The following is a 48,146-nucleotide window of genomic DNA, read 5'->3' on the forward strand; positions in this document are numbered from 1 at the left end:
TGGTAGAACACCACCTTGCCAAGGTGGGGGTCGCGGGTTCGAACCCCGTCGTTCGCTTGTTAGAGGCCGGGGTGGCGGAACTGGCAGACGCACAGGACTTAAAATCCTGCGAAGGGTAACCTTCGTACCGGTTCGATTCCGGTCCTCGGCAGTATAAAATTTAATATTATGATGCACCCTTGGCTCAACTGGATAGAGTACCTGACTACGAATCAGGCGGTTGCAGGTTCGAATCCTGCAGGGTGCATAATTTCGGGAAGTAGCTCAGCTTGGTAGAGCACTTGGTTTGGGACCAAGGGGTCGCAGGTTCGAATCCTGTCTTCCCGATTGATGGCGGTGTAGCTCAGCTGGCTAGAGCGTCCGGTTCATACCCGGGAGGTCGGGGGTTCGATCCCCTTCGCCGCTATAGATGATATATGGATGACTTTGGACCTTTAGCTCAACTGGTTAGAGCACTCGGCTCATAACCGAGCGGTCGTAGGTTCGAGTCCTACAAGGTCCATATTGATTTGAAACTTTTTATTGTGGAGGATTACCCAAGTCCGGCTGAAGGGAACGGTCTTGAAAACCGTCAGGCGTGTAAAAGCGTGCGTGGGTTCGAATCCCACATCCTCCTTTAATATTGTTAGCGCGGGATGGAGCAGCTCGGTAGCTCGTCGGGCTCATAACCCGAAGGTCGTAGGTTCAAATCCTGCTCCCGCAATAGTTTGGCTCGGTAGCTCAGTTGGTAGAGCAATGGATTGAAGCTCCATGTGTCGGCGGTTCGATTCCGTCTCGCGCCATTTAAAATTTAATAAATGCGGGTGTAGTTTAGTGGTAAAACTACAGCCTTCCAAGCTGTTGTCGCGAGTTCGATTCTCGTCACCCGCTTTTTATTTTTTATTTATATTGGTTATTCCAAGTTTCATGGGCGCATAGCTCAGCTGGTTAGAGCGCACGCCTGATAAGCGTGAGGTCGGTGGTTCGAGTCCACTTGTGCCCATACATGGAATGGAGAATTACTCAAGAGGCTGAAGAGGACGGTTTGCTAAATCGTTAGGTCGGGTAACCGGCGCAAGGGTTCGAATCCCTTATTCTCCGTACTATTTTACAAACGAGATTATCTTTTGATATCTCGTTTATTTTTATATTCTAAGTTAGTTGGTGCACAATTTTGAAAAAATTAAGAATCTCTCGTCTCGTTTTCTTCGCTGTGTTAATTTTATTGGTTCTCTGTCTTTCTTTGGCATTTCTATTTAAGAATGAAGGAATTGTTTCTAGTGTTACTTCTCCAATTCGGAGTGTTGTTGCCAGAGTGGACTCTGTTGTTTCTGCTCCTTTTAGGTTTTTAGATTCTCTTAATGAGGATATCCACGATCTTTTTGATACTTATTCTGAAAATAAAAAATTGAAGAAAAAAGTTGCAGAGCTTGAAAATCAAAGTGAAGTGATTGATTCTTTAAAATCTGAAAATGATCAATTAAATAGTGCTATTAATGCATCATCATCTATTAATACTCAGTTTTCTGCTATAGGAAAGGTTATTGTTAGAAGTCCAGTTTCTTGGTATGACTCTTTAACCGTTAAGCTAGGAAAAAATAATAATGTTGCGAAAAAGATGCTTGCTTTGTCAAATGGAGGACTTATTGGTGTTGTCACTGACGTTTCTTCAACCACTTCAAGTATTGCACTTTTAGCAAGTGGTTCTGATTTTAGTATTCCTGTTAAAATTTCAACTTCTTCAGGTGATGTTTTTGGAATTTTGGAATCTTACGATTCTGATAAGAAATGTTTTATTGTTTCAAATCTTAATTCTTCTATTGATATTAATGAAAACGATAGTGTTGTGACAAGTGGACTTGATGGTGATACTGTTGCAAATATAGCTGTTGGTTCTGTTTCAAGTGTGAAGAATAGTTCAGAGAATTTAGAACGTGTTGTTTATGTAGCACCTGCAGCTGATTTTTCTGATATTTCATATGTAACAATAGTTGGTGATTAAAGTGGCTTTTTTTAAGAACAAATACTTTTTACTTTTTCTGCTTTTTCTCTTGATGTTAATTGATGGTCAGCTTTCTTATTTGATGAGTTCTATCTTCTCATATCATGTGACAATTAGTAGTCATCTACTTTTGCTGGCAATTATTAATTTTTATCATGATAGAAATAAACGCTTTGTATTATTTAGTGCATTAATATTAGGTGCTCTTTATGATATCTATTATTTGAATCGAATTGGTTTGGTTGTTTTCTTACTACCAGTTTTAGTAATTTTTACTAATAAGATTACTAAGAGTATTTTTGCAAGTAATTTTCAAACATTAACCTTCTATATTATTGTTTTGTTTTTGTTTGAAATTGTTGGAGAATCAGCAGCTGTTTTATTAGGAATGACAACGTTATCAATGGCTAATTTTATAGCATATAGTTTTGCGCCTACACTTATTTTTAACATTTTGTTGTATTTGATATTCCAGAAATTGTTTAAAAAAGTATATTTTAACGCTTAGATTACCATAACAAAACATAAATGTAACAATCACGTAATATTAATTGCGTGATTTTTTGGTAAAATAATAGAGTCTTATCAAAAAGGAGTAGTTTAATTAATATGAAAAAAAGAATTTTATCAGCTGTTCTTGTCAGTGGTGTAACACTGGGGACAGCGGCCGTAACTGTAAATGCGGACGATTATGATACACAAATTGCTGCGCAGGATGCTGTCATCAGCAACCTAACTTCTGAACAAGCTGCAGCTCAAAGTAAAGTTGATGCTATTCAAAGTCAAGTGTCTTCTCTTCAATCACAACAAGCTGATTTGGAAGCACAAAATGCTCAACTTGAAGCTGAATCTCAAAAATTGAGTGAAGAAATTCAAGCTCTTTCAAGCAAAATTGTTGCTCGTAACGAAACTTTGAAAAACCAAGCTCGTAATGCGCAAAAAAATGTTTCAGCTACAAGCTACATCAACACAATCTTGAACTCTAAGTCAGTTTCTGATGCTATCAACCGTGTTCAAGCAATTCGTGAAGTAGTTGCTGCAAACAAAAAAATGCTTGATGAACAAGAAGCTGATAAAGCTGCAATTGAACAAAAACAAGCTGAAAACCAAGAAGCTATCAATACAGTAGCTGCTAACAAAGCAACTATCGAACAAAACCAAGCTGCTTTGGCAACACAACAAGCTGAATTGCAAGCTGCTCAATTGGATCTTTCTGCTCAATTGGCAACTGCTGAAGATGAACGTGCTAACCTTGTAGCTCAAAAAGAAGCTGCTGAACAAGCCGCTGCTGAAGCTGCTGCAGCACAAGCTGCTGCCGAAGCACAAGCTGCTGCCGAAGCACAAGAACAAGCTGAATCTGTAGCACAAGCACAAGCTGCTGTTCAAAATGGTACAGCAACAACTGATACAACTACAGATACTTCAGCTCAAGATTCATCTGCTGCAGCACCAGCACAAGCTGCTGTTCAAAATGGTACAGCAACAACTGATACAACTACAGATACTTCAGCTCAAGATTCATCTGCTGCAGCACCAGCACAACAAGTTTCAACTTCAGCTCAAAGTGCACCAGCACAACAAGCTTCAACTTCAGCTCAAAGTGCACCAGCACAAACTGCTGTTAAACCAGCTGCTTCAACTTCATCATCAGCTGCTAAACCATCTTCAGTAACACCAACTACTAACACAGCAGGTAACACTTATCCAGTAGGTCAATGTACTTGGGGTGTTAAATCACTTGCTTCATGGGTTGGTAACTATTGGGGTAATGCTAACCAATGGATTGCTAGCGCACAAGCTGCTGGTCACTCTGTAGGTACTACACCACAAGCTGGTGCAGTAGCTGTATGGCCATATGATGGTGGTAGTTATGGACACGTTGCATATGTAACAGCTGTTCAAAGCTCAACTAACATCCAAGTTATGGAAGCTAACTACGCTGGTAACTCATCAATCGGTAACTACCGTGGATGGTTCAACCCAACTTCATCAACTTGGGGTGGCGGAACTGTCTACTATATCTACCAATAATAAAACTGTGAGAAGGATTATGTCCTTCTCTTTTTTTGTGTCCCTCTATTTTGCCTGTATTTAGCGGATTTAACGCATTTGTCATTGAAAAAATGCTAAAAAAACGTTAAAATGGTAAAGGATAAAAACTTTGGAGGAAATCATGTCTTATTCTGATTTAAAATTGTTTGCCTTATCGTCAAACAAAGAATTAGCAGAAAAAGTAGCTTCGGCTATGGGAATTCAACTCGGAAAATCAACTGTTCGTCAATTTTCTGATGGTGAAATCCAAGTCAACATTGAAGAATCAATTCGCGGCGACCATGTCTTTATTTTACAGTCAACTAGCTCACCAGTTAACGATAACTTGATGGAAATCTTGATTATGGTTGATGCTCTTAAACGCGCTAGTGCTGAAAAAATTAGTGTGGTTATTCCTTACTACGGTTATGCACGTCAAGACCGTAAAGCTCGTTCACGAGAACCGATTACTTCTAAATTAGTCGCAAATATGCTTGAAGTAGCTGGAGTTGATCGTCTTTTGACTGTTGACTTGCACGCTGCACAAATTCAAGGCTTCTTTGATATTCCAGTTGATCATTTGATGGGTGCACCATTGATCGCTGATTACTTTGACCGTCATGGATTGGTTGGAGACGATGTTGTTGTCGTTAGTCCTGACCACGGTGGTGTGACTCGTGCACGTAAATTGGCACAATTCCTCCAAACACCGATTGCTATCATTGATAAACGTCGTAGTGTTACAAAAATGAATACCAGTGAAGTTATGAACATTATTGGTAATGTTAAAGGTAAAAAATGTATCTTGATTGATGATATGATCGATACAGCAGGTACTATTTGTCACGCAGCAGATGCTCTTGCAGAAGCTGGTGCAACTGCGGTTTATGCATCATGTACTCACCCAGTTCTTTCTGGACCTGCTCTTGAAAATATCGAAAAATCAGCAATCGAAAAATTGGTTGTTTTGGATACTATCTATCTTCCAGAAGAACGTTTGATTGACAAGATTGAACAAATTTCAATCGCTGAATTGATTGCAGAAGCAATTACTCGTATTCACGAAAAACGTCCTTTGTCACCATTGTTTGAAATGGGAACAGCTAATAAATAAGATTTGGCTTTAAGTCAGAAGAAATCGTTGGTGTTATTCCAGCGATTTTTTTAGTTTTAGATATTAACATGTGGATAAGTCACTTTTAGACATCGTACGGTTATTGTTGTGGATAACTTGAAAAAGGGTGTATAATTATCAAATTTTATGTATAATAGATGTAATTAGATTTTTGAGGTGAAACTATGAGTTTAACAGATCGTTTTAATAAAAATTTAAATAAGATTGAAGTGTCGTTGATTCGTCAATTTGATCAATCTATTTCTGACGTGCCAGGCATTATGAAATTGACTCTTGGAGAGCCTGATTTTACAACACCTGATCATGTTAAAGAGGCAGCAAAAGCTGCGATTGATGCCAATCAGTCTCACTATACTGGGATGGCAGGTTTACCTGCTCTTCGTCAAGCAGCTGCAGATTTTTTGAAATCTAAATATCATTTGTCTTATAATCCTGATAATGAAATTTTGGTTACAATTGGGGCAACGGAAGCTCTATCTGCAACGTTAACGGCTATTTTGGAACCTGGTGATACAGTTCTTTTACCAGCACCAGCTTATCCTGGTTATGAACCTATTGTTAATCTTGTAGGGGCTGAAATCGTTGAAATTGATACAACAGCTAATGATTTTGTTTTAACGCCAGAGATGCTTGAAAAAGCTATCTTAGAACAAGGTGATAAACTAAAAGCTGTTTTGCTTAACTACCCAACAAATCCAACTGGTGTCACTTATTCACGTGAACAAATTAAAGCTTTGGCAGACGTGCTTAAGAAATATGATGTCTTTGTAGTTTCAGATGAAGTTTATTCTGAATTGACTTATAGTGATGAACCTCATGTATCAATTGCAGAATATCTTCCAGAACAAACGATTTTAATTAATGGTCTTTCTAAATCTCACGCTATGACTGGTTGGCGAATTGGTATGATTTTTGCACCAGCTAATTTTACAGCACAGTTGATTAAGAGTCACCAATACTTGGTTACAGCTGCTGCAACAATGGCACAGTTTGCTGCGATTGAAGCTCTTTCAGTTGGTAAAGATGATGCTCTCCCAATGAAAGCAGAGTATATGAAACGTCGTGATTACATCATTGATAAGATGTCAGCACTTGGTTTTAAGATTATTAAACCAGATGGTGCCTTTTACATTTTTGCTAAGATTCCAGCTGGCTATGAACAAGATTCATTTAAATTCTGTCAAGATTTTGCTCGTGAAAAAGCAGTTGCTTTCATTCCAGGTGTGGCGTTTGGTAAATATGGTGAAGGCTATCTTCGTTTGTCATATGCGGCAAGTATGGAAACAATCACAACAGCCATGAATCGTTTGAAAGAATTTATGGAAGAACATGCAAAATAAGGAAACTTACGGTCTTGTCCTTTATAATCGTAATTATCGTGAGGATGATAAGTTAGTTAAGATTTTTACTGAAACCAATGGGAAACACATGTTTTTTGTGAAACATGCTAGTAAATCTCGTTTTAATTCGGCTATTCAACCGTTAACGGTAGCTAAATTTATTTTAAAAATCAATGAGACTGGTTTATCTTTTATTGAAGATTATAAGGAAGTTGATTCTTTCAAGGAGATTAATGCGGATTTATTTAAGCTATCTTATGCGTCTTATGTGACGTCCCTAGCTGATGCTGCTGTACCAGATGGTGTGGCAGATCCGCAGTTATTTGCCTTTTTAAAGAAGACTCTTTTGTTGATGGAAGAGGGGCTTGATTACGAGATTTTGACTAATATTTTTGAAATTCAGATTTTAGAACGTTTTGGTGTTAGTCTTAATTTTCATGAGTGTGCTTTTTGTCATCGTGTAGGGCTTCCTTTTGATTTTTCACATAAATATTCTGGGCTGCTTTGTCCAGAACATTATGCTAAGGATGAGCATCGTAGTCATTTGGATCCAAATGTTCTTTATCTGGTGGATCGTTTTCAAGCAATTCAATTTGACGATTTGAAGACAATTTCTGTTAAGCCAGAGATGAAACGAAAATTACGTTTGTTTATTGATGATATTTATGACAATTATGTTGGTCTTCGATTGAAGAGTAAGAAATTCATCGATGATTTAGGGATTTGGGGAAATATTATGAAATAAAGTCATTTGATAAGCACACTTGTTGAGTGTTTATCAGATGGCTTTTTTTCTGAAAGCATGCGAGGATTTTCAAAAAATGAAAAAAATCGCGAATCATGCTATAATAAGGCGATAATGTTTTGTGAGGAAATTCATATGAAGAAAATTGCTATTGATGCTATGGGCGGAGATAATGCTCCTAAAGCTATTGTTGAGGGAGTTAATCGTGCCTTGGCTGAATTCTCAGATATTGAGATTCAACTTTATGGAGATGAAGCAAAAATTAAGGAATATTTGACAGCAACAGAGCGTGTGTCAGTTGTTCATACAGATGAAAAAATTAATTCGGACGATGAGCCAGCAAAAGCGATTCGTCGTAAAAAGAAAGCTAGTATGGTACTTGGTGCTCAAGCCGTTAAGGAAGGAACAGCAGATGCTGTGATTTCTGCAGGTAATACAGGTGCTCTTTTGGCAGCAGGACTTTTTGTTGTTGGACGTATTAAAGGAATTGATCGTCCAGGTTTGATGTCTACTTTACCAACTCTTGATGGTAAAGGTTATGATATGTTAGACCTTGGTGCGAATGCTGAAAATACCCCTAAACACTTGCACCAATATGCTATTTTAGGGTCATTTTATGCAAAAAATGTTCGTGGTATTGATAAACCTCGAGTTGGTCTATTAAATAATGGGACAGAAGCTACTAAAGGTGATCCACTTCATAAAGAAACTTACGCTCTTTTGGAAGAAGATGATAGTCTAAACTTTGTTGGAAATGTTGAAGCGCGTGACTTAATGAATGGTGTTGCTGATGTTGTGGTATCAGATGGTTTCACAGGAAACGCTGTTCTTAAAACGATGGAAGGAACTGCTCTTAATATTATGGGAAGCTTGAAATCTTCTATTAAATTAGGTGGATGGAAAGCTAAATTAGGAGCCCTTCTATTAAAAGATAGTTTGTATAGTCTAAAAGATACTATGGATTATTCAAGTGCAGGTGGTGCGGTTCTCTTTGGGCTTAAAGCACCTGTTGTGAAATGTCATGGTTCAAGTGACGCGCAAGCTGTTTACTATACTATTAGACAAGCTCGTAAGATGTTAGATACAAATGTTGTTGGTCAATTGGTTGAAGCATTCACACCAAAAGACTAATGAAAAGGGAGGATGAAATGACAAAAGAGGCTATTTTTGAAAGGATTAGTTTCATCATTAAGGAGCAAATGAATAAACCAGATATGAAGATTACACAAACTACAAGTCTTCATGATGATTTGGGAGTTGATTCAATTACTTTGATGGAATTCATCATTAATTTAGAAGACGAGTTTCATTTGGAAATCCCTGATGAAGATGTTGAAGACATGAAACGTATGGGAGAAATGATGGAATATCTCTATAACAGAGTAAATTAAGCAAAAATGTTCGCTAAAAGCGGACGTTTTTATTTTTATTTTATTAAAAAGTCTGTTAAATATTGAAATTGGTTAGAGCATGTGTTAAAATTTAGTAGAATAAAAGCGAAAGGCGAACAAAAATATGTCACGACAACTAATTTATACGGGAAAAGCTAAAGATATTTACACAACTTCAGAAGATGAGAACTTGATTATTTCAGTCTACAAAGACCAAGCAACAATGCTTAATGGTGCTCGTAAAGAGACTATTAAAGGTAAAGGCGTTCTTAATAATCAAATCTCATCTTTAATTTTCACTAAATTGAATGAAGCAGGTGTGGCAACTCACTTTGTTAAACAATTGTCAGAAACCGAACAATTGAACAAAAAAGTTGATATTGTTCCTCTTGAAGTTGTTTTGCGTAATGTTACAGCAGGTTCATTCTCAAAACGTTTTGGTGTCAAAGAAGGTATCAAATTGGACACACCAATTGTTGAGTTTTATTACAAAAACGATGAATTAGATGACCCATTCATTAATGATGAACATGTGAAATTTCTTGGTATTGCAAGCGATGAAGATATTGCTTACATCAAAGCTGAAACACGTCGTATTAATGAACTTTTGAAAGATTGGTTCAAACAAATCGGACTTACTTTGATTGATTTCAAATTGGAATTTGGTAAAGATAAAGACGGTAAAATCATTCTTGCTGATGAATTTTCACCTGATAACTGCCGTCTTTGGGATGCTGAAGGTCACCATATGGACAAAGATGTCTTCCGTCGTGATCTTGGTAGCTTAACAGATGTTTATGAAGTTGTTCTTGAAAAACTAAAAGGACTTAAATAATCTGCAACATTTGCTAGTAGGTAAAAGAAGAAGTCTAAAAAGGGTAAAAAATGGATAAACGAATTTTCGTTGAGAAAAAATCAAATTTCAATATTAAAGCTCAAGCACTTGTTAAAGAGCTTAAACATAATCTTCAATTAACAAGTTTGACTGATCTACGTATCATTCAAGTTTATGATGTTTTTGGGCTAGACAAAGCACTTTTTGAACGTGCGGAAAAACATATCTTTTCTGAACAAGTAACAGATAATATTTTGGCTGAAAATGATTTGGTTGCTGAACTTGCTAATTATGCTTTCTTTGCGATTGAATCACTTCCTGGTCAGTTTGACCAACGTGCAGCATCTTCACAAGAAGCTTTGCTTTTGCTTGGTAGCAATAGTGACGTGACTGTTAATACTGCTCAACTTTATCTCGTTAATAAAGATATCGCTGCAGCTGAACTTGATGCGGTTAAGAATTATTTGCTTAATCCTGTTGATTCTCGTTTTAAAGATATTACAACAGGAATTGCCCCACAAGCATTTTCAGAATCTGACAAAACAATTCCAAATCTTGATTTCTTTAAAACTTATACAGCAGCTGAATTTGCTGACTACAAAGCTGAACAAGGTTTGGCGATGGAAGTTGATGACCTTCTTTTCATCCAAGATTATTTCAAATCAATTGGTCGTGTGCCAACTGAAACTGAATTGAAAGTTTTGGATACTTACTGGTCAGACCACTGCCGTCACACAACCTTTGAAACTGAGCTCAAACATATTGATTTCTCAGCGTCTAAATTCCAAAAACAATTGCAAGCAACTTATGATAAATACATTGCTATGCGTGATGAATTAGGTCGCTCTGAAAGACCACAAACATTGATGGATATGGCGACTATTTTTGGTCGTTACGAACGTGCTAATGGACGTTTGGACGACATGGAAGTCTCAGATGAAATCAACGCATGTTCTGTTGAAATCGAAGTAGATGTGAATGGTGTTAAAGAACCTTGGCTTCTTATGTTCAAGAATGAAACACATAATCACCCAACAGAAATTGAACCATTTGGTGGTGCTGCAACATGTATTGGTGGTGCTATTCGCGACCCATTGTCAGGACGTTCTTATGTTTACCAAGCTATGCGTATCTCAGGTGCTGGTGATATCACAACACCAATTGCAGAAACTCGTCTTGGTAAATTGCCACAACAAGTGATTTCTAAAACAGCAGCTCACGGTTATTCTTCATATGGTAACCAAATCGGTCTTGCAACAACTTACGTTAAAGAATACTTCCACCCAGGATTTGTTGCTAAACGTATGGAACTTGGTGCTGTTGTCGGTGCAGCTCCTAAAGGTAATGTTGTTCGTGAAAAACCAGAAGCTGGTGATGTGGTTATCCTTCTTGGTGGTAAAACTGGTCGTGATGGTGTCGGTGGTGCAACTGGTTCTTCTAAAGTTCAAACGGTTGAATCTGTTGAAACAGCTGGTGCAGAAGTACAAAAAGGTAATGCCATCGAAGAACGTAAAATTCAACGTCTTTTCCGTAATGGCAATGTGACTCGCCTCATCAAAAAATCAAATGACTTTGGTGCTGGTGGTGTCTGTGTTGCGATTGGTGAGTTGGCTGATGGTCTTGAAATTGACCTTGATAAAGTGCCACTTAAATACCAAGGGCTTAACGGAACTGAAATTGCTATCTCAGAATCACAAGAACGCATGGCTGTTGTGGTTCGTCCAAAAGATGTTGATGCTTTCGTAGCTGAATGTCATAAAGAAAATATCGATGCTGTTGTTGTTGCGACAGTTACAGAAAAACCAAACCTTGTCATGACTTGGAATGGTCAAACCATTGTCGATATTGAACGTCGTTTCCTTGATACTAACGGTGTGCGCGTGGTTGTTGACGCTGATGTCGTTGATAGTCAAGTTGACATGCCAGAACAACGTACAACTTCAGCAGCAACACTCGGAGCTGATACAACTAAGGTTCTTTCAGACCTTAACCATGCTAGTCAAAAAGGTTTACAAACGATTTTTGATAGCTCTGTTGGTCGCTCAACAGTTAACCATCCAATTGGTGGTCGTTACCAAATCACACCAACAGAAAGTTCTGTTCAAAAACTTCCTGTTCAAAATGGAGTGACAACAACTGCTTCAGTTATGGCTCAAGGATTCAATCCTTACATTGCTGAATGGTCACCATATCACGGTGCTGCTTATGCTGTGATTGAAGCGACAGCACGTTTGGTGGCAACTGGAGCTAACTGGTCTAAAGCACGTTTTTCTTATCAAGAATACTTCCAACGTATGGATAAAAAAGCTGAACGCTTTGGTCAACCTGTCTCAGCTCTTCTTGGTTCAATCGAAGCTCAAATTCAACTTGGTTTACCATCAATTGGTGGTAAAGATTCAATGTCTGGTACTTTTGAAGAATTGACAGTACCACCAACATTGGTTGCTTTTGGGGTAACAACAGCCGATAGCCGTAAAGTTCTTTCACCTGAATTTAAAGCAGCTGGCGAAAATGTTTACTATATTCCAGGTCATGCTATTTCACAAGATATTGATTTTGACCTAATCAAAGGTAACTTTGCTAAATTTGAAGCCATTCAAAAAGCACATCACATTACAGCAGCGTCAGCTGTTAAGTACGGTGGTGTGATGGAAAGCTTGGCACTTGCTAGCTTTGGTAATCATATCGGTGCTAAGGTTGAATTGGCCGAACTTGCAACTAGCTTGACAGCACAACTTGGTGGCTTTGTCTTTACTTCAGATGAAGAAATTGCTGACGCTGTTAAAATTGGTGAAACAACAGCTGACTTTACACTTACTGTCAACGATATCAACCTTGCTGGTGACAAACTTCTTTCAGCCTTTGAAGGAACACTTGAAGAAGTTTACCCAACTGAATTTGAACAAAGTACTAAGCTTGAAGATGTTCCAGCTGTCGCTTCAGACGCTGTGATTAAGGCAAGTCAAAAAGTTGCTGAACCACTTGTTTACATCCCAGTTTTCCCTGGTACAAACTCAGAGTACGATTCAGCTAAAGCCTTTGAACAATTTGGTGCAAAAGTTAATTTGGTCCCATTTGTGACACTTAATGAAGCGGCAATCGAAGCTTCAGTTGACACAATGGTTGACAACATCAGTAAAGCTAACATTATCTTCTTTGCTGGAGGATTCTCAGCTGCTGATGAACCAGATGGTTCTGCTAAATTTATCGTGAACATCTTGCTTAACCAAAAAGTTCGCGCAGCTATTGATAGCTTCATCGAAAAAGGTGGTCTTATCATTGGTATCTGTAATGGATTCCAAGCCCTTGTTAAATCAGGTCTTCTTCCATACGGTAACTTTGAAGATGCTACTGAAACAAGTCCAACTCTTTTCTACAACGATGCTAATCAACACGTGGCGAAAATGGTTGAAACACGTATTGCAAATACAAACTCACCTTGGCTTGCTGGTGTTGAAGTTGGTGATGTTTACGCTATTCCAGTTTCACATGGTGAAGGTAAATTTGTTGTGACTGATGAAGAGTTTGCTGAACTTCGTGATAACGGACAAATCTTTAGTCAATACGTTGACTTCGATGGCAAACCAAGCATGGATTCTAAATACAATCCAAATGGCTCTGTGAATGCTATTGAAGGTATCACAAGCAAGAACGGACAAATCATCGGTAAGATGGGACACTCAGAACGTTACGAAGATGGTCTTTTCCAAAATATTCCAGGAAATAAAGACCAACACTTGTTCCGTAGCGCGGTTGAGTATTTCACTAAAGCTTAATATCCACAAAAATATATTTTATAGAATTGATAGTGACAGGGTACGTGAGTACCTTTTGTCAACTTATCAGAGAAAAATTCTGACGAGTAAATTTAGGTAATAAAAAAGAATGACATACGAAGTTAAATCTCTTAATGAAGAGTGTGGTGTGTTTGGGATTTGGGGACATCCTCAAGCTGCTCACGTCACTTATTTTGGACTCCACAGTCTTCAACACCGCGGTCAAGAAGGTGCTGGTATCGTAACTAACGATAACGGCAAACTTCTTCAACATCGCAATACAGGTCTCCTTTCAGATGTGTTTAAAAATCCTGCTGATTTGGAAAAATTGACGGGGACTGCAGCTATCGGTCACGTTCGTTACGCGACTGCTGGCTCAGCCTCTATTAATAACATCCAACCATTTCTTTACAACTTCACCGATGAACAATTTGGTCTTTGCCACAATGGTAATTTGACAAATGCCGTATCATTGAAGAAAGAACTTGAAGATGAAGGTGCGATTTTCAATGCCTCATCAGATACTGAAATTTTGATGCATTTGATTCGTCGTAGTCACAATCCAGAGTTCCTTGGGAAAGTTAAAGAAGCCCTTAACACTGTCAAAGGTGGCTTTGCTTATCTGTTGATGACAAAAGATAAGTTAATTGCTGCGCTTGATCCAAATGGTTTTCGTCCATTGTCAATTGGTCAAATGGAAAATGGCGCTTGGGTGGTTTCAAGTGAAACATGTGCTTTTGAAGTGATTGGTGCTAAGTGGGTTCGTGATGTAAAACCTGGTGAAATGGTGATTATCGATGACAGTGGTATTCACTATGACTCTTACACAAATGACACTCAACTTGCCATTTGTTCAATGGAATACATTTACTTTGCCCGCCCTGATAGTAACATTTACGGTGTCAATGTTCACACAGCTCGTAAAAATATGGGGAAACGTTTGGCACAAGAGTTTCATCATGAAGCTGATATCGTTGTTGGTGTGCCAAATTCATCGCTTTCAGCAGCCATGGGATTTGCTGAAGAATCAGGTCTTCCTAATGAAATGGGCTTGGTGAAAAACCAATACACACAACGTACCTTCATTCAACCGACACAAGAATTGCGTGAGCAAGGTGTTCGTATGAAACTTTCAGCTGTTTCAGGTGTTGTTAAAGGTAAGCGCGTGGTCATGGTAGATGATTCTATTGTACGTGGAACAACTTCACGTCGCATTGTTCGCCTTCTTCGTGAAGCAGGTGCGACAGAAGTTCACGTGGCTATTGGTAGTCCAGAGTTGAAATACCCATGTTTCTACGGTATCGACATTCAAAATCGTCGTGAATTGATTTCGGCTAATCATACCAAAGATGAAGTTTGTGAAATTATCGGTGCAGATAGTCTAACTTACTTGTCAATTGATGGTTTGATTGAATCAATCGGTCTTGATACAGATGCTCCAAATGGTGGTCTTTGTGTGGCATACTTTGACGGTAAGTATCCAACACCACTCTATGATTATGAAGAAGCATACCTCAAGAGCTTGGAAGAAAAAACAAGTTTCTATATTCACGAAGTTAATGAGAATAAATAGCTTTTGGTTAGAGGAAGGAACAATGTAATGCAAGAATTTGGTTTGTCCATGCTATGGACTGGTTGGCTTATATTGTAGTGACTTTTATCTTTGGTGTAGGACATACGGTCTTTAATATTGTTGTTCTTAAAATGTCATCGATGGCTGATGGTCCAGGTATGGGAGAAGGTTACGAAGCAACTAAGCCTTGGCATCCACTATATAATATTTTAATTTTCCCTATTGCTGCTTATATGTATTTGTTTACTTTACCAGTAGTTACGCTGTATGAAGTGGTTCTAACATCACTACTCTGGGGAACATTAACTATAATTGTCGATGTTGTTGGGTGGGTAATTATTAAACACCCATGGTCGTTGACTTTTAAGGAGTTTTATATTGATTATCAGCCATGGATTACATTGATTTATCTAGCCATCTATATTAGTCCATTTTTGGCATATTTAGTTATGATGTAGAAATGGTCAACGATACTTTGGAAAAGTCAAATAAACTTATCTGGAAAAATGTTTAAATAGCTCTGCTATTTCCCAAAAAGGAGAAAATTATTATGTCAAAAAATGCTTACACTCAGTCTGGTGTTGATGTTGAAGCAGGTTATGAAGTTGTTGCACGTATCAAAAAACACGTGGCACGTACTGAACGTGCTGGTGTTATGGGCGCTCTTGGTGGTTTTGGTGGTATGTTTGACCTTACAAAAACTGGTGTGAAAGAACCTGTTTTGATTTCAGGAACTGATGGTGTGGGAACAAAACTCATGCTTGCCATTAAATATGACAAACACGATACCATCGGTCAAGACTGTGTGGCAATGTGTGTCAATGATATCATTGCTGCTGGTGCAGAACCACTTTATTTCCTAGATTACATCGCAACTGGTAAAAATGAACCTGCAAAACTTGAACAAGTCGTTGCAGGTGTTGCTGAAGGTTGTGTGCAATCTGGTGCAGCTCTTATCGGTGGTGAAACTGCTGAAATGCCTGGTATGTACGGCGAAGATGATTATGATTTGGCTGGTTTTGCAGTAGGTGTTGCTGAAAAATCACAAATCATTGATGGTTCAAAAGTTTTTGATGGCGACGTTCTTCTTGGACTTGCTTCAAGTGGTATTCACTCAAATGGTTACTCACTTGTTCGTCGAGTTTTTGCTGATTATTCAGGTGAAGAAGTTCTTCCAGAACTTGAAGGTAAAAAATTGAAAGAAGTCCTTCTTGAACCAACTCGTATTTATGTTAAAGCAGTGCTTCCGCTTATCAAAGAAGAATTGGTTAATGGTATTGCCCACATCACTGGTGGTGGATTCATCGAAAATGTGCCACGTATGTTCGCTGATGACTTGGCTGCTGAAATCGAAGAAGACAAAATTCCAGTTCTTCCAATTTTCAAAGCTCTTGAAAAATATGGCAACATCAAACACGAAGAAATGTTTGAAATCTTCAACATGGGTATTGGTTTGATGATGGCAGTTAGCCCTGACAAAGTTGAACGCGTTAAAGAATTACTTGACGAACCAGTTTACGAACTTGGTCGCATCGTTAAAAAAACAGATGCAAGTGTGGTGATTAAATAATGAAAAAAATCGCAGTATTTGCGAGTGGTAACGGTTCAAATTTTCAAGTTATTGCTGAGCAATTTCCTGTTGAGTTTGTCTTTTCAGACCACCGAGATGCTTATGTCTTAGAACGTGCTGAAAAACTCGGTGTGACAGCTCATGCTTTTGAACTTAAAGAGTTTGATAGTAAAGTAGATTATGAAAAAGCAATTGTAGCTTTGCTTGAAAAATATGACATTGATTTGGTTTGCTTGGCTGGTTATATGAAAATTGTTGGAACGACTTTGTTAAAAGCTTACGAAGGTCGTATTATCAATATTCATCCAGCTTATCTTCCTGAATTTCCAGGCGCTCACGGTATTGATGATGCTTGGGAAGCAGGTGTTGACCAGTCTGGCGTTACCATTCATTGGGTTGACAGTGGTGTCGATACAGGGACAGTGATTAAACAAGTTCGTGTGCCTCGTCTAGCAGGTGATACCATTGAAAGTTTTGAAGCTCGCATTCATGAAAATGAGTATAAGCTTTATCCTGAGGTTTTAGAGAGCTTGGGAGTTGAGAAAAAGTAATCTCATAACTTATGCTTTGTGATGACTTTAAATTTAAAAATAGCAGTAACATCTTTTTAAAGGAGAAAAAATGACAAAACGTGCACTAATTAGTGTTTCTGACAAAGCGGGCATTGTTGAATTTGCTCAAGAATTGAAAAAACTTGGTTGGGATATTATCTCAACTGGTGGAACAAAAGTTGCGCTTGATAAAGCAGGCGTTGACACTATTGCGATTGATGATGTGACTGGTTTCCCAGAAATGATGGATGGTCGTGTGAAGACACTTCACCCAAATATCCACGGTGGTCTTTTGGCTCGTCGTGACCTTGACAGTCACCTTCAAGCAGCAAAAGATAATCACATCGAATTGATTGACCTTGTTGTGGTTAACCTTTACCCATTTAAAGAAACAATCTTGAAACCAGATGTGACTTACGCTGATGCGGTTGAAAACATTGATATCGGTGGTCCTTCAATGCTTCGCTCTGCAGCTAAAAACCATGCTAGCGTTACAGTTGTTGTTGATCCAGCTGATTATGCTGTTGTTTTGGATGAATTATCAGCAAATGGTGAAACAAGCTTTGAAACTCGTCAACGTTTGGCAGCTAAAGTCTTCCGTCACACAGCAGCTTATGATGCTTTGATTGCGGAATACTTTACAAAACAAGTTGGTGAAACAAAACCTGAAAAACTTACCATCACTTACGATTTGAAACAACCAATGCGTTATGGTGAAAACCCACAACAAGACGCGGATTTCTACCAAAAAGCATTGCCAACAGATTACTCAATTGCTTCTGCTAAACAATTGAATGGTAAAGAATTGTCATTTAACAATATTCGTGACGCTGACGCTGCGATTCGTATTATCCGTGATTTCAAAGATCGCCCAACTGTTGTCGCGCTTAAACACATGAACCCATGTGGTATTGGACAGGCTGACGACATTGAAACTGCTTGGGATTACGCTTATGAATCAGACCCAGTATCAATCTTTGGTGGTATTGTTGTGTTGAACCGTGAAGTTGACGCTGCAACAGCTAAGAAAATGCATGCTATCTTCCTTGAAATCATCATTGCACCAAGCTATTCTGATGAAGCTCTTGAAATCTTGACAACTAAGAAGAAAAACATGCGTATTCTTCAATTGCCATTTGACGCTCAAGAAGCTAGTCAAGTTGAAAAAGAATACACTGGTGTTGTTGGTGGACTTTTGGTTCAAAACCAAGATGTTATCGAAGAAAATCCAGCAAATTGGAAAGTTGTCACAAAACGTCAACCAACTGACCAAGAAAAAGCTGCGCTTGAACTTGCTTGGAAATCAATCAAATATGTTAAATCTAACGGTATCATCGTGACAAATGACCACATGACACTTGGTGTTGGTCCTGGTCAAACAAACCGTGTAGCTTCTGTTCGTATCGCTCTTGATCAAGCCAAAGACCGTCTTGACGGTGCTGTCCTTGCTAGTGATGCTTTCTTCCCATTTGCGGACAACGTTGAAGAAATTGCTGCCGCAGGTGTGAAAGCTATCATCCAACCTGGTGGTTCAGTTCGTGACCAAGAATCTATCGACATGGCTGATAAATACGGTATTGCCATGGTATTTACAGGTGTTCGTCACTTCCGCCATTAAGATAAATAGGCAAACTTCCTTTAATAAATATTTCATGAAGCATCTTGGCTAAGGCTAGGATGCTTTTACTTTAAGTTTTTTGAAAGTTATGCTTAAGTCTCACTTAAGTAAGGCTTACTATACTAACAATAACTCCTAAATAAACTTTTTTTCATAATCCAACCAAGTCCCAATCTATCTAGATTGGGACTTTTTTTATTTTTATGCTATTTTTTCTAAACTTATCACAGGATTTTCATCTATTTCCGAACAAATATGTTATAATATATCTAGATAATTCGTGAAAATATTTTGTTTTTACGTGCTTTGTTGATTTTGGAGCCTAGGCTCCTGTGATTGTTTTCTATTGAGGTATTTTTACTTATGAAACTTTTAGTTGTTGGCTCTGGCGGGCGTGAGAACGCTATTGCTAAGAAGTTGTTGGAATCTCCTCAAGTGAGCCAGGTTTTTGTAGCACCTGGAAATGATGGGATGACACTTGATGGACTTGATTTAGTAAATATCGGAATTTCCGAACATTCTAAGCTTATTGATTTTGCAAAAGAAAATGAGATCGCTTGGGCATTTATCGGACCTGATGATGCTTTGGCTGCAGGAATCGTCGATGATTTTAATGCCGCAGGCTTGAAAGCCTTCGGTCCAAGTAAAGCAGCTGCAGAGCTTGAATGGTCTAAAGACTTTGCTAAATCAATCATGGCTAAATATCATATTCCAACAGCGGCTTACAGCACTTTCTCAGATTTTGAGCAAGCAAAGAGTTATATTGAAGAACATGGCGCACCGATTGTTGTTAAAGCTGACGGTTTGGCATTAGGTAAAGGTGTGGTAGTTGCTGAAACAGTAGAACAAGCCGTTGAAGCTGCACATGAAATGTTGCTTGATAATAAATTTGGTGATTCTGGTGCACGTGTGGTTATTGAAGAATTTCTTGATGGCGAAGAATTCTCATTGTTTGCTTTTGTCAATGGCGATAACTTCTATATCATGCCAACTGCGCAAGACCACAAACGTGCTTTTGATGGTGATAAAGGTCCTAATACTGGTGGTATGGGAGCTTACGCACCGGTACCACATTTGCCACAAAGTGTTGTTGATACAGCTGTTGAAACAATCGTTAAACCTGTTCTTAATGGGATGATTGCTGAAGGACGTCCATACCTTGGTGTTCTTTATGCAGGGCTTATTTTAACAGATGATGGTCCTAAAGTTATCGAATTTAATTCACGCTTTGGTGACCCTGAAACTCAAGTTATCTTGCCACGTTTGACATCTGATTTCGCTCAAAATATTACTGATATTTTAGATGGTAAAGAGCCAGAAATCACTTGGACTGACAAGGGTGTGACTTTGGGTGTGGTAGTTGCCTCAGAAGGTTACCCAGTTGCCTACGAAAAAGGTGTTCGTCTTCCAGAAAAAACATCAGGTGATGTGATTACTTATTACGCAGGAGCTAAGTTCGCTGATGATAAAGCATTGCTTTCAAACGGCGGACGTGTATACATGTTAGTCACAACAGAGGCTGACGTAAAATCTGCTCAAGATGTTATTTATGCTAAGCTTGCTAAGCAAGATACAACTGGTTTATTCTATCGAAACGATATTGGAAGTAAAGCAATTGGACGTTAAACCCAAATGTGTTCTAGTCAGTGCATGTCTGATGGGAGAAAGATGTAAGTATAATGGTGGTCATAATTACAATCGAGATCTTGTGGACTATGTTGCTGATAAGGAAGTGATAACCATTTGTCCAGAAGTTTTAGCTGGTCTGCCTACGCCACGAGAACCTGTTGAATTAGTCGATGGACACGTTCTCGATAAGATGGGAAATTGTTACGATGATTTGTTTGAAAAAGGAATTGAGCGTTGTGTCAATGAGATTTCTGGCAAACAAATTGACCTAGCAGTTTTACAATCACGCAGCCCGTCATGTGGTGTTAATCAGATTTACGACGGAAACTTTTCTGGAAAAAAGTGGCAGGTAGTGGTCTTTTTGCCCAAAAGTTAAAAGCCCTTGGCTATCCTGTTCTTGATGTTGAAGATATAAAACAATTGGAAGGAAAATAATGAAACCATTAATTTCAGTTATCATGGGTAGCAAATCAGATTGGGCTACCATGAAAAAAACAGCAGAAGTGCTTGATGAATTTGGTGTGGCTTATGAAAAGAAAGTTGTTTCAGCTCACCGTACACCAGATTTGATGTTTAAACATGCCGAAGAAGCAAGAGGTCGTGGTATCAAGGTGATTATTGCTGGTGCTGGTGGTGCTGCGCATTTACCTGGTATGGTTGCAGCAAAAACAACACTTCCAGTTATTGGTGTTCCTGTGAAGTCACGTGCCCTTAGCGGACTTGATTCTCTTTATTCAATCGTTCAAATGCCTGGTGGTGTCCCTGTGGCAACAATGGCGATTGGTGAGTCAGGAGCTAAAAATGCTGCTCTTACAGCTCTTCGTATTTTAGCAATTGAAGATGCTGCTTTGGCAGAAAAACTAGAAAAATTTGCCATCGAACAAGGCAAAGCTGCGGAGGTATCAACTGATGAACTCGACTAAAACAATTGGTATTATCGGTGGTGGTCAACTAGGTCAAATGATGGCTATCTCAGCTATCTATATGGGACATAAGGTGGTTACACTTAATCCAACGGAAGATTGTCCTGCATCTCGTGTTAGTGATATGATTGTGGCACCTTACAATGACGTTGACGCGATGCGTGAATTGGCAGAGCGCTGTGATGTGCTTACTTATGAGTTTGAAAATGTCGATGCGGATGCTTTGGATGCAGTGGTAAAAGCAAATCAATTACCCCAAGGAACTGATCTGCTTAGAATTTCGCAAAATCGTATTTTTGAGAAAAACTTTTTATCTCAAAAAGCTGGTGTTACCGTAGCGCCTTATAAAGTTGTGACATCAAGTCTTGACCTTGAAGATATTGATTTGTCTAAGAATTATGTCTTGAAAACAGCAACTGGCGGTTACGACGGTCATGGTCAAATCGTCATTAAATCAGCCGATGATTTGGAAGTTGCAAATAAATTAAGCAACTCTTGTGAATGTGTGCTAGAAGAATTTGTGAATTTTGACCTTGAAATTTCAGTGATTGTGTCAGGAAATGGCAAGGATATGACTGTTTTCCCAGTTCAAGAAAATATCCATCGTAACAATATCTTGTCAAAAACTATCGTACCTGCTCGTATTTCTGATGAACTTGCCAAAAAAGCACAAGCTATGGCAATGCAAATTGCTGAACAATTGGAATTGTCTGGAACACTTTGTGTTGAGATGTTCGCGACATCAGATGACATTATTGTCAACGAAATTGCACCGCGTCCACACAACTCTGGACACTATTCAATCGAAGCTTGTGATTTTTCACAATTTGATACACATATTTTAGGAATTCTTGGTTTGCCACTTCCTAAGATTCACTTGCATCAACCAGCCGTTATGCTTAATGTTCTTGGACAACATATGGACAAAGCACGAGCTTATGTTAAGGAAAATCCTAGCGCTCACCTCCACCTTTATGGTAAACTAGAGGCGAAACATAACCGCAAGATGGGACACATTACCTTGTTTAGTAATGAACCCGATACCATCGCGGAAATGGGTGAAGGAATGGACTTTTAAGGGATTTCCTTGCTACTTATAATTTACCACTTGATTCAGATTTGACAAGCTTACCTCATTATCCATCTGTTGAAATTGGTAAAGAAGATTTTACTTAAATACGTTAGTTATTATTTGATATATAACTTAAAAAAGGAAAGGAGATAGGGTATTAATCAATTTACTTAATGCCCTTAACATCATAAACATGATCGATCGTTATTCACGCCCTGAGATGGCGGCAATTTGGAGTGAAGAAAATAAATACAAAGCTTGGCTTGAAGTTGAAATTTTGGCTGACGAAGCATGGGCTGAACTAGGCGAAATTCCTAAAGAAGATGTCGCTAAAATCCGTGCCAATGCAAGCTTTGACGTTGACCGTATCTTAGAAATCGAACAACAAACACGTCATGACGTTGTTGCCTTCACACGTGCTGTTTCTGAAAGTCTTGGCCAAGAACGTAAATGGGTTCACTATGGTTTGACATCAACTGACGTTGTTGATACAGCTTACGGTTACCTTTACAAACAAGCTAACGAAATCATCCGCAAAGATTTGCATAATTTCCTTGAAATCATTGCTAACAAAGCTAAAGAACATAAATTCACTATCATGATGGGACGTACTCACGGTGTCCACGCAGAACCAACTACATTTGGTTTGAAATTGGCAACATGGTACAGCGAAATGAAACGTAACATCGAACGTTTCGAACATGCTGCTGCTGGTGTCGAAGCTGGTAAAATTTCAGGTGCTGTTGGTAACTTCGCTAACATTCCACCATTTGTTGAAGCTTATGTGTGTGAAAAACTTGGTATCCGTGCTCAAGAAATTTCAACGCAAGTACTTCCACGTGACCTTCACGCAGAATACTTCGCTGTTCTTGCTAGCATCGCAACATCAATCGAACGTATGGCAACTGAAATCCGTGGTCTTCAAAAATCTGAACAACGTGAAGTTGAAGAATACTTTGCTAAAGGCCAAAAAGGTAGCTCGGCTATGCCTCACAAACGTAACCCAATCGGTTCAGAAAATATGACAGGTCTTGCGCGTGTTATCCGCGGTCACATGGTAACAGCTTACGAAAACGTGTCACTTTGGCATGAACGTGACATCTCACACTCATCTGCTGAACGTATCATCTCACCTGATACAACGATCCTTATCGACTACATGCTTAACCGTTTCGGAAACATCGTTAAAAACTTGACTGTTTTCCCAGAAAACATGATTCGCAACATGGGTTCTACTTTTGGACTTATCTTCAGCCAACGTGTTATGCTTAAATTGATTGAAAAAGGTATGACACGTGAACAAGCTTACGACCTTGTTCAACCTAAGACAGCTTACTCTTGGGATAACCAAGTTGACTTCAAACCACTTCTTGAAGCTGATGAAGAAGTCACTTCACGTTTGACTCAAGACGAAATCGATGAATTGTTTAACCCATCTTACTACACTAAACGTGTTGATGAAATCTTTAACCGTATTGGTTTAGGAGATTAATTTAGTCAAAAAAAGTGCCTGAGACGAAAGTCTTGGGTATTTTTTATCAAATTTTTTATTAGAAAATTTGTTATTTTTAATGAAAATAGTTTATCAAATGAAAGCGGTATGTTAAAATATGAAATAAGCAGATTTTTTTAATAAAACAGGAGATTGAAGTGGAAAAATTTGGGGAGAAGATCCGCTTGATGCGGGAGGAAAAGGAAATCTCACGTGAAGAATTCTGTGGGGATGAAACAGAATTATCGGTAAGACAATTAGCTAGAATTGAGTTGAACCAATCAATACCCAATCTCAGTAAAGCAAGCTTTATTGCCAATCGTCTGGGAGTGAAATTAGGTACTTTAACTGATGGTGACAGTTTAGAATTACCTAAGCGGTATAAAGAGTTGAAGTATTTACTTCTTCGAACACCTACATATGGAGACCAGGTACGACTTGATCGAAAAAATGACTATTTTGATGAGATTGCTGAAGTATTTTATGATGTTATTCCAGAAGAAGAACGGTTAATCATTGATTGTTTACAATCAAAATTCGATGTTCATTTTAGTGAAGATGTCAATTTTGGAGAGGGTATTTTAAATGATTATTTTGGTCAAGTTAATCGAAAGAAAGTTTTTACCATTAATGATTTAATTTTGATTGATCTTTATTTTGCTTGTCTTTCTTCTGCTAAGAAGTTTGAAGGAATTTATAGTTTGGATTTTTACGATGATTTGATGAAAAGGTTGGTAAATCAAAAGCATGTTTCACCTGAGACTGATTTAATTTTAAATAATGTATTGTTAAATAATATTGACTTAGCATTCCAATTTAAGCGAGAATATTATATTGAGCGTGTTATTACAATCAGTGAAAAAATTATGACAGAGATTCATGATTTTCAACGTCGTCCGATTTTAAGTTTGGTGGAGTGGAAGTATTATTTGAAACTTAAACATGACTTTGCTTTAGCAGAACAGTCATTTACGAATGCAACATTATTTGCACGATTGGTTGGTGATACTTATTTAGAAAATAAACTTAAAGAAGAATGGCAACTTGATATTGATGCTGTGGAGTAGTTTGTGTAGATAATAAAAACAACATGACATTTTTGTCATGTTGTTTTTTCTTCGAACCATTTACAATAATATTAGAAATTAGAGAAAGGGAAGAAGGAGCAAATGTTAAAGGGATTTACGGTTTTATTGACAGCCTGGTGGGGATTGTAGACTGTTATCAAAACAATTCACTGACAGCTCTTGTTTTGGTATAATAAGGCTATGAATAGAATTTTAGATAATGATATCATGGGTGACGAAGAATTTGTGGAACGTACGCTTCGTCCTCAATATTTAAAAGAATATATTGGACAGGATAAGGTTAAAAATCAGCTGAAAATTTTTATTGAAGCAGCAAAATTACGTGATGAATCACTTGACCATGTGCTATTGTTTGGCCCTCCGGGTCTTGGTAAGACGACAATGGCATTTGTGATTGCTAACGAATTAGGGGTGAATCTCAAACAAACATCTGGGCCAGCAATTGAAAAAGCTGGTGATTTGGTTGCTATTTTGAATGATTTGGAACCTGGGGATGTTTTGTTTATCGATGAAATTCACCGTATGCCAATGGCGGTAGAAGAAGTGCTCTATAGTGCGATGGAAGATTTCTATATTGACATTATGATTGGTAATGGTGAGACTAGTCGTAGTGTCCATTTGGATTTGCCACCTTTTACGCTAATTGGAGCAACAACTCGAGCAGGAATGCTTTCGAATCCGTTGCGTGCGCGTTTTGGAATTACGGGGCATATGGAATATTATGCGGTTGACGATTTGACAGAAATTGTTGAACGTACAGCTGATATTTTTGAAATGGAAATCGTGCATGAAGCTGCACAAGAATTGGCGCGACGTAGCCGAGGTACACCACGTATTGCCAACCGTTTGTTAAAACGGGTTCGTGACTATGCTCAAATTATGGGTGATGGTATTATTACAAAAGATATTACAGATAAAGCTTTAACAATGCTGGATGTCGATCATGAAGGGCTTGATTACATTGACCAAAAAATCTTGCGTACTATGATTGAAGTTTATAATGGTGGTCCAGTTGGTTTGGGAACTCTATCTGTTAATATTGCTGAAGAGCGTGATACGGTTGAGGATATGTATGAACCTTATTTGATTCAAAAGGGTTTTATTATGCGTACACGTACAGGTCGTGTAGCTACAGCTAAAGCATATGATCATCTGGGGTATCCTTATGCTGAAAAATAAAATATTATCTTAAGGAAAGTTTAAGCAAGTCTTTATATACTATAACTATCCTAAAACTTTTCTTTTTCATAATCTCCGGAAAGAACCTTGGTTTTCCAAGGTTTTTTCTTTGTTTTATAAATGGCCATGGAGTGTGGTATAATTGAGAAAAAGTGCTTATAGGAGCAAGATTATGGAATTAGAAGTTTTACGAAAAGATATGATTGTTAGTCAGAGAAAAGGGCAACCTTTTATTGTTACGTCCACCATCATCTGGGTTTCAATAACTTTGGTAACTATGATGAAGGTATCGCTACCTGTCCAAAATCTTTTGATTTTTTTATTGTTCATGTCCATTGTTGCCACTCTCTTGGTTTGTTGGGAAATGGCTGAATGTTGATATCTTCTCCAAAGAAAATCTATTAACGAACCTAGGTTTCTTATTTACCTGTAACCAATTGATTTATTTATTGATTGTTATGTGGGTCTTTAGTGCGGTACCTGAAAAAATGCTTATGGTTTATACAATGGTTTTTGGAGCGCATCTTTTACCCTATTCATGGCGATATAAATCAAGAACATATTTTGTTTTTGCTATTTTGATTCCGATACTTGCGCTTGTCTTAGGTCACATGGCGAGCATGACTTATCTTAGTTTAGTGATGGTATTTTTAGAAATTGTTTTTGCCATGTTACTACAAGTTGAACTAAATGCGAATAAATAATTAAAGGTTCTTAGTTGTCTAAGAACTTTTTATAAAAAACGAGAGAGCCCCGCAAGCGGAGCCCTCTCAGGAGATTATGAAAAAGAAAAGTTTTAGGATTGTCTATATTGTATGCAGTCAGGCTTAATTTTTTCTTAAAGTCGACAGATAAGGGAATTTACATGTGATAAGACTTCTTTTTTGTTATAATGATAAAAGAAGTTTTAAACAATCAGTTACTGACTATGTAGGAGAGAACATGAAAAAAGTTTGTTTTGTTTGCTTAGGAAATATTTGTCGTAGTCCAATGGCTGAGTTTGTGATGAAAGATTTGGTTACTAGTGAAAATCTATTAATTGAAAGTCGTGCGACTTCTAACTGGGAACATGGAAATCCTATTCATCACGGGACACAAGGTATTTTTAAAAAGCATCATATTGCTTATGATTATCAAAAATCATCACAACAGATTTCTTATCAAGATTTTCGAGATTTTGATGTCATCATTGGGATGGATACGAATAACGTGGCAGATTTAAAAGAAATGTCACGATGACGATTTGATGAAAAAATCTTTCTTTTTGTAGATGGTGGTGTACCAGATCCATGGTTTACAGGTGATTTTGATGCTACCTATGAGTTGGTTAAGTGTGGCTGTGAACAATGGCTAGCGCGACTAAGAAATTCTTAAAGAGAAGTTGAGTAAAAATGAAAAAAATCAAAATAACCAGAGGACGTCTTGAGCTTCTGACGGTTTTAATTCTTATCATTTGTGGTTTGTCGGTCTTTACTTTATCGGTAAAATCAAAGACAACCTTAACGTATGACAATGGCAAAATCACGTACACGGGTTATGTGGTCAATCACCGTATGAATGGTCAAGGTAAGTTGACTTATGAAAATGGGGATTGCTACGAAGGTAATTTTAATGATGGTGTGTTTGAAGGTCAGGGCGTCTTTACTTCACATTCTGGTTGGATTTATAAAGGTGGATTTAAAAATGGTCAACCAGATGGTGAAGGCACTCTAACAGCACAAAATGGTAAGGTATATACAGGAACCTTTAAACAGGGGATTTTTCAAAAATGAGAATAAAATGGTTTTCAATGGTTAGGGTAATTGGGCTTTTCCTAGTTCTGCTCTATCATTTCTTTAAAACGGCCTTTCCAGGCGGTTTTATCGGTGTTGACATTTTCTTTACTTTCTCAGGGTATTTGATTACAGCTTTGCTAATTGATGAGTATTCGAGAAACAAGAAAATTGATCTTTTAGGATTTTATAAGAGACGTTTTTATCGGATTGCTCCACCGCTAATTTTGATGATTTTGATTGTCATGCCATTTACTTACTTGGTTCGTAGAGACTATGTGGCAAGTATTGGTAGTCAAGTGGCTGCAGCAATTGGTTTTACAACAAATTTCTTTGAAATTATCACAGGTGGTAATTACGAAACGCAATTTATCCCACATCTCTTTGTTCACACGTGGAGTTTGGCAATTGAGATGCATTTCTATTTAATCTGGGGATTCATAGTTTGGTTATTGGGAAGACATCAGGATAATTTGGCAAAATTCCGTAGTTTGATTTTTGCGATTTCGGCAGCCTTTTTTGCTGGAAGTTTCCTAACGATGTTTGTCCGAGCTTTCTTCGTTGATAATGTTTCAACGATTTACTTCTCATCTTTGACGCATAGTTTCCCATTCTTCTTAGGGGCTATGGCGGCGACGATGACTGGTATCAGAGAAACAACTATTCGTTTTAAAAAGAATGTTCGCTTGTGGTCTACAAAACGTAGTATCGTCACAATGCTAGTGAGCGCAGCTCTCTTAGTTTTATTGATGTTTACTTTGAAATTTGACCAACGCATCACTTATTTATTTGGATTTGTTTTAGCAAGTTTATTTGCTACGGTAATGATTTATGCGGCGCGTGTCCTAAATGACCAAACGCCAAATGCAAAAGAATCTGCTATTATCAACTATTTAGCTGATGTTAGTTATGGTGTTTATCTTTTCCACTGGCCATTTTACATTATCTTTACACAGTTGATGTCAAATGGATTTGCTGTTGTGCTGACGGTTATTCTATCGTTGGTATTTTCAACCTTATCTTATTATGTGATTGAACCATTTCTTGCTGGTAAGCCAGTTAAACTATTTGGTATTTCTTTGGATTTATCTCCTTATAAGAAATGGCTATATGGTAGCTCAGCTGTTTTAGCTTTGATAACTTTGATAACTGTTGCTACAGCACCAGCTATGGGGAATTTTGAAACAGGGCTCTTGGTTAACTCACTACAACAAGCTCAAACGAATTTGAATCGTACGCATACTGTGACAGCTGGTGATGCGGGAGCTTTAAGTGATGTAACTGTGATTGGAGATTCTGTTGCACTACGTTCAAGTGCTGCATTCTCAAGCCTGCTTCCTAATGCTCAATTAGATGCAGCGGTAAGTCGTAGTTTTGACAATGCGTTTGAAATTTTTCAAAATGAGATTTCGAGTGGAACACTTTCTAAGACAACAGTGCTTGCAATTGGTGTAAATTCACTCGACCATTATCAAGAAGACATTCAACAATTTATTGATGCTTTGCCAGATGGTTATCGCTTGATTATTGTGACACCATATAATGCTAGCGATAAAGCGAAAGTTAAGCAGGCGCGTGATTATGAATTGAGTTTACCGAAAACGTACAATTACATTACTATTGCTGATTGGTACAAGACAGCAACGAGTCATCCAGAAATTTGGAATGGTACTGACGGTGTTCACTACAGTGATGCTAATACGACAGGTGCTGACCTCTATGTTAAAACTATTCAAAAAGCAATTGATAAATCTGCTAAGAGACCTGCCAAAGGTGAATCTAATAGTTAATATCAAAAGTCAACTTCGGTTGGCTTTTTTTGTGTGTAAAACTACCATTTTATATTAGGAAATATGACATCAAAAATTCTGCAAAAGCCTCTTTACATCAATAGTTTGTAGCGTTATAATACATGTGATATAAAACGTGAGAAGAAGGGAGAGAAAAAGGTGGCTGAATTGTTCTATGACGTCTTAGCAAGCTTCTGGATTTCTATTGCTGGTGTTGATTCACGTTGGGGAAAATAATCAAATTATAAAAATAAGGGAACTTAGAAAAAACTAGATGTTGTCAAAGTTTTCAAATAGTTATTGAGCGTTTGTAGAGTAAGGGATGAAGCTGTTACTTGGTAGGAAATAGCTTTGCCTTACTCTTTTTTTGATAAATTGCATAAATTTGTATAAATCTTCTGATAATTATGATACAATGGGTGCAAGACTATCTATTAATACGAGGAATTTTTGATGACGTTAATTTACCAATCAACTCGCGACGAAAATAACAAAGTGACTGCTAGCCAAGCTATTTTACAAGGATTGGCAACTGACGGCGGACTCTTCACCCCAACGTCACTTCCAGAAGTGGCTTTGGACTTTGATGCTTTAAAAGATGCTTCATACCAAGAAGTGGCTAAACTGGTTCTATCAGCGTTTTTGGATGATTTTACAGAAGAAGAATTAGATTACTGTATCAATTCAGCTTATGATGAAAAATTTGACACACCTGCCATTGCTCCAGTCGTTAAACTAGCAGACCAATATAACCTTGAGCTTTTCCATGGTTCAACAATCGCTTTTAAAGATATGGCTTTGTCAATCTTGCCATACCTTTTGACAACATCAGCTAAAAAACAAGGTGTTGATAATAAAATTGTGATTTTAACAGCAACATCAGGAGATACTGGTAAAGCTGCTATGGCTGGTTTTGCAGATGTTTCAGGAACTGAAATTATTGTCTTTTATCCAAAAGATGGCGTCAGCAAAATTCAAGAACTTCAAATGACAACGCAAACTGGTAACAATACGCATGTTGTAGCGATTACTGGTAACTTTGATGATGCTCAAACAGATGTTAAACGTATGTTTAATGACGTGGCTTTACGTGAAAAATTGCTTGCGCACAAGACACAATTCTCATCAGCTAACTCAATGAACGTTGGTCGCTTGGTGCCACAAGTTGTTTACTATGTCTACGCTTATGCACAATTGGTTAAAGCAGGTCATATTAAAGCAGGTGAAAAAGTTAACTTTACAGTACCAACAGGTAACTTTGGTAATATCTTAGCAGCATACTACGCTAGTCAAATTGGTGTTCCAGTTGGTAAATTAATCTGTGCTTCAAATGAAAATAAAGTTTTAACTGATTTCTTCACAACAGGTACATATGATAAAAAACGTGAGTTTAAGGTGACAACAAGTCCATCAATGGATATCTTGGTATCATCTAACTTGGAACGTTTGATTTTCCACCTTTTGGGCAACGATGCTGCTAAAACAAAAGACTTGATGGAAAAACTTGTATCTGAAGGAGAGTACACTCTTTCAGGTGCTAATCAAGCTATTCTTGATATGTTTGAAGCTGGTTTTGCAACGGAAGCTGAAACATCAGCTGAAATCAAACGTGTTTATGATGCTTGTGACTATGTTGAAGACCCACACACAGCTGTTGCGTCAGCTGTTTATCAAAAATATGTTGAACGAACTGGTGATCATACGCCAACTGTTATTGCGTCTACAGCAAGTCCTTATAAATTCCCACGTGTTGCCGTAGAAGCTGTTAGTGGACAAGCACCAGCAGATGACTTTGCTGCGGTAAAAGAACTTGAAAAATTGTCAGGTGTCGCTATTCCAAAAGCTGTCAACGGACTTGAGACAGCTGAGGTTCGCCACAAAACAGTTGTTGCTACAAGTGATATGCAAAAAGCTGTTGAAGATTATTTAGGACTTTAAAAATTATAAAGTAAGAGCTGAGGCTGGTTCTCGGCTTTTCTTTTTGTTACGATAGAATTATGAAACAAACAAAGAAAATTATTCGATTGGCTTTTCCAGCCATGATGGAAAATCTTTTGCAGATGCTTATGGGGGTAGTAGATAACTATCTTGTTGCACAAGTTGGTTTAATTGCTGTCTCTGGGGTCTCTGTAGCTAATAATATTATTACTATTTATCAAGCGATTTTCATTGCTCTTGGTGCGGCGGTCTCAAGTCTAGTTGCCAAAAGTCTTGGGGAAAAGAACGCTCAAAAATCACTTCACTATCAATCTGAGTCTTTATTGATTACTCTTGGATTGAGTTTAGTTCTTGGTCTCGTTTCTCTTGGCTTAGGGAAAACGATTCTAACTTGGCTTGGGACAGACGCGGCTGTTACGCAAGCTGGCGGTCTTTATCTTGCGATTGTCGGTGGTTTGATTGTTAGTTTAGGGATGATGACGACCCTGAGTGCTTTTTTACGGGCTTTGGGAAAACCACAACTACCAATGTATATCAGTTTGCTGACCAATGTCTTAAATGCAGGTTTGTCAGCTGTAGCGGTATTTATTCTGCATTGGGGGATTGTTGGTGTTGCTTGTTCAACAGTTCTGGCACGCTTGGTTGGAACGCTGTTGCTAGCCAGTCAGTTACCGATTAAAAAGATTATCAAAAACATCCGGTGGACACTGGATAGTGATTTGATTAAAATTGCTTTGCCAGCTGCTGGTGAGCGCTTAATGATGCGCGCAGGTGATGTGGTTATTGTGGCAATTATCGTTAAGTTTGGAACGGAAGTGGTAGCTGGTAACGCTATTGGAGAAACCTTAACACAATTTAATTACATGCCAGGGATGGGGATGGCTACGGCTACAGTAATCCTTGTGGCGCATAGCCTCGGGCAGAAGAATATCCAAGAAAGCAAGCAATTGATTAAGGAATCCTATCTAATTTCTGTTGCTCTTATGCTTCTTGTTGGAGCTACAATTTACTTTTCTGGAGGTTACTTAACGCACTTGTTTACCTCTAATCAAGCCGCTCTAGATGCTAGCCTTGTTGTTTTGTTTTATTCGTTCGTTGGTGGGCCGGCAACAGCGGGAACCTTGATATTTACGGCAGCTTGGCAAGGGTTAGGAAATGCAAAACTCCCGTTTTATGCAACGACATTTGGAATGTGGGTTATTCGAATTATTTCGGGTTACGTGCTTGGTGTGAGTCTGCACTTAGGTCTAACTGGAGTGTGGTTAGCGACCGTAGCGGACAATATTTTCCGTTGGATTTTCTTATATATTCTATATAAGAAATATATGAATTCTTTTCAAGAATCTACTATTAAATAACTAACAGGATTTTTAACCAGATGAACGTCTGGTTTTTTCATTGTAAAAAATAATAGAAAAAGCTGAAAACATTTTCTTCTAAAAAATCGAAAAAAAGGGAGCAAAATCCTTGCAAACCACTGTTAAATCTGATATTATGTACTGGTGCTGTTAATACAGTTACTTTAGCTATGATACAAGAGGTTGCGACACGCTCGGTTGCACTGCCACGCAAAGACGTGTTGGTTTTCTTGAGGAGCTAGCCTATTATCTTAAATAGACGAAAAGGAGAAAAAGATGGCAAACAAAAAAATCCGTATCCGTTTGAAAGCATACGAACATCGTACACTTGACACAGCGGCAGAAAAAATTGTTGAAACTGCAACACGTACAGGTGCTTCAGTAGCTGGACCAGTTCCACTTCCAACTGAACGTAGTTTGTACACAATTATTCGTGCGACTCACAAATACAAAGATTCTCGCGAACAATTTGAAATGCGTACTCACAAACGCTTGATCGATATCATCAACCCAACTCAAAAAACAGTTGACGCTTTGATGAAATTGGATCTTCCAAGTGGTGTTAACGTAGAAATCAAACTCTAATAAGGATTTGATGATTGAGCACAAAAAACGCTCGTTAAAAACTTTTTTGAGCATGAAAAGCGCTCATTAAAAACTTTTTAAATAAATAAAGTAAAGGAAATATTCTCTCATGACAAAAGGAATCTTAGGGAAAAAAGTGGGAATGACTCAAATCTTCACTGAATCTGGTGAATTTATCCCTGTTACTGTCATCGAAGCAACTCCAAACGTTGTGCTTCAAGTGAAAACTGTTGAAACAGATGGTTACGAAGCAGTTCAAGTTGGTTTTGACGACAAACGTGAAGTATTGAGCAACAAACCTGCCAAAGGCCATGTAGCAAAAGCTAACACAGCTCCTAAGCGCTTCATTCGTGAATTCAAAAACATTGAAGGCTTAGAAGTTGGTCAAGAAATCACAGTTGATACATTCGAAGCTGGAGATGTTGTTGATGTAACTGGTACATCTAAAGGTAAAGGTTTCCAAGGTGTTATCAAACGCCACGGTCAATCTCGTGGACCAATGGCTCACGGATCTCGTTATCACCGTCGTCCAGGTTCTATGGGACCTGTTGCGCCTAACCGTGTTTTCAAAAACAAACACTTGGCAGGACGTATGGGTGGTAACCGTGTGACAATCCAAAACCTTGAAGTTGTCCAAGTTATCCCAGAGAAAAACGTTATTCTTATCAAAGGTAACGTACCAGGTGCTAAGAAATCTCTTATCACTATCAAATCAGCAGTTAAGGCTGCTAAATAATAAGAAAGGAGAAAACAGTTAAAATGGCAAACGTAAAACTATTTGACCAAACTGGTAAAGAAGTTAGCTCAGTTGAGTTGAACGATGCTATCTTCGGTATCGAACCAAACGAATCAGTAGTATTTGATGTCGTTATCAGCCAACGCGCTAGCCTTCGCCAAGGTACTCACGCAGTTAAAAACCGCTCTGCAGTATCTGGTGGTGGTCGTAAACCATGGCGTCAAAAAGGAACTGGACGTGCTCGTCAAGGTTCTATCCGCTCACCACAATGGCGTGGTGGTGGTGTAGTCTTCGGACCAACTCCACGTTCGTACGGATACAAACTTCCACAAAAAGTTCGTCGCCTTGCATTGAAATCAGTTTACTCAGCTAAAGTTGCTGAAGATAAATTTGTAGCTGTAGAAAGCCTTTCATTTGCAGCTCCAAAAACTGCTGAATTCGCAAACGTACTTTCAGCTCTTAACGTTGACTCAAAAGTACTTGTAATCCTTGAAGAAGGAAACGAATTTGCAGCTCTTTCTGCACGTAACCTTCCAAACGTTAAAGTTGCAACTGCAACAACTGCAAGTGTTCTTGATATCGTAAACAGCGACAAACTTCTTGTTACTAAAGAAGCAATCTCTACAATCGAGGAGGTTCTTGCATAATGAATTTGTACGACGTAATCAAAAAACCAGTAATCACTGAAAAATCAATGAACGACCTCGAAGCAGGTAAATATACATTCGAAGTTGACTCTCGTGCGCACAAACTTTTGATCAAACAAGCTGTTGAAGCTGCTTTTGATGGAGTTAAAGTTGCAAACGTGAACACTGTAACAGTTAAACCAAAAGCAAAACGTGTTGGTCGTTACACTGGTTTCACTTCAAAAACTAAAAAAGCTATCATCACTCTTACAGCTGATTCTAAAGCAATCGAGTTGTTTGCAGCTGAAGCTGAATAATCTAAGGAGGAAATAACGTGGGTATTAAAGCTTATAAACCAACGACAAATGGTCGTCGTAATATGACTTCTTTGGATTTTGCTGAAATCACTACAAGCACTCCTGAGAAATCATTGCTTGTTTCACTTAAAAACAAAGCTGGTCGTAACAACAACGGTCGCATCACTGTACGTCACCAAGGTGGCGGTCACAAACGTCACTACCGTTTGATTGACTTCAAACGTAACAAAGATGGCGTTGAAGCAGTTGTAAAAACTATTGAGTATGATCCAAACCGTACAGCTAACATCGCTCTTGTACATTACACTGACGGTGTGAAAGCTTATATCCTTGCACCTAAAGGTCTTGAAGTTGGTCAACGTATCGTTTCAGGTCCAGATGCAGATATCAAAGTTGGTAACGCTCTTCCGCTTGCTAACATCCCTGTTGGTACAGTTATTCACAATATCGAACTTCAACCAGGTAAAGGTGCTGAATTGATTCGTGCTGCTGGTGCTTCTGCACAAGTTCTTGGTCAAGAAGGTAAATACGTGCTTGTTCGTCTTCAATCAGGCGAAGTTCGTATGATTCTTGGTACTTGCCGTGCTACAATCGGTAAAGTTGGTAACGAACAACAATCACTTGTAAACCTTGGTAAAGCTGGTCGTAGCCGTTGGATGGGTGTCCGTCCTACAGTTCGTGGTTCTGTAATGAACCCTAATGATCACCCACACGGTGGTGGTGAAGGTAAAGCACCAGTTGGACGTAAAGCGCCATCTACTCCTTGGGGTAAACCTGCGCTTGGTCTTAAAACTCGTAACAAAAAAGCTCAATCAGACAAACTTATTATCCGTCGTCGTAACGACAAATAATTTATTAGTCGCTTAGCTTATTAATCATCCGCCAGCTCGGTAGTGTGCATTTATGCACACAGGCCGCTGTGGTACTATAATTTAAAGGAGAAAACTACAAAATGGGACGTAGTCTTAAAAAAGGACCTTTCGTCGATGAGCATTTGATGAAAAAAGTTGAAGCTCAAGCAAACGACGAAAAGAAAAAAGTAATTAAAACTTGGTCACGTCGTTCAACGATTTTCCCAAGTTTCATCGGTTATACAATCGCAGTTTATGATGGACGTAAACACGTACCAGTTTACATCCAAGAAGACATGGTAGGTCACAAACTTGGTGAATTCGCACCAACTCGTACTTACAAAGGTCACGCAGCTGACGATAAGAAAACACGTCGTTAATAGGAGGAGGACACAATGGCAGAAATTACTTCAGCTAAAGCAATGGCTCGTACAGTCCGTGTTTCACCTCGTAAAACACGTCTTGTACTTGATCTTATCCGTGGTAAGAATGTTGCTGACGCAATCGCAATCTTGAAATTCACTCCAAACAAAGCAGCTCGCGTAGTTGAAAAAGTTCTTAACTCTGCTATCGCTAACGCAGAAAATAACTTTGGTTTGGAAAAAGCTAACTTGGTAGTATCTGAAACTTTCGCAAACGAAGGACCAACTATGAAACGTTTCCGTCCACGTGCTAAAGGTTCAGCTTCACCAATCAACAAACGCACAACTCACGTCACAGTAGTTGTGTCAGAAAAATAAGGAGGTAAAATCGTGGGTCAAAAAGTACATCCTATTGGTATGCGTGTCGGAATCATCCGTGATTGGGATGCGAAATGGTATGCTGAAAAAGAATACGCGGATTACCTTCATGAAGATCTTGCAATCCGCAAATTCATTCAAACAGAATTGGCAGACGCTTCAGTTTCACGTATTGAAATCGAACGTGCTGTAAATAAAGTAATTGTTTCACTTCACACTGCTAAACCAGGTATGGTTATCGGTAAAGGTGGAGCTAATGTTGACGCTCTTCGCGCTAAACTTAACAAATTGACTGGAAAACAAGTTCACATCAACATCGTTGAAATCAAACAACCTGATTTGGACGCACACCTTGTTGGTGAAAACATTGCACGTCAACTTGAACAACGTGTTGCTTTCCGTCGTGCTCAAAAACAAGCTATCCAACGTACAATGCGTGCAGGTGCTAAAGGTATTAAAACTCAAGTATCTGGTCGTTTGAACGGTGCTGATATCGCTCGTGCTGAAGGTTATTCAGAAGGAACTGTTCCACTTCACACACTTCGTGCAGATATTGACTACGCTTGGGAAGAAGCTGACACTACTTACGGTAAACTTGGTGTTAAAGTTTGGATCTACCGTGGTGAAGTTCTTCCAGCTCGTAAAAACACTAAAGGAGGCAAATAACAAATGTTAGTACCTAAACGTGTTAAACACCGTCGCGAATTCCGTGGAAAAATGCGCGGTGAAGCTAAAGGTGGTAAAGAAGTCGCATTCGGTGAATACGGTCTTCAAGCTACTACTAGTCACTGGATCACAAACCGTCAAATCGAAGCTGCCCGTATCGCAATGACTCGTTACATGAAACGTGGTGGTAAAGTTTGGATTAAAATCTTCCCACACAAATCATACACTGCTAAAGCTATCGGTGTACGTATGGGTTCTGGTAAAGGGGCACCTGAAGGTTGGGTAGCACCAGTTAAACGTGGTAAAGTGATGTTTGAAATCGCTGGTGTATCTGAAGAAGTTGCACGTGAAGCACTTCGTCTTGCTAGCCACAAATTGCCAGTTAAGACTAAATTCGTGAAACGTGAAGCAGAATAAGGAGAAATCATGAAACTTCAAGAAATTAAAAATTTTGTTAAAGAGCTTCGTGGTCTTTCTCAAGAAGAACTTGCTAAGAAAGAAAACGAACTTAAGAAAGAACTTTTCGATCTTCGTTTCCAAGCTGCAGCAGGTCAACTTGATCAAACTGCTCGTTTGAACGAAGTTAAAAAACAAATTGCACGCGTAAAAACAGTGCAATCTGAAAAGAAATAATAGATTGGGAAAGGAGAAATTCTAATAATGGAACGTAATCAACGTAAAACCCTTGTTGGACGTGTAGTATCTGACAAAATGGATAAAACAATCACTGTTGTAGTTGAAACTAAACGTAACCACCCAGTCTATGGTAAACGTATCAACTATTCTAAAAAATACAAAGCACATGATGAAAACAACGTTGCTAAAGAAGGCGATATCGTTCGTATCATGGAAACTCGTCCACTTTCAGCTACAAAACGCTTCCGTCTTGTAGAAGTAGTGGAAGAAGCTGTTATTATCTAATCAAACTAAAAGGAGAAATTTGAAATGATTCAACAAGAAACTCGCTTGAAAGTTGCTGATAATAGCGGTGCTCGTGAGATCTTGACTATCAAAGTTCTTGGTGGTTCAGGACGTAAATTCGCTAACATCGGTGACGTAATCGTTGCTTCTGTAAAACAAGCTACTCCTGGTGGAGCTGTTAAAAAAGGTGATGTCGTAAAAGCTGTTGTTGTTCGTACTAAATCTGGTGCACGCCGTCCAGACGGTTCATACATCAAATTTGATGACAACGCTGCAGTAATCATCCGTGATGACAAAACTCCTCGCGGAACTCGTATCTTCGGCCCTGTTGCACGTGAATTGCGTGAAGGTGGCTTCATGAAGATCGTATCACTTGCACCAGAAGTACTTTAATCAATAAAAAACACAAACTAAGTCCCCTGCATTTGCAGGGTGCCCATTAGGGCGTAAGAAATAATAGGAGAAGAACCAAATGTTTGTAAAAAAAGGCGATAAAGTTCGCGTTATTGCTGGTAAGGACAAAGGCGTTGAAGCTGTAGTTCTTAAAGCCCTTCCTAAAGTCAATAAAGTTGTTGTTGAAGGTGTTGCTATTGTTAAAAAACATCAAAAACCAAACAACGTAAACCCTCAAGGTGCTATCGTGGAAAAAGAAGCACCAATCCATGTGTCTAACGTTCAAGTTCTTGACAAAAATGGTGTTGCAGGGCGTGTTGGTTACAAAGTTGTAGACGGCAAAAAAGTTCGTTACAACAAAAAATCAGGCGAAGTGCTTGATTAATCACGAAGGAAAGGAGAAAGTATATAATGGCAAATCGCTTAAAAGAAAAATACACTAACGAAGTTGTTTCTGCTTTGACTGAAAAATTCAACTATTCTTCAGTTATGGCTGTCCCAAAAGTTGAGAAAATCGTTCTTAACATGGGTGTTGGTGATGCTGTAAATAACGCTAAAAATCTTGAAAAAGCTGCTGCTGAATTGGCACTTATTTCAGGTCAAAAACCATTGATTACTAAAGCTAAGAAATCAATCGCTGGCTTCCGTCTTCGTGAAGGTGTAGCGATCGGTGCAAAAGTTACCCTTCGTGGTGAACGTATGTACGAATTCTTAGATAAATTGGTAACAGTTTCACTTCCACGTGTTCGTGACTTCCACGGTGTTCCAACAAAATCATTTGACGGGCGTGGTAACTACACACTTGGTGTGAAAGAACAATTGATCTTCCCAGAAATCAACTTTGATGACGTTGATAAAGTACGTGGTCTCGATATCGTTATCGTAACTACTGCTAACACTGACGAAGAAGGTCGTGAATTGCTTAAAGGCCTTGGAATGCCTTTTGCAAAATAATTTAGGAGGTAAATCAATTGGCTAAAAAATCTATGATTGCTAAGAATCATCGCCCTGCGAAATTCTCTACGCAAGCTTACACTCGTTGCGAACGTTGTGGCCGTCCACACTCAGTTTACCGCAAATTCAAACTTTGCCGTGTTTGCTTCCGTGAGTTAGCTTACAAAGGACAAATCCCAGGCGTTACCAAAGCTTCTTGGTAAGTCGATGATATAAGAAACCTGATTGGACAAGCCATTTAGTAAATTGTTATTCAATTTTCTATTTGCCGTAGTTCATGATGGGGTTCAAGTGATAAACTTGAATTTAATTAAGCCTTCGGGCGACATTAACTAGCAAGTGATCGATTCAAACTACTAGTAAGAGGAGAATATATAAATGGTTATGACTGACCCAATTGCAGACTTTTTGACACGCATTCGTAATGCTAACCAAGCAAAACACGAAGTGCTTGAAGTACCTGCATCAAACATCAAAAAAGGTATTGCTGAAATCCTTAAACGCGAAGGTTTCGTGAAAAACGTTGAAGTTATCGAAGATGACAAACAAGGTATCATCCGCGTATTCCTTAAATACGGACAAAACGGTGAACGTGTTATCACTAACTTGAAACGTATCTCAAAACCAGGTCTTCGTGTTTACGCAAAACGAGAAGATGTTCCTAAAGTTCTTAACGGACTTGGAATTGCAATCATCTCTACATCAGAAGGCCTTTTGACTGACAAAGAAGCTCGTCAAAAGAACGTTGGTGGAGAAGTTATTGCTTACGTTTGGTAAGAAGTTTTTCATCTCTCCATTTATGGAGAGGAAATCTTACTTAACCATCTAATGGACTATTAAGCACAAATTTGTGTATTAGTCGCCCGTGAAAACTCGTCGCTTTATGCGGCCTGACAATTTAACAGGAGAAAAATAAAACTATGTCACGTATTGGTAATAAAGTTATCAACTTGCCTGCTGGTGTTGAGATAACAAACAACGATAACGTTGTTACTGTTAAAGGACCTAAAGGCGAACTCACTCGTGAGTTTAACAAAAACATTGAAATCAAAGTTGAAGGAACTGAAGTTTCACTTCACCGTCCAAACGACTCAAAAGAAATGAAAACAATCCATGGTACAGCTCGTGCTAACTTGAACAACATGGTAATTGGTGTTTCTGAAGGTTTCAAAAAAGAACTTGAAATGCGCGGGGTTGGTTACCGTGCACAACTTCAAGGTTCAAAACTTGTACTTTCTGTAGGTAAATCTCACCAAGACGAAGTAGAAGCTCCAGAAGGAATTTCATTTGAAGTACCATCTGCAACTTCAATCGTCGTTAACGGTATCAACAAAGAAGTTGTTGGTCAAACAGCTGCTTACATCCGTAGCCTTCGTGCTCCAGAACCTTATAAAGGTAAAGGTATCCGTTACGTTGGTGAATACGTACGTCGTAAAGAAGGTAAAACAGGTAAATAATAGTTTATGGGATGTCTTGCGAGATTTTTTCTCGCAGAACTCATATGCTAACATTTATAAAAACAATGTCGTTTTGACATTAATCAATTAATTAAGAGGTGAAAATTGTGATTTCGAAACCAGATAAAAACAAAATCCGCCAAAAACGCCACCGTCGCGTTCGCGGTAAACTCTCTGGAACTGCTGATCGCCCACGTTTGAACGTTTTCCGTTCTAATACAGGCATCTACGCTCAAGTTATTGATGACGTAGCGGGTGTAACGCTCGCAAGTGCATCAACTCTTGATAAAGAAGTTTCTAAAGGAACTAAAACAGAACAAGCCGTTGTTGTCGGTAAACTTGTTGCTGAACGCGCAGTAGCTAAAGGTATTTCTGAAGTGGTGTTTGACCGCGGTGGATATCTCTATCACGGACGTGTTAAAGCTTTGGCTGACTCAGCTCGTGAAAACGGATTGAAATTCTAATAGGGAGGACACTAAATAATGGCATTTAAAGATAATGCAGTTGAACTTGAAGAACGCGTTGTTGCGATCAACCGTGTTACAAAAGTTGTTAAAGGTGGACGTCGTCTTCGTTTTGCAGCTCTTGTAGTTGTTGGTGACCGTAATGGTCGTGTTGGTTTCGGTACTGGTAAAGCTCAAGAAGTACCAGAAGCTATTCGTAAAGCTGTTGAAGACGCTAAGAAAAACTTGATCGAAGTACCTATGGTTGGTACAACAATTCCTCACGAAGTTCGTTCAGAATTTGGTGGAGCTAAAGTATTGTTGAAACCTGCTGTAGAAGGTGCTGGGGTCGCTGCTGGTGGTGCTGCTCGTGCCGTCATCGAATTGGCCGGTGTTGCAGATGTTACATCTAAATCACTTGGTTCAAACACTCCAATCAACATTGTTCGCGCAACTGTTGAAGGTTTGAAACAACTTAAACGTGCAGAAGACGTTGCTGCTCTTCGCGGTGTTTCAGTTTCTGATTTAGCATAAGAAAGGGGATAATAATGGCTCAAATTAAAATTACTTTGACTAAGTCTCCAATCGGACGCATTCCTGCACAACGTAAAACAGTTGCTGCTCTTGGACTTGGTAAATTACATAGCTCAGTTGTCAAAGAAGACACTCCAGCTATCCGTGGAATGGTTACTTCAGTTTCACACTTGGTAACTGTTGAAGATGTTAAATAATTAACATTAAATAAATTTTAGGTTTAAGTCGCAAGGGGTACTCTTGCGACTTAAACTAGATATTAGTATAGGCGAGTTTCTATGGGGAGTCCTTTCCCCTCATAGAGGCGCTAGCATTTTACAAAAAAGGAGAAATTAATAATGAAACTTCATGAACTTAAACCTGCTGAAGGTTCTCGTAAAGTACGTAACCGTGTAGGTCGTGGTACATCATCTGGTAACGGTAAAACTGCAGGACGCGGTCAAAAAGGTCAAAAAGCTCGTAGCGGTGGTAAAGTACGTCTTGGTTTTGAAGGTGGACAAACTCCATTGTTCCGTCGTATGCCAAAACGTGGTTTCTTGAACGTTAACGCTAAAGAATACGCTCTTGTAAACCTTGACCAACTTAACGTTTTCGAAGATGGTACAGAAGTAACTCCAGTTGTTCTTAAAGAAGCTGGAATCATTCGTGCTGAAAAATCAGGCGTTAAAGTCCTTGGTAACGGCGAATTGACTAAAAAATTGACTGTTAAAGCAGCTAAATTCTCAAAATCTGCTGAAGCAGCTATCACTGCAAAAGGTGGTTCAATCGAAGTCATCTAATTAAGGAGGACTCGGTATGTTCTTTAAATTACTTAAAGATGCACTTAAGGTAAAAAATGTTAGAAATAAAATTTTCTTTACACTTTTTATCATCTTTGTTTTCCGTGTTGGAACACATATTACTGTGCCAGGTATCAACGCTAAGAGTCTCGATCAATTAGGTGAACTTCCCTTTCTAAACATGTTGAACCTTGTCTCTGGTAATGCTATGAGTAACTTCTCTGTATTCTCAATGGGTGTTAGCCCGTATATCACAGCATCTATCATTGTTCAACTGTTACAAATGGATATTTTGCCTAAGTTTGTTGAGTGGAGTAAACAAGGTGAAGTTGGACGTCGTAAGTTAAATCAAGCGACTCGCTACATTTCGCTTGTCTTAGCCTTCATTCAATCGATTGGGATTACAGCAGGATTTAATACTTTATCAAGTATCTCATTGGTTTCTACACCAAATGTGAAAAGTTATATCCTGATTGGTGCCTTACTCACAACAGGTAGTATGATTGTGACATGGCTTGGTGAACAAATCGCCGACAAAGGTTTCGGAAATGGTGTTTCAATGATTATCTTTGCGGGTATCATTTCATCAATTCCAAATGCTATTTCAACAATCTACGAAGATTTCTTTGTTAACGTTCGTTCAAGTGATTTAATATCTTCATACATCTTTGTAGCTTTGTTAATCGTAGCAGTATTGGCAATTGTGTTCTTTACAACCTTTGTCCAACAAGCAGAATACAAAATTCCAATCCAATATACAAAACTTGTTCAAGGTGCACCAACAAGTTCTTATCTTCCTTTAAAAATTAATCCGGCTGGCGTCATTCCCGTTATCTTTGCCAGCTCGATTACAACGATTCCAAGTACAATTATTCCGTTGATTTCAAATGGGCATGATATTCCTTGGCTTACAACTCTAGAATCATATTTGAATTACCAAACACCGATCGGAATGGTAATTTACTCAGTACTAATTATTTTATTCTCATTCTTCTATACTTTTGTTCAAGTTAATCCTGAAAAAACAGCAGAAAACTTGCAAAAAGGTGCGTCATATATTCCTAGTGTTCGACCTGGACGCGAAACAGAAGAATATCTTTCTTCATTGTTGAAGAAATTAGCTACTGTAGGTTCAATTTTCTTGGCGTTTATTTCATTAACACCAATTATTGCACAACAAGCAATGAACTTATCTAGCAGTATTGCTCTTGGAGGAACAAGTCTTCTTATCTTGATTTCAACAGGTATTGAAGGAATGAAACAACTTGAAGGTTATCTCTTGAAGAGACAGTATGTTGGTTTCATGAACACAGCAGAATAGAATATAGGTTGACCTAGTCAACCTTTCTATTTTGTTTTTGAATAAGTTTAGCACTTCGGTGTTAAATTTATTTAAAAATAAAATAAGGAGAGTATCATGAATCTTTTAATCATGGGTTTACCAGGGGCTGGTAAAGGAACTCAAGCAGCAAAAATCGTTGAAGAATTCGGCGTTGCTCACATTTCTACCGGAGATATGTTCCGTGCTGCAATGGCAAACAAAACTGAAATGGGTGTTCTTGCTAAATCATTCATCGACAAAGGTGAACTTGTACCTGACGAAGTAACTAACGGTATTGTTAAAGAACGTTTGGCACAAGCTGATATTGCTGAAAAAGGTTTCTTGCTTGATGGTTACCCACGTACTATCGAACAAGCACATGCTTTGGATGAAACACTTAAAAATTTGGATCTTAAATTAGACGGTGTTATTAACATTGATGTTAATCCAGACAGCTTGATTGAACGCTTATCTGGCCGCTTTATTTGCCGTTCTTGTGGAGCAACATACCACAAAGCATTCAATCCAACAAAAGTTGAAGGAACTTGTGATGCATGTGGCGGACATGAATTCTACCAACGTGAAGATGACAAACCTGAAACTGTAAAACGTCGTCTTGATGTTAACATTGCTCAAGGTGCACCAATCATCGAACACTATCGTAAAGCTGGTATTGTTTTCGATATCCAAGGTAACCAAGACATCGATGATGTATTTGCTGACATTGAAAAAGCAATCTCATCATTAAAATAATTTAAGAGTTTCTACTTGCACAAGTAGAAGAGTCGTGATATAATAGGCTGGTCTGGCTTATAATTGTTACCTCTGTGCTCAGAGGACATCAAATCGAAATTTAGGGGGTACTTTTGCGTGGCAAAAGAAGATGTGATTGAAATTGAAGGTAAAGTTGTTGAGACGATGCCTAACGCTATGTTTACTGTTGAATTAGAAAATGGACACCAAATCTTGGCAACTGTATCAGGAAAAATCCGTAAAAACTACATTCGTATTTTGGTAGGTGACCGTGTTACTGTTGAAATGAGTCCTTACGATTTAACACGTGGACGTATCACATACCGCTTTAAATAATCGAAATAATTGGAGGGATTAAAAAATGAAGGTAAGACCATCAGTCAAACCAATTTGCGAATACTGTAAAGTTATTCGTCGTAACGGTCGTGTTATGGTAATTTGTCCATCAAATCCAAAACACAAACAACGTCAAGGATAATATAGAAAGGAGAAAAAATGGCTCGTATTGCTGGAGTTGATATTCCAAATGAAAAACGTGTAGTAATTTCACTTACTTATGTATATGGTATCGGTCTTGCAACTTCTAAGAAAATCTTAGCAGCTGCTGGTATTTCTGAAGACATCCGTGTTAAAGATTTAACATCAGACCAAGAAGATGCTATCCGTCGTGAAGTTGATGCAATTAAAGTTGAAGGTGACCTTCGTCGTGAAGTGAACATGAACATCAAACGCTTGATGGAAATTGGTTCATACCGTGGTATCCGTCACCGTCGTGGACTTCCTGTCCGTGGTCAAAACACTAAAAATAACGCTCGCACTCGTAAAGGTAAAGCTGTTGCGATTGCTGGTAAGAAAAAATAAAATAGGAGGTAAAAAAATTGGCTAAACCAACACGTAAACGTCGTGTGAAAAAGAACATCGAATCTGGTGTTGCTCATATTCACGCTACATTCAATAACACTATTGTTATGATTACAGATGTGCATGGTAATGCAATTTCTTGGTCATCAGCTGGTGCTCTTGGATTCAAAGGTTCTCGTAAATCTACTCCATTCGCTGCACAAATGGCTGCTGAAGCTGCTGCTAAATCTGCACAAGAACATGGTCTTAAAACTGTTGAAGTTACTGTAAAAGGTCCTGGTTCAGGTCGTGAGTCTGCTATTCGTGCTCTTGCTGCTGCTGGTCTTGAAGTGACTTCAATCCGTGACGTTACTCCTGTGCCACACAATGGTGCTCGTCCTCCAAAACGTCGTCGTGTGTAATCATAATTGTTAATAGTACACAAGATTCGTTTCGAGGGAGTATAATAAATGATTGAGTTTGAAAAACCAATAATAACAAAAATTGATGAAAATAAAGATTACGGCAGATTTGTTATCGAACCACTTGAACGTGGATACGGTACAACTCTAGGTAATTCTCTTCGTCGTGTACTCTTGTCTTCACTCCCAGGTGCGGCAGTAACATCAATTAAAATTGATGGAGTACTCCACGAATTTGACACTATTCCAGGTGTACGCGAAGATGTTATGCAAATCATCCTTAATATTAAAGGACTTGCAGTAAAATCTTATGTTGATGATGAAAAAATTATCGAACTTGACGTTGAAGGTCCAGCAGAAGTTACTGCCGGGGATATTTTAACTGATAGTGATGTTGAAATCGTCAACCCAGACCACTATCTCTTTACAATCGCTGAAGGACACAGTTTGAAAGCAATAATGACTGTTGCTAAAAAACGTGGTTACGTTCCAGCCGAAGGTAATAAAAAAGAAGATGCTCCAGTGGGAACATTGGCTGTAGACTCTATCTACACACCAGTGAAAAAAGTTAATTATCAAGTTGAACCTGCTCGTGTAGGTAGCAATGACGGCTTTGATAAATTAACAATCGAAATCATGACAAATGGCACAATCATTCCTGAAGATGCTTTAGGTCTATCAGCACGCGTTTTGATTGAACACTTGAATCTGTTTACTGACCTTACAGAAGTGGCTAAAAACACTGACGTAATGAAAGAAACTGAAAAAGTTAACGATGAAAAAGTGCTTGACCGTACTATCGAAGAACTTGATTTGTCAGTCCGCTCATATAACTGTCTTAAACGTGCAGGTATCAACACTGTATTTGATTTGACAGAAAAAACTGAGCCTGAAATGATGAAAGTCCGTAACCTTGGTCGTAAGAGCCTTGAAGAAGTCAAAGTTAAACTTGCTGATCTTGGACTCGGACTCAAAAACGATAAATAATATAGGAGGATAAAATGGCTTACCGTAAACTAGGACGCACTAGCTCACAACGTAAAGCAATGCTTCGTGATTTGACAACAGATCTTTTGATTAACGAATCTATTGTAACAACTGAAGCTCGTGCTAAAGAAATCCGTAAAACAGTTGAAAAAATGATTACTTTAGGTAAACGTGGTGACCTTCATGCACGTCGTCAAGCTGCTGCTTTCGTACGTAATGAAATTGCATCTGAAAACTTTGATGAAGCTACTGAAAAATACTCTTCACAAACAGCTCTTCAAAAACTTTTCGATGAAATCGCACCCCGCTATGCAGAACGCAACGGTGGATACACTCGTATTCTTAAAACTGAACCTCGCCGTGGTGATGCTGCTCCAATGGCAATCATTGAATTAGTATAATTTTTATCAATTTTGTTGAGTGTTATGATGATGGAACCTTTTGGTTCTTAGTCTAGCTCTGGTCTACCGTTGGGGATTTTTCCCCAGCGGGAACACTCATCATATTGGTGATTGAGTAACGCTTGTTTACGAAATGTCTCTAGATTAGAAACACTTCGTAAGCAGGCGTTTTTCTTTTTGAAGAGCTAATGTATTCAAAATAGCAAAAAAACTGTCGGATGGAGATTACTGATGCTATAATTGGAGCTGTGATGACTCTACAAAATATTTATTTTTTGATAAAATTGTTTATCTAGAAAACTCTGTTACTAAAATTGGTGTATTTTCATCGAAAATAAGCAATATAAGCCTCTAATCGCCTTTAAATGCTTTTTAATGCCTTTCAGAGCAACTATTCACTATAAGGCACTAGGAGCCAAATAATCGTGTTTAGAGGCTGTTTTACAGCTTGTAAAGAAGAGAGAAGTTCATGATGTCTTCAGTACGATAAAAGTGTCTTTTTTAGCCTAAAATTGTTTTCTTGGATGTGAGGCTAATAGTGAATTTACAGTATAAAAAGTGCTGATGATTATCTGATATGACAGGTTTTATGACATTGTTACAAAAAAATATCAAAAAAGACTAAAAAAGTTA

At 38.4% G+C, this 48,146-nt stretch carries 56 protein-coding genes, 11 tRNA genes and 3 pseudogenes; all 70 read left to right on the plus strand.

The features are described from left to right. The first annotated feature begins 65 nt into the window (after positions 1-65). The 70 genes and pseudogenes from STRINF_RS01710 (at position 66) to rplQ (ending at position 47,513) form a co-directional block, all read left to right on the plus strand. Positions 66-151 (plus strand) — tRNA-Leu (locus tag STRINF_RS01710). A gap of 22 nt (positions 152-173) precedes the next feature. Continuing rightward, positions 174-247 (plus strand) — tRNA-Arg (locus STRINF_RS01715). A 6-nt stretch (positions 248-253) separates the two neighbouring features. Continuing rightward, positions 254-327: transfer RNA gene (locus tag STRINF_RS01720), tRNA-Pro, on the plus strand. 5 nt (positions 328-332) lie between these two features. After that, positions 333-406, plus strand: a tRNA-Met gene (locus STRINF_RS01725). A 22-nt stretch (positions 407-428) separates the two neighbouring features. Continuing rightward, positions 429-502, plus strand: a tRNA-Ile gene (locus tag STRINF_RS01730). A gap of 24 nt (positions 503-526) precedes the next feature. Continuing rightward, a tRNA-Ser gene (locus tag STRINF_RS01735) sits at positions 527-616 on the plus strand. Between the two features lie 13 nt (positions 617-629). After that, positions 630-703, plus strand: a tRNA-Met gene (locus STRINF_RS01740). A 6-nt stretch (positions 704-709) separates the two neighbouring features. Beyond that, positions 710-782, plus strand: a tRNA-Phe gene (locus tag STRINF_RS01745). Positions 783-799: 17 nt separating this feature from the next. Continuing rightward, positions 800-870: transfer RNA gene (locus STRINF_RS01750), tRNA-Gly, on the plus strand. Between the two features lie 38 nt (positions 871-908). Then, a tRNA-Ile gene (locus STRINF_RS01755) sits at positions 909-982 on the plus strand. A 10-nt stretch (positions 983-992) separates the two neighbouring features. Further along, a tRNA-Ser gene (locus STRINF_RS01760) sits at positions 993-1,080 on the plus strand. A 73-nt stretch (positions 1,081-1,153) separates the two neighbouring features. Then, the gene (mreC, locus tag STRINF_RS01765; protein ID WP_043878283.1) at positions 1,154-1,981 is read left to right on the plus strand and encodes a rod shape-determining protein MreC; all 828 of its coding nucleotides are present in this window, start codon (positions 1,154-1,156) and stop codon (positions 1,979-1,981) included. Beyond that, positions 1,974-2,489: a rod shape-determining protein MreD gene (mreD, locus tag STRINF_RS01770; protein ID WP_006531289.1), complete on the plus strand. Its 516-nt coding sequence runs from the start codon at positions 1,974-1,976 to the stop codon at positions 2,487-2,489. The genes mreC and mreD overlap by 8 nt, the downstream gene beginning before the upstream one ends. A 101-nt stretch (positions 2,490-2,590) precedes the next feature. Further along, the gene (locus STRINF_RS01775; protein WP_006531290.1) at positions 2,591-4,012 is read left to right on the plus strand and encodes a CHAP domain-containing protein; all 1,422 of its coding nucleotides are present in this window, start codon (positions 2,591-2,593) and stop codon (positions 4,010-4,012) included. Between the two features lie 142 nt (positions 4,013-4,154). Further along, complete coding sequence (locus tag STRINF_RS01780) at positions 4,155-5,126, plus strand: ribose-phosphate diphosphokinase (RefSeq protein ID WP_006531291.1); 972 nt, start codon at positions 4,155-4,157, stop codon at positions 5,124-5,126. A 185-nt stretch (positions 5,127-5,311) separates the two neighbouring features. Continuing rightward, positions 5,312-6,487, plus strand: coding sequence for a pyridoxal phosphate-dependent aminotransferase (locus STRINF_RS01785; protein ID WP_006531292.1), 1,176 nt, complete (start codon positions 5,312-5,314; stop codon positions 6,485-6,487). Next, positions 6,477-7,232, plus strand: coding sequence for a DNA repair protein RecO (gene recO / locus STRINF_RS01790; protein ID WP_006531293.1), 756 nt, complete (start codon positions 6,477-6,479; stop codon positions 7,230-7,232). The genes STRINF_RS01785 and recO overlap by 11 nt, the downstream gene beginning before the upstream one ends. 135 nt (positions 7,233-7,367) lie before the next feature. Further along, the gene (gene plsX, locus STRINF_RS01795) at positions 7,368-8,363 is read left to right on the plus strand and encodes a phosphate acyltransferase PlsX (RefSeq protein WP_284702727.1); all 996 of its coding nucleotides are present in this window, start codon (positions 7,368-7,370) and stop codon (positions 8,361-8,363) included. Positions 8,364-8,380: 17 nt separating this feature from the next. Further along, positions 8,381-8,623 (plus strand): acyl carrier protein, encoded by a 243-nt coding sequence (locus STRINF_RS01800; protein WP_014334167.1) that lies wholly within the window; start codon positions 8,381-8,383, stop codon positions 8,621-8,623. A 124-nt stretch (positions 8,624-8,747) separates the two neighbouring features. Continuing rightward, positions 8,748-9,458 carry a phosphoribosylaminoimidazolesuccinocarboxamide synthase gene (gene purC, locus STRINF_RS01805; protein WP_006531296.1) on the plus strand — a complete coding sequence of 237 codons (711 nt, stop codon included), beginning with the start codon at positions 8,748-8,750 and terminating at the stop codon, positions 9,456-9,458. Between the two features lie 50 nt (positions 9,459-9,508). Then, entirely contained in the window at positions 9,509-13,234 is a 3,726-nt protein-coding gene (locus STRINF_RS01810; protein WP_006531297.1) for a phosphoribosylformylglycinamidine synthase, read from the plus strand. Positions 13,235-13,343: 109 nt separating this feature from the next. Continuing rightward, positions 13,344-14,807: an amidophosphoribosyltransferase gene (gene purF, locus STRINF_RS01815; protein ID WP_006531298.1), complete on the plus strand. Its 1,464-nt coding sequence runs from the start codon at positions 13,344-13,346 to the stop codon at positions 14,805-14,807. 53 nt (positions 14,808-14,860) lie between these two features. Continuing rightward, the gene (locus tag STRINF_RS01820) at positions 14,861-15,265 is read left to right on the plus strand and encodes a hypothetical protein (RefSeq protein WP_006531299.1); all 405 of its coding nucleotides are present in this window, start codon (positions 14,861-14,863) and stop codon (positions 15,263-15,265) included. A 92-nt stretch (positions 15,266-15,357) separates the two neighbouring features. After that, entirely contained in the window at positions 15,358-16,377 is a 1,020-nt protein-coding gene (gene purM, locus STRINF_RS01825) for a phosphoribosylformylglycinamidine cyclo-ligase (RefSeq protein WP_006531300.1), read from the plus strand. Further along, entirely contained in the window at positions 16,377-16,928 is a 552-nt protein-coding gene (purN, locus tag STRINF_RS01830) for a phosphoribosylglycinamide formyltransferase (RefSeq protein WP_006531301.1), read from the plus strand. The genes purM and purN overlap by 1 nt, the downstream gene beginning before the upstream one ends. Positions 16,929-16,998: 70 nt before the next feature. Further along, complete coding sequence (gene purH, locus STRINF_RS01835) at positions 16,999-18,546, plus strand: bifunctional phosphoribosylaminoimidazolecarboxamide formyltransferase/IMP cyclohydrolase (protein WP_006531302.1); 1,548 nt, start codon at positions 16,999-17,001, stop codon at positions 18,544-18,546. Positions 18,547-18,909: 363 nt separating this feature from the next. Next, positions 18,910-20,172, plus strand: coding sequence for a phosphoribosylamine--glycine ligase (gene purD / locus STRINF_RS01840; protein ID WP_006531303.1), 1,263 nt, complete (start codon positions 18,910-18,912; stop codon positions 20,170-20,172). Positions 20,173-20,203: 31 nt separating this feature from the next. After that, positions 20,204-20,610: pseudogene (locus STRINF_RS01845) on the plus strand (2-thiouracil desulfurase family protein). After that, a complete protein-coding gene (gene purE, locus STRINF_RS01850) occupies positions 20,610-21,098 on the plus strand; it encodes a 5-(carboxyamino)imidazole ribonucleotide mutase (RefSeq protein ID WP_006531305.1) in 489 nt (162 codons plus the stop codon). Before STRINF_RS01845 ends, purE begins: the two are co-directional and overlap by 1 nt. Beyond that, a complete protein-coding gene (purK, locus tag STRINF_RS01855) occupies positions 21,085-22,176 on the plus strand; it encodes a 5-(carboxyamino)imidazole ribonucleotide synthase (protein WP_006531306.1) in 1,092 nt (363 codons plus the stop codon). The genes purE and purK overlap by 14 nt, the downstream gene beginning before the upstream one ends. Positions 22,177-22,178: 2 nt before the next feature. Further along, positions 22,179-22,274, plus strand: a pseudogene (locus STRINF_RS10415) (phosphoribosylaminoimidazole carboxylase); the annotation flags it as partial. An 89-nt stretch (positions 22,275-22,363) separates the two neighbouring features. Beyond that, positions 22,364-23,662, plus strand: a complete 1,299-nt coding sequence (purB, locus tag STRINF_RS01860) for an adenylosuccinate lyase (protein WP_006531307.1) — start codon at positions 22,364-22,366, stop codon at positions 23,660-23,662. A 188-nt stretch (positions 23,663-23,850) separates the two neighbouring features. Further along, the gene (locus STRINF_RS01865; protein WP_174221231.1) at positions 23,851-24,729 is read left to right on the plus strand and encodes a helix-turn-helix domain-containing protein; all 879 of its coding nucleotides are present in this window, start codon (positions 23,851-23,853) and stop codon (positions 24,727-24,729) included. A gap of 201 nt (positions 24,730-24,930) precedes the next feature. Further along, on the plus strand, positions 24,931-25,929 hold the full coding sequence (gene ruvB, locus STRINF_RS01870) for a Holliday junction branch migration DNA helicase RuvB (RefSeq protein WP_006531310.1): 999 nt from the start codon (positions 24,931-24,933) through the stop codon (positions 25,927-25,929). 172 nt (positions 25,930-26,101) lie between these two features. After that, positions 26,102-26,308, plus strand: coding sequence for a DUF7010 family protein (locus STRINF_RS10420; RefSeq protein WP_006531311.1), 207 nt, complete (start codon positions 26,102-26,104; stop codon positions 26,306-26,308). Further along, positions 26,268-26,633 carry a DUF7010 family protein gene (locus STRINF_RS10865; RefSeq protein ID WP_398577259.1) on the plus strand — a complete coding sequence of 122 codons (366 nt, stop codon included), beginning with the start codon at positions 26,268-26,270 and terminating at the stop codon, positions 26,631-26,633. The genes STRINF_RS10420 and STRINF_RS10865 overlap by 41 nt, the downstream gene beginning before the upstream one ends. Before the next feature lie 238 nt (positions 26,634-26,871). Beyond that, positions 26,872-27,303, plus strand: a pseudogene (locus STRINF_RS01880) (low molecular weight protein-tyrosine-phosphatase). A gap of 17 nt (positions 27,304-27,320) precedes the next feature. Continuing rightward, a complete protein-coding gene (locus STRINF_RS01885) occupies positions 27,321-27,701 on the plus strand; it encodes an MORN repeat-containing protein (RefSeq protein WP_006531314.1) in 381 nt (126 codons plus the stop codon). Continuing rightward, complete coding sequence (locus tag STRINF_RS01890; protein WP_006531315.1) at positions 27,698-29,491, plus strand: acyltransferase family protein; 1,794 nt, start codon at positions 27,698-27,700, stop codon at positions 29,489-29,491. The genes STRINF_RS01885 and STRINF_RS01890 overlap by 4 nt, the downstream gene beginning before the upstream one ends. Positions 29,492-29,944: 453 nt before the next feature. Further along, positions 29,945-31,429 (plus strand): threonine synthase, encoded by a 1,485-nt coding sequence (gene thrC / locus STRINF_RS01895; protein ID WP_006531316.1) that lies wholly within the window; start codon positions 29,945-29,947, stop codon positions 31,427-31,429. A 59-nt stretch (positions 31,430-31,488) separates the two neighbouring features. Then, positions 31,489-32,787, plus strand: a complete 1,299-nt coding sequence (locus STRINF_RS01900; RefSeq protein WP_006531317.1) for an MATE family efflux transporter — start codon at positions 31,489-31,491, stop codon at positions 32,785-32,787. 276 nt (positions 32,788-33,063) lie between these two features. Beyond that, positions 33,064-33,372, plus strand: a complete 309-nt coding sequence (rpsJ, locus tag STRINF_RS01905; RefSeq protein ID WP_006531319.1) for a 30S ribosomal protein S10 — start codon at positions 33,064-33,066, stop codon at positions 33,370-33,372. 109 nt (positions 33,373-33,481) lie between these two features. After that, positions 33,482-34,108, plus strand: coding sequence for a 50S ribosomal protein L3 (gene rplC / locus STRINF_RS01910; RefSeq protein WP_006531320.1), 627 nt, complete (start codon positions 33,482-33,484; stop codon positions 34,106-34,108). Positions 34,109-34,131: 23 nt separating this feature from the next. After that, entirely contained in the window at positions 34,132-34,755 is a 624-nt protein-coding gene (rplD, locus tag STRINF_RS01915) for a 50S ribosomal protein L4 (protein WP_006531321.1), read from the plus strand. Further along, positions 34,755-35,051 (plus strand): 50S ribosomal protein L23, encoded by a 297-nt coding sequence (locus STRINF_RS01920; RefSeq protein ID WP_006531322.1) that lies wholly within the window; start codon positions 34,755-34,757, stop codon positions 35,049-35,051. The genes rplD and STRINF_RS01920 overlap by 1 nt, the downstream gene beginning before the upstream one ends. Positions 35,052-35,068: 17 nt before the next feature. Continuing rightward, entirely contained in the window at positions 35,069-35,902 is an 834-nt protein-coding gene (rplB, locus tag STRINF_RS01925; RefSeq protein ID WP_006531323.1) for a 50S ribosomal protein L2, read from the plus strand. Positions 35,903-36,003: 101 nt separating this feature from the next. Continuing rightward, on the plus strand, positions 36,004-36,282 hold the full coding sequence (gene rpsS, locus STRINF_RS01930) for a 30S ribosomal protein S19 (RefSeq protein WP_000533765.1): 279 nt from the start codon (positions 36,004-36,006) through the stop codon (positions 36,280-36,282). Positions 36,283-36,297: 15 nt separating this feature from the next. Then, the gene (rplV, locus tag STRINF_RS01935; RefSeq protein ID WP_003062848.1) at positions 36,298-36,642 is read left to right on the plus strand and encodes a 50S ribosomal protein L22; all 345 of its coding nucleotides are present in this window, start codon (positions 36,298-36,300) and stop codon (positions 36,640-36,642) included. A gap of 12 nt (positions 36,643-36,654) precedes the next feature. Beyond that, positions 36,655-37,308, plus strand: a complete 654-nt coding sequence (gene rpsC, locus STRINF_RS01940; protein ID WP_006531325.1) for a 30S ribosomal protein S3 — start codon at positions 36,655-36,657, stop codon at positions 37,306-37,308. 3 nt (positions 37,309-37,311) lie between these two features. After that, positions 37,312-37,725, plus strand: coding sequence for a 50S ribosomal protein L16 (gene rplP, locus STRINF_RS01945; RefSeq protein ID WP_003062852.1), 414 nt, complete (start codon positions 37,312-37,314; stop codon positions 37,723-37,725). 9 nt (positions 37,726-37,734) lie between these two features. Then, positions 37,735-37,941: a 50S ribosomal protein L29 gene (gene rpmC / locus STRINF_RS01950; protein ID WP_006531326.1), complete on the plus strand. Its 207-nt coding sequence runs from the start codon at positions 37,735-37,737 to the stop codon at positions 37,939-37,941. A 27-nt stretch (positions 37,942-37,968) separates the two neighbouring features. Continuing rightward, positions 37,969-38,229 carry a 30S ribosomal protein S17 gene (rpsQ, locus tag STRINF_RS01955; RefSeq protein ID WP_002885836.1) on the plus strand — a complete coding sequence of 87 codons (261 nt, stop codon included), beginning with the start codon at positions 37,969-37,971 and terminating at the stop codon, positions 38,227-38,229. Positions 38,230-38,253: 24 nt separating this feature from the next. Further along, positions 38,254-38,622 (plus strand): 50S ribosomal protein L14, encoded by a 369-nt coding sequence (gene rplN, locus STRINF_RS01960; protein WP_003062856.1) that lies wholly within the window; start codon positions 38,254-38,256, stop codon positions 38,620-38,622. Between the two features lie 79 nt (positions 38,623-38,701). Then, complete coding sequence (gene rplX / locus STRINF_RS01965) at positions 38,702-39,007, plus strand: 50S ribosomal protein L24 (protein WP_003067218.1); 306 nt, start codon at positions 38,702-38,704, stop codon at positions 39,005-39,007. Positions 39,008-39,033: 26 nt separating this feature from the next. Next, positions 39,034-39,576, plus strand: coding sequence for a 50S ribosomal protein L5 (gene rplE / locus STRINF_RS01970; protein ID WP_006531327.1), 543 nt, complete (start codon positions 39,034-39,036; stop codon positions 39,574-39,576). Positions 39,577-39,593: 17 nt separating this feature from the next. Further along, positions 39,594-39,779, plus strand: a complete 186-nt coding sequence (locus STRINF_RS01975; protein ID WP_003062863.1) for a type Z 30S ribosomal protein S14 — start codon at positions 39,594-39,596, stop codon at positions 39,777-39,779. 175 nt (positions 39,780-39,954) lie between these two features. Continuing rightward, complete coding sequence (gene rpsH, locus STRINF_RS01980; protein ID WP_006531328.1) at positions 39,955-40,353, plus strand: 30S ribosomal protein S8; 399 nt, start codon at positions 39,955-39,957, stop codon at positions 40,351-40,353. A 143-nt stretch (positions 40,354-40,496) separates the two neighbouring features. Then, positions 40,497-41,033, plus strand: a complete 537-nt coding sequence (gene rplF / locus STRINF_RS01985; RefSeq protein ID WP_006531329.1) for a 50S ribosomal protein L6 — start codon at positions 40,497-40,499, stop codon at positions 41,031-41,033. A 107-nt stretch (positions 41,034-41,140) separates the two neighbouring features. Next, positions 41,141-41,497, plus strand: coding sequence for a 50S ribosomal protein L18 (gene rplR / locus STRINF_RS01990; RefSeq protein WP_003001342.1), 357 nt, complete (start codon positions 41,141-41,143; stop codon positions 41,495-41,497). Positions 41,498-41,515: 18 nt separating this feature from the next. Then, positions 41,516-42,010: a 30S ribosomal protein S5 gene (gene rpsE, locus STRINF_RS01995; RefSeq protein ID WP_006531330.1), complete on the plus strand. Its 495-nt coding sequence runs from the start codon at positions 41,516-41,518 to the stop codon at positions 42,008-42,010. 14 nt (positions 42,011-42,024) lie between these two features. Further along, a complete protein-coding gene (rpmD, locus tag STRINF_RS02000; RefSeq protein ID WP_006531331.1) occupies positions 42,025-42,207 on the plus strand; it encodes a 50S ribosomal protein L30 in 183 nt (60 codons plus the stop codon). A 141-nt stretch (positions 42,208-42,348) separates the two neighbouring features. Further along, the gene (rplO, locus tag STRINF_RS02005; RefSeq protein WP_003062876.1) at positions 42,349-42,789 is read left to right on the plus strand and encodes a 50S ribosomal protein L15; all 441 of its coding nucleotides are present in this window, start codon (positions 42,349-42,351) and stop codon (positions 42,787-42,789) included. Between the two features lie 16 nt (positions 42,790-42,805). Beyond that, positions 42,806-44,110, plus strand: coding sequence for a preprotein translocase subunit SecY (gene secY, locus STRINF_RS02010; protein ID WP_006531332.1), 1,305 nt, complete (start codon positions 42,806-42,808; stop codon positions 44,108-44,110). Positions 44,111-44,206: 96 nt separating this feature from the next. Next, entirely contained in the window at positions 44,207-44,863 is a 657-nt protein-coding gene (locus STRINF_RS02015) for an adenylate kinase (RefSeq protein ID WP_006531333.1), read from the plus strand. A gap of 117 nt (positions 44,864-44,980) precedes the next feature. Continuing rightward, positions 44,981-45,199 (plus strand): translation initiation factor IF-1, encoded by a 219-nt coding sequence (gene infA, locus STRINF_RS02020; RefSeq protein WP_001040189.1) that lies wholly within the window; start codon positions 44,981-44,983, stop codon positions 45,197-45,199. A gap of 25 nt (positions 45,200-45,224) precedes the next feature. After that, positions 45,225-45,341: a 50S ribosomal protein L36 gene (rpmJ, locus tag STRINF_RS02025; RefSeq protein ID WP_002959355.1), complete on the plus strand. Its 117-nt coding sequence runs from the start codon at positions 45,225-45,227 to the stop codon at positions 45,339-45,341. Positions 45,342-45,358: 17 nt separating this feature from the next. Beyond that, positions 45,359-45,724 carry a 30S ribosomal protein S13 gene (gene rpsM / locus STRINF_RS02030; protein ID WP_006531334.1) on the plus strand — a complete coding sequence of 122 codons (366 nt, stop codon included), beginning with the start codon at positions 45,359-45,361 and terminating at the stop codon, positions 45,722-45,724. A gap of 17 nt (positions 45,725-45,741) precedes the next feature. Next, positions 45,742-46,125, plus strand: a complete 384-nt coding sequence (gene rpsK / locus STRINF_RS02035; protein ID WP_014334184.1) for a 30S ribosomal protein S11 — start codon at positions 45,742-45,744, stop codon at positions 46,123-46,125. Positions 46,126-46,173: 48 nt separating this feature from the next. Next, complete coding sequence (locus tag STRINF_RS02040) at positions 46,174-47,112, plus strand: DNA-directed RNA polymerase subunit alpha (RefSeq protein WP_006531336.1); 939 nt, start codon at positions 46,174-46,176, stop codon at positions 47,110-47,112. Between the two features lie 14 nt (positions 47,113-47,126). Further along, entirely contained in the window at positions 47,127-47,513 is a 387-nt protein-coding gene (gene rplQ / locus STRINF_RS02045) for a 50S ribosomal protein L17 (protein WP_003067190.1), read from the plus strand. Positions 47,514-48,146 lie beyond the last annotated feature (633 nt).

It is taken from the genome of Streptococcus infantarius subsp. infantarius ATCC BAA-102, assembly GCF_000154985.1.
Taxonomy (GTDB): Bacteria; Bacillota; Bacilli; order Lactobacillales; family Streptococcaceae; genus Streptococcus; species Streptococcus infantarius.

Coding starts and splice junctions, on each gene's coding strand:
- STRINF_RS01775 (WP_006531290.1), top strand. CDS start 2,591: ATGAAAAAAAGAATTTTATCAGCTGTTCTTGTCAGTGGTGTAACACTG.
- STRINF_RS01780 (WP_006531291.1), top strand. CDS start 4,155: ATGTCTTATTCTGATTTAAAATTGTTTGCCTTATCGTCAAACAAAGAA.
- STRINF_RS01785 (WP_006531292.1), top strand. CDS start 5,312: ATGAGTTTAACAGATCGTTTTAATAAAAATTTAAATAAGATTGAAGTG.
- recO (WP_006531293.1), top strand. CDS start 6,477: ATGCAAAATAAGGAAACTTACGGTCTTGTCCTTTATAATCGTAATTAT.
- plsX (WP_284702727.1), top strand. CDS start 7,368: ATGAAGAAAATTGCTATTGATGCTATGGGCGGAGATAATGCTCCTAAA.
- STRINF_RS01800 (WP_014334167.1), top strand. CDS start 8,381: ATGACAAAAGAGGCTATTTTTGAAAGGATTAGTTTCATCATTAAGGAG.
- purC (WP_006531296.1), top strand. CDS start 8,748: ATGTCACGACAACTAATTTATACGGGAAAAGCTAAAGATATTTACACA.
- STRINF_RS01810 (WP_006531297.1), top strand. CDS start 9,509: ATGGATAAACGAATTTTCGTTGAGAAAAAATCAAATTTCAATATTAAA.
- purF (WP_006531298.1), top strand. CDS start 13,344: ATGACATACGAAGTTAAATCTCTTAATGAAGAGTGTGGTGTGTTTGGG.
- STRINF_RS01820 (WP_006531299.1), top strand. CDS start 14,861: ATGGACTGGTTGGCTTATATTGTAGTGACTTTTATCTTTGGTGTAGGA.
- purM (WP_006531300.1), top strand. CDS start 15,358: ATGTCAAAAAATGCTTACACTCAGTCTGGTGTTGATGTTGAAGCAGGT.
- purN (WP_006531301.1), top strand. CDS start 16,377: ATGAAAAAAATCGCAGTATTTGCGAGTGGTAACGGTTCAAATTTTCAA.
- purH (WP_006531302.1), top strand. CDS start 16,999: ATGACAAAACGTGCACTAATTAGTGTTTCTGACAAAGCGGGCATTGTT.
- purD (WP_006531303.1), top strand. CDS start 18,910: ATGAAACTTTTAGTTGTTGGCTCTGGCGGGCGTGAGAACGCTATTGCT.
- purE (WP_006531305.1), top strand. CDS start 20,610: ATGAAACCATTAATTTCAGTTATCATGGGTAGCAAATCAGATTGGGCT.
- purK (WP_006531306.1), top strand. CDS start 21,085: ATGAACTCGACTAAAACAATTGGTATTATCGGTGGTGGTCAACTAGGT.
- purB (WP_006531307.1), top strand. CDS start 22,364: ATGATCGATCGTTATTCACGCCCTGAGATGGCGGCAATTTGGAGTGAA.
- STRINF_RS01865 (WP_174221231.1), top strand. CDS start 23,851: ATGCGGGAGGAAAAGGAAATCTCACGTGAAGAATTCTGTGGGGATGAA.
- ruvB (WP_006531310.1), top strand. CDS start 24,931: ATGAATAGAATTTTAGATAATGATATCATGGGTGACGAAGAATTTGTG.
- STRINF_RS10420 (WP_006531311.1), top strand. CDS start 26,102: ATGGAATTAGAAGTTTTACGAAAAGATATGATTGTTAGTCAGAGAAAA.
- STRINF_RS01885 (WP_006531314.1), top strand. CDS start 27,321: ATGAAAAAAATCAAAATAACCAGAGGACGTCTTGAGCTTCTGACGGTT.
- STRINF_RS01890 (WP_006531315.1), top strand. CDS start 27,698: ATGAGAATAAAATGGTTTTCAATGGTTAGGGTAATTGGGCTTTTCCTA.
- thrC (WP_006531316.1), top strand. CDS start 29,945: ATGACGTTAATTTACCAATCAACTCGCGACGAAAATAACAAAGTGACT.
- STRINF_RS01900 (WP_006531317.1), top strand. CDS start 31,489: ATGAAACAAACAAAGAAAATTATTCGATTGGCTTTTCCAGCCATGATG.
- rpsJ (WP_006531319.1), top strand. CDS start 33,064: ATGGCAAACAAAAAAATCCGTATCCGTTTGAAAGCATACGAACATCGT.
- rplC (WP_006531320.1), top strand. CDS start 33,482: ATGACAAAAGGAATCTTAGGGAAAAAAGTGGGAATGACTCAAATCTTC.
- rplD (WP_006531321.1), top strand. CDS start 34,132: ATGGCAAACGTAAAACTATTTGACCAAACTGGTAAAGAAGTTAGCTCA.
- STRINF_RS01920 (WP_006531322.1), top strand. CDS start 34,755: ATGAATTTGTACGACGTAATCAAAAAACCAGTAATCACTGAAAAATCA.
- rpsS (WP_000533765.1), top strand. CDS start 36,004: ATGGGACGTAGTCTTAAAAAAGGACCTTTCGTCGATGAGCATTTGATG.
- rplV (WP_003062848.1), top strand. CDS start 36,298: ATGGCAGAAATTACTTCAGCTAAAGCAATGGCTCGTACAGTCCGTGTT.
- rplP (WP_003062852.1), top strand. CDS start 37,312: ATGTTAGTACCTAAACGTGTTAAACACCGTCGCGAATTCCGTGGAAAA.
- rpmC (WP_006531326.1), top strand. CDS start 37,735: ATGAAACTTCAAGAAATTAAAAATTTTGTTAAAGAGCTTCGTGGTCTT.
- rpsQ (WP_002885836.1), top strand. CDS start 37,969: ATGGAACGTAATCAACGTAAAACCCTTGTTGGACGTGTAGTATCTGAC.
- rplN (WP_003062856.1), top strand. CDS start 38,254: ATGATTCAACAAGAAACTCGCTTGAAAGTTGCTGATAATAGCGGTGCT.
- rplX (WP_003067218.1), top strand. CDS start 38,702: ATGTTTGTAAAAAAAGGCGATAAAGTTCGCGTTATTGCTGGTAAGGAC.
- rplE (WP_006531327.1), top strand. CDS start 39,034: ATGGCAAATCGCTTAAAAGAAAAATACACTAACGAAGTTGTTTCTGCT.
- rpsH (WP_006531328.1), top strand. CDS start 39,955: ATGGTTATGACTGACCCAATTGCAGACTTTTTGACACGCATTCGTAAT.
- rplF (WP_006531329.1), top strand. CDS start 40,497: ATGTCACGTATTGGTAATAAAGTTATCAACTTGCCTGCTGGTGTTGAG.
- rpsE (WP_006531330.1), top strand. CDS start 41,516: ATGGCATTTAAAGATAATGCAGTTGAACTTGAAGAACGCGTTGTTGCG.
- rpmD (WP_006531331.1), top strand. CDS start 42,025: ATGGCTCAAATTAAAATTACTTTGACTAAGTCTCCAATCGGACGCATT.
- rplO (WP_003062876.1), top strand. CDS start 42,349: ATGAAACTTCATGAACTTAAACCTGCTGAAGGTTCTCGTAAAGTACGT.
- secY (WP_006531332.1), top strand. CDS start 42,806: ATGTTCTTTAAATTACTTAAAGATGCACTTAAGGTAAAAAATGTTAGA.
- STRINF_RS02015 (WP_006531333.1), top strand. CDS start 44,207: ATGAATCTTTTAATCATGGGTTTACCAGGGGCTGGTAAAGGAACTCAA.
- rpmJ (WP_002959355.1), top strand. CDS start 45,225: ATGAAGGTAAGACCATCAGTCAAACCAATTTGCGAATACTGTAAAGTT.
- rpsM (WP_006531334.1), top strand. CDS start 45,359: ATGGCTCGTATTGCTGGAGTTGATATTCCAAATGAAAAACGTGTAGTA.
- STRINF_RS02040 (WP_006531336.1), top strand. CDS start 46,174: ATGATTGAGTTTGAAAAACCAATAATAACAAAAATTGATGAAAATAAA.
- rplQ (WP_003067190.1), top strand. CDS start 47,127: ATGGCTTACCGTAAACTAGGACGCACTAGCTCACAACGTAAAGCAATG.